Origin of the sequence: Rosistilla ulvae (assembly GCF_007741475.1) — a bacterium.
In the GTDB taxonomy this organism is placed as follows: Bacteria; Planctomycetota; Planctomycetia; order Pirellulales; family Pirellulaceae; genus Rosistilla; species Rosistilla ulvae.
This window is the reverse complement of record NZ_CP036261.1, coordinates 5,133,288-5,190,958: the sequence shown is the minus strand read 5'-3', so window position 1 is coordinate 5,190,958 and position 57,671 is coordinate 5,133,288. Positions and strand designations below refer to the sequence as shown.

Sequence of the window (57,671 nt, the reverse complement as noted above, 5' to 3'; positions counted from 1 at the left end):
CCTCTACGGTTGATTTGCGTTGCGTTATCCTTAATCCGGTTCTTGGGCGTGATAATCCAACACGTCGTACAATTCCTCGCGAGTTTGCATCGCGGCGATCAATTCGGCCTGCGTTCCGTCGCGGCGTAAAGTTTCGTAAGCGTTCCGCGCGGCAGCATTCATCGCGCGAAACGCAGTCAACGGATATAAGACCAACCGCACTCCGGCAGAGCTCAATTGCTCGACCGTGAACAGCGGCGTCTTTCCGAATTCGGTGATGTTCGCCAACACGGGCACTCCGAACGCGGCGGTGAAGCGTTTGTAATCGTCCAGCGACGCAACCGCTTCCGCAAAAATCATCTCCGCCCCGGTCTCGACGTATCGCGCCGCTCGATCGATCGCCGCATCGACCCCTTCGACGTCGACAGCATCCGTTCGAGCCATGATCGCGAACCTGTCATCGGTTCGGCTGTCCAAGGCGGCTTTCAATCGATCTTGCATCTCGATTGCCGAGACCAGTCGTTTGCCGGGGCGATGGCCGCAGCGTTTCTCCGCGATCTGATCTTCTAAGTGCAGCCCGGCTGCACCAGAGCGGATCAGTTCACGTGTCGCGCGGCCGATCATCCGTGAATCGCCCCAACCCGTATCGGCATCGACTAACAGCGGCAATTCGGTCGCCGAAGTGATGCGTCGCGCATCCTCTAAGACATCGTGCAACGTCGTCACGCCTAAATCGGGCAACCCGTGCGACGCGCTGGCGACGCCGGAGCCGGACAGATAGAGTGCTCGAAAACCGGCCTGTTCGGCGATCAGGGCCGACATCGCGTTGACAGCTCCCGCGATCTGCAACGGTCGCTCGTGGTCGACGGCGGACCACAAGCGTTCACCGGCGGTGACGGTTTGCGAAGGCGACATGATGGTTTTTGGGAAACGACAAATGCCCAACGATCGATTCGCAACCGAGTGTCCGATTCGACTGGCCCCGGATTAGCGTTCCGTTGGGCGTTGCCAAAACTACCTAAACCCTGCCGCCAATGGTGGCGAAACCTCACGGCAGGCGCGAATCGGGGCGACGCGAGTTTTGATTTGTTGAGGGCGTTGGTGCATATAATGCATTGTACCAATCTCGAGGGAGTGTCGCGATGAATTTCGTTGCCGCCGAATCACCCGCTTTCCGAACATCGCTCAGCGGCGTTCCGATAAAGCCGTTGTACGGTCCCGCCGACCTGGCGGACTTTTCGGCGCAGGGGGAGATTGGTCGGCCTGGACAGTTCCCCTACACCCGTGGCATCCACGAATCGATGTATTGCGGACGGTTGTGGACGATCCGCCAGTTCGCCGGCTTTGGGCGACCTCGCGATACAAATCGCCGCTTCCGCTTTCTCTTGGATCAGGGGCAGACGGGCCTCAGCACCGCCTTTGATCTGCCAACGTTGATGGGATTGGACAGCGACGACCCGCGATCGGTTGGCGAAGTCGGCCGCTTGGGCGTCGCTGTCGACACTATCGACGATATCTTGGCACTTTTCGATGGCGTCGATCTGCAGAAGGTTTCCGTCTCGATGACGATCAACGCTCCGGCGATCGTAGTGATGGCCTTCTATCTGGCAGCAGCTCGGCAGCGCGGCTGCGATTGGCGTCAGCTGAGAGGCACGATTCAGAACGACATCTTAAAAGAGTTCCATGCGCAGAACGAATTTGTCTTTCCGCCGGAGCCTTCGGTGCGGTTGGTCGTCGATCTGATCGCGTTTTGCACCCGCTATGTCCCGCTTTGGAATCCGGTATCGATCAGCGGATATCACATCCGCGAAGCTGGTTCGACGGCGCAGCAGGAGCTGGCGTTTACGCTGGCCGATGGCCAGCATTATGTGCAAAAGTGTCTCGAGCGTGGACTTAGCATCGATGCTTTCGCGCCGCGGCTCAGCTTCTTCTTCAACGCGCACAACGATCTGTTTGAGGAGGTTGCCAAATACCGGGCGGCGCGAGCGTTGTGGGCGGAGATGATCCGCGACGACTATGGTGCGAAATCGGAAGCTTCGTGGAAGCTGCGGTTTCATGCGCAGACGGCTGGGTGTTCGCTGCAGGCGGCGCAGCCGGAAGTGAATGTTGTGCGAGTCGCCTATCAAGCGATGGCCGCTGTGCTTGGCGGATGCCAGTCGTTGCATACCAATTCGATGGACGAAACGTTTGCCTTGCCCAGCGAACAAGCTGTCGCGTTGGCATTGCGAACGCAGCAGGTTCTGGCGCATGAGACGGGCGTCACGAATACGGTGGATCCGCTGGGAGGCAGCTATTTTGTGGAGAGCTTCACGCACAAGATGAAACAGGATGCAGACGCTTGTTTTCGAGCGATCGCCGATCAGGGCGGAATGATCGCGGCGGTTGAGAATGGCTACTTCCGCCGCCAGATCGCCGATGCAGCTTTCGAATATCAAACCGCTGTCGATCGGAAGGAGAAGCTGATTGTTGGCGTTAACTCATTTCAACAGCCCGATCGCGATCCGATCGCGGTGATGGAGATCGATCCGTCGACCGAACCCGATCAAATCGCCTCGCTGCAATTGATCCGACAGTCTCGTAGTCGCGCCGATGTGACGCGTTCGCTCGACGCGCTGCGACACGCAGCCGAGCACCGGGACAATGTGATGCCCAGCTTGCTGCAAGCGGCTGACGATCGCGCGACGGTGCAGGAATGTGTCGATGCGTTGGCCGATGTTTATGGCCGGTTCCGACCTGCGGCGGCGTGGTGATATGAATCAACATGTAATTGCTCAGCGAATTTTGTTAGCCAAAGTTGGCCTCGACGGTCATGACCGCGGGATCAAGGTCGTCGCCCGCGGATTGCGCGACGCGGGATTCCACGTGATCTACAGCGGATTGTGGCAATCGATCGATGCCGTCGTGCAAGCCGCAGCTGACGAAGACGTCGACTGGCTGGGCGTCAGCATTCTCAATGGGGCTCACATGACGCTAGTCCCCGCGCTGTTGGAATCGCTCCGACAGCGTGAACTCAACCAAATCGGCGTGATCGTCGGCGGAATCATTCCGCCAGCCGACCAGGCGAAACTGATCGAACTCGGAGTTCGCGGCTGTTTCGGCCCCGGCACGCCCCTTCCATCGATCGTCGAATTTTGCAACCGCTGAGATTCCGCAATGCCGCACGATAGTCTTCGCAATGAGATTCCTTCACTCGCCCAACGATTGGGCCGCGGCGATCGATCGGCACTTGCGCGGCTGTTGTCTTTGGCCTGCAAGCAGGAGCATCGATCGACGATTGCGGCGGCGATACGCCAGCAGGATGCGCATGCGTCGCCGCGCGATGCGGAGGTGATCGCGTTGACCGGCAGTGGCGGGGTGGGGAAGAGCAGTCTGCTGGGATTGTTGGTCGGCGATTATGTCGATCGTGGAGCCATAGTCGGCGTGTTGGCTTGCGATCCAGAGAGTCCGATCAGCGGCGGCGCGGTGTTGGGAGACCGTTGCCGGATCGCGACTGGATCGGCGACCGAGCGGTTGTTCGTTCGCAGCCTTTCCACGATGTCGGGGCAGCAAGGGGTTGCCCCTTCGGTCGCGCTGTCGCTGCGAATCATGAAGGCCTTCGGATTCGATCGAATCTTTGTGGAGACCGTTGGCGTCGGGCAAGGGGATGTTGCGATCCGCGATCTTGTCGACGTCGTCGTCCTGACGCTGCAACCGCAGACCGGCGACGATTTGCAGTGGGAGAAGGCGGGATTGTTGGAAGTCGCCGACGTCGTGGTTGTCAACAAATCGGACCTGCCTGGGGCCGATGCGACCGTCGCCGATCTGCGACAGCAATTGACGAACGCCGAAGCGGAATCGGTCGCGATCGTGCAGACGTCGGTCGTGGATCGGACCGGGATCGAAACACTTGCCGCAGCGATCGACACCGCGTTGCGATCGCGTCGCGACGCTCGCTCTAAGAACGCACCCACTGCGAAACCGCTTTCGATCGCATCGGGCAATTCACCGCAGACCGATCCGTTGTTGGAACAGATCGCCGATTATGTCTGCGCCCCGGCGAACTTCAGCGACGAAGCTTGGGCGACGGCGCGGCTGTGTCTCTTCGATAGCCTCGGTTGCGGATTGTTAGCACTCAACCATCCGCAGTGCACCCGTTTGTTGGGCCCCGTCGTTCCCGGAGCGACGCTCGAAAACGGAACGCGTGTTCCCGGAACCGACTATCGTTTGGATCCGGTCGCGGCGGCTTGGAACATCGGATGCATGATCCGCTGGCTCGATTTCAACGACACCTGGCTGGCGGCCGAATGGGGCCATCCCTCCGACAATTTGGGCGGCATCTTGGCGGTCGCGGACTACCAAGCTCGGCAAGGCAATCCGCTGACGGTCCGCGACGTCATGGCTGCTGCGATCAAGGCCTATGAAATTCAGGGGATCTTGGCGCTGGAGAACTCGTTCAATCGAGTCGGCTTGGATCATGTGCTGTTGGTTCGGATCGCGACCGCCGCCGTGGCGACTCAATTGTTGGGCGGCACGCGGCAGCAGGTGATCGATGCTGTCAGCAACGCCTGGGTCGATGGCGGGGCGCTGCGATGCTACCGCCACGCACCCAATACCGGTTCGCGGAAGAGTTGGGCGGCGGGGGATGCGACGCGGCGTGGCGTGCAGTTAGCGCTTTGGAGCGTCGCCGGTGAGCGAGGTTATGCCACCGCACTGTCGGCGCCGCAGTGGGGATTTGAAGACGTCTTGTTCGGCGGACAATCGATCGGGTTGGCGCGACCGCTGGGATGTTACGTGATGGAGAACGTGTTGTTTAAAGTCGCGTTTCCGGCGGAGTTCCATGCGCAGACGGCTGCCGAAGCGGCGATCGCATTGTCGCGACAACTCGGATCGCGAGCGGATTCGATCCAGCGGATCCGGATCGAGACGCAGGAATCGGCGATCCGGATCATCGATAAGGTTGGCCCGCTGCATAATCCGGCCGATCGCGATCATTGTTTGCAGTACATCGTGGCGGTCGCGCTTCTGAAAGGAAGTTTGACGGCGGAGGACTACGAATCGGAATCCGCATCGGATCCGCGGATCGATCGCCTGCGCTTGCGGATGGAAGTTGTCGAAGATCGGCAGTACTCGCGCGACTACCTGGATCCCGACAAGCGTTCGATCGCCAATGCGGTCCAGTTGTTTTATGCCGACGGTTCGGCCAGCCAGCGCGTTGCCGTCGAATATCCGTTGGGGCATCGCCGCCGCCGCGACGAAGCGAAACCGCTGCTGCGAGAAAAGTTTATCCGCAACGCGGCATCGCGTTTCAGCCCGCAGCGCGTCGAGTTATTGCAGCATTGTTTTGACGATGCCGGACTGGACGCATTGTCGATCGATCAATTCATCGATCGTTTTGTGGAAACCTTGTGAGAGACCTCGGATGACAAGCTTGAGAGAACTCACCGAACGCATCGCTTGCCAAGAGCTGACGCTCCGCGAAGGCGGCGGTGCCGAGGGACAGCAGCGACAGTTGCGGCACGGTCGATTGCCGGTCCGTCAGCGGTTGGAATTGTTGTTGGATCCTGGTCGTCCTTTCCTGGAGCTGGGACTCTGGGCGGCGCACGGTATGTACTCGGAATGGGGCGGCGTTCCGGCAGCGGGCATCGTCACGGGTATTGGTTTCGTTCAAGGACGCGGTTGTCTGATCGCCGCCAACGACGCAACGGTCAAAGCGGGAGCGATGTTTCCGCAATCGGTTAAGAAGCTGTTGCGAGCTCAGAAGATCGCCTATCAATTCCGCATGCCGGTGATCTATCTTGTCGATTCAGCCGGCGTCTTCTTGCCGCTGCAGGATGAGATCTTTCCCGACGAAGATGACTTCGGACGGATCTTCCGCAACAACGCAGTCCTCTCGGCGGCGGGAGTGATTCAATACGCGGCGGTGATGGGAAACTGCGTCGCCGGCGGAGCGTATCTTCCCGTTCTGTGCGACAAGCTGTTGATGACCGATGGCAGCCAGATGTGTCTGGCGGGCCCTGCGCTTGTGAAAGCGGCGATCGGTCAAACCGCCGATCCCGAGCAACTCGGCGGCGCGTCGATGCATGCTGCGATCAGCGGCACCGTCGACTTTCACGAACCGGACGATCCCGCTTGTTTGAACCGCTTGCGGTCGCTTGTCGATCTGCTGCCGATCGGTCGGTCGCGCTCAAGTGACATTTGTGACGTGGAGCCGGAGCGAAACTGCGATTCGGTCTACGACATTGTTTCGGCCGACGGGCGGCAAGAGTACGACGTCCGCGACGTGTTGCGATGCATTGTCGACGGCGATTCGCTGCAAGAATACAAAGCCGAATTTGGGCAGACGATTGTGGCGGCGTTCGCTCGGATCGGCGGGCATCCGATCGGAATCGTTGCCAATCAAAAAAAGAGGTGCCGGGCGGCCGGAGGTGAACTTCAAGTCGGGGGCGTGATCTATCCCGACGCCGCCGATAAGGCCGCTCGGTTCGTGATGGACTGCAATCAGATGCGAGTTCCGATCGTCTTCGTTCAAGACGTGCAAGGCTTCATGGTTGGCAAACAGGCAGAGCAGGCGGGGATCATCCGCGCCGGGGCCAAGCTGGTCAATGTGATCAGCAATTCGATCGTTCCCAAGTTGACAGTGATCATCGGCGGATCGTTTGGTGCGGGGCATTATGCGATGTGTGGAAAAGCGTACGACCCGGCGCTGATCCTAGCCTGGCCTTCGGCAAAGTACGCAGTGATGGGAGGCAACCAAGCGGCCGATACGCTGCTGCAACTGCAATTGCGCGAAGCCCAACGCAGCGGTCGATCGCTTGCCGAAGGGGAAGTTGACGCGCTGCGAGATTCGATCCGCCAGCGATATCAAGAACAGACCGACATCCGCTACGGCGCAGCGCGCGGTTGGGTCGACGCGATCATCCCGCCGCACGAAACGCGACTCTGGTTGCAGACGGCGCTCGATCTGTTGCCGGGCACCGATCAACAAAATTTCAGAACGGGAGTGTTGCAGGTTTAGAGCTTGAACTTTGTGTGAACCAAAGAAGAATGTTCCGCCCTCCGGGCTTTGGGGCATAGGACGCTGCCAGTTCCCGGTGGTTTACACCACCGGCATTAGATTTGTCGCCCTACCGGGCTGAAGAGAGATGGGAAGGAGGTTGTTTGCAAACCAGGCCGATAGGCCGACACAACAACTGCCGGGGTCGTGAGGCCCCGGAAAGAAAGAGCAACAGAGCGGCAAGGCCGATAGGCCGACACAAGGCTCGAGCCCTATACCGCCCTCCGGGCTTTGCCGCGTAGGGCACTGCCAGTTCCCGGTGGTTCACACCACCGGCATTAGATTTGTCGCCCTACCGGGCTGAAGAAAGTGGGGAAATCAGTCAACTGCACACCAGGCCGGTAGGCCGACACAACAACTGCCGGGGTCGTAAGGCCCCGAGACGAGCGGCAAACCGGAAGACAACCACGAGGCAATAACCCATCATGTCGTGTTCGATTCGAATCGGAAATGCTCAAGCGTTTTGGGGTGATCGTACGGCTGCGGCTGCTGAAATGTTGAACCTGGAACCCGAGCTGGATTACCTGACGTTCGACTATCTTGCCGAGGTCTCGATGTCGATCCTGGCGATGCAGCGACAGCTGGACCCTGAACTGGGATACGCTCGCGATTTTGTGGATGTCATCCGTTCGTTGGCTCCCTATTGGGCGGCGGGAGGCAGTTGCCGAGTGCTTGCCAATGCGGGCGGACTAAATCCGGCGGCCTGTGCGAATGCCTGTCGCCAGGCGTTAGAGGCGGCGGGGTGTCCATCGCTGCGGATCGGGATCGTCAGCGGCGACGATGTCGTCGACGAACTGCGATCGGCAGCTGCCGCGGCGGAATTCAAAAACCTTGACGACGGCGAATCGCTGGCCGGAAACGTCGATCGGATCGTAACGGCCAACGCCTATCTTGGAGCCGCTCCGATCGCCCGAGCATTGGCCGAAGGAGCACAGATTGTGATCACTGGCCGCGTGGCGGATCCTTCGTTAGTTGTGGCGGCTTGTCTGCATCATTTTGGCTGGCAAGAGAGCGAACTGGATCGATTGGCCGGCGCGACAGTCGCTGGCCATCTGATTGAATGCGGAACTCAAGTGACCGGTGGGATCAGCACCGATTGGCTAAATGTTCCCGACCCAGCCAACATCGGCTTCCCGATTGTTGAGGTCGATGACTCGGGAAACTGTATCGTCAGCAAACCGCACGGCACGGGAGGGTGCGTGACGGCGGCGACGGTTCGCGAGCAATTGGTCTACGAAATCGGCGATCCACGCGAGTACCGAAGTCCCGACGTTTGTGTTTCGTTTGATTCGCTTCGCGTCGAAGACTTGGGATCCAATCGGGTGCGAGTCTCCGGTGCGGTTGGTCATCCGCGACCCGAACAATATAAGGTCAGTGCAACGCTCCGCGACGGCTATCGCGCGGCGGGGACACTGGTGATCGTCGGTCGCGATGCGGTCCGCAAAGCGAATCGATGTGGCGAGATGGTTTTGCAACGCGTCTGCGAAGCGGGATTCCAAATCCGCGACAGCGTGATCGAATGTCTGGGGAGCGGTGCTTGTTCCGGAAGCGTTTTATGCCAAGACAGCGATGGCGATCCGGATGTCTTTGGCGAAGTCGTTCTGCGGATCGCAATCGAATCGGAAACGCAAGCTGCGGCCGAGCGGTTCGCTCGCGAATTGATGCCATTGATTACCGCTGGACCACAAGGGACAACGGGGTACGCCGAAGGACGTCCTCGCGTTCGACCGGTGATCCGATATTGGCCCTGTTTGATCTGTCGCAACCGCGTCACGCCATGTGTCGACACGATCCAAACCGAGGACACCTTTTCGGACGACCGACCGCCGAGTGCTTCCGCAACGCAGGCGAAGACGATGTTGGTACAAGGGGGGATCGCCAGTCAATACTGCGAAGGTGAATCGAAATCGGAAATGACAACCGGCATGGACGCACTAACAACATACGCATCGCGGTTGGGATCGATCGCGTTTGCACGCAGCGGCGACAAGGGGACATCGGCCAATATCGGAGTCTTGTTGCGATCCGATGACGATTGGGGATTTCTGCAAGCTTGGTTGACGGCTGATCGCGTGGCAACGTTCTTGCAACCGCTAGGTGTCCAATCAGTTGAGCGCTACGAACTGAAGAATCTCGGCGCACTGAATTTTGTCATCCGTGGTATCTTACAGAATCGGCTGCGTAGCGACGCACAAGGGAAAACGCTGGGGCAATTGCTGCTTGAAATACCGTTTCCCGCGGAACGTGGACGTACAATAGAAACTGAACAAAAGTGAGAACCGTGATGGAAGAATGGATCCTTGTCGAATCGATCGAACCAGGAATCGAATCGATCGTGCTGAACCGCCCCAGCCGCCGCAATGCGCTCAGCATCAAACTGTTGGATCAATTGTCTGCCGCATTGCAACGGATCGAATCGGATCGCGCCAACCGCGTGGTGATCTTGCGAGCTGCCGGTCCGGTCTTCTCCGCTGGGCTCGATCTTCGCGAAGCTGCCGATCTCGCGCTTGTTGAACGATCGGCGGCGGCGGTGGAAGGAGCGCTGCGACAGCTGCGCGAGACATCGTTGATCGTGATCGCGGCGGTTCAAGGTGGCGCGTTTGCCGGCGGAGCGGGATTGATGGCAGCATGCGATCTGGTGATCGCCGCGGAGGATGCCAAGTTTGGATTCCCGGAAGCGCGACGTGGTCTGTTGCCCGCATTGATCTGCGATGTGCTGCGCCACAAAGTGCGCGAGGGTGACTTGCGGGAATTGTTTCTATTGGGCGAACCGATCGATGCCGCGCGGGCGCAGCAGGTTGGGTTGGTGCAGCGGATCGTTGCGGCTGCTCAGTTGCGTGCCGCTGCGGTAGAGGCCGCTCACGCCGTGATCGCTGGCGGTCCCGAGACGATTCGCCAGACCAAGCTGCTGATCAACGAGACCTTTGCCGTTCCGAAAACGAATGCTTCGGAGGACAGCATCAAAAAACATCTGGCAGCTCGTCACAGCGCCGAGGCGCATGAAGGGCTAGCCGCGTTTATTGAGAAGCGAGATCCAAAATGGGAAGCCATGTAACCGAAGCGTCGGCGGAACGCCTGGAACAGCGAGCCGAACAGATCCGCCAAGCCGAAGAACTACTGGGCTCGCTGCCGCAAACGATCGGATTGGCCAAGGGATTGTTTGCCGGCCAGTTGATCGCCGATTGGGTCTTTCCCTATCCACAACTGTCGACCAATCAGAAAGCGGACACCGACGCGGCGGTTGCCGAATTGGAGGCGTTCTGCGATCGGAATCTCGATCCGGTGCGGATCGATCGCGAAGCGGACATCCCGTGCGAATTGATCGATGGATTGGGGCAGTTTGGATTGTTGGGGATGACAGCTCCCGCGGAATTTGGTGGCCGCGGGTATTCACAAATGGCCTATTGCCGGTTGTTGGAAGTGATCGGCAGCCGTTGTAGTTCGACGGCGATCTTCGTCAACGCGCATCATTCGATAGGGATGCGGGGGCTGTTGCTGTTTGGCAGCGAATCGCAGCGGCAACGTTGGTTGCCCGATTTAGTCAGCGGAAAGAAGCTGGCTGCGTTTGCGTTGACCGAACCCGAAGCCGGTTCCGATGCAGCGAACGTGCAAACGATGGCGGTGCCCACGGCGGACGGCCAACATTTTGTGCTCAATGGACAGAAGCGATACATCACCAACGGAGCGATCGCGGATGTCTTGACGGTGATGGCGCGAACGCCGGTCGCCGAGAGCGATAAGACTGCGATCACTGCGTTTCTCGTTACGCCCGATATGCCGGGGTTCCAGGTGACCGAAGCGCGGATGGAAAAGCTGGGGATCCGTGGGACCGCGACGTCTCGGCTGGCCTTCGACAACATGCACGTGCCGCGAGAAAACATCTTGGGTCCGATCGGCAAGGGACTGAAGGTCGCGCTGACGGTACTCGATTTTGGCCGGACGACTTTTGGAGCTTGTTGCACCGGAGCGGCGAAGACTTGCTTGCAACTTGCGACCGACCACGCCCATAGTCGCCGGCAGTTTGGCCGCTCGCTGGCGGAGTTCGAACTGATGCAACAGAAGCTGGTCCGGATGGCGGCGTGGACCTATGCGATGGAAGCGATGACCACGGTCACGGCGGGGCTGATCGATCGCGGTTTGGAAGACTACATGCTGGAGACGGCGATTTTGAAAGTCTGGAGCACCGAGCGGTTGTGGACGATCGTCAACGACGCGTTTCAAATTCACGGCGGGGCTGCCTACTTCACCGATCAGCCTCTGGAACGGATGCTCCGCGACCATCGCATCAATCAGATCGGCGAAGGAGCTAACGAAGTGCTGATGTCGTTTATCGCGTTGACGGGAATGCGAGGACCGGGCTTGCAGATGCAAGCTGTCGCGTCGGCGTGGAAACATCCGTTGCGCCACGCCGGGTTGGTGTGCCGGTTTGCAACCGATGGAGCTCGCTTGCGGTGTTGTTCTCCCGTGGTCCCGCTGCGATCGCCGGAACTGCGACGGTACGGAAAGCAGCTGGGAAAACAGATCCGCCGCTTTGGGGCGACGGTGCAAAAGACGTTGGTCACGCATCGCGAAGAGGTGCTCGAACGCCAGTTGGTGTTGGAGCGAATCGCATGGATGGCGATGGAGTTGTTCGCCGCGGCGTCGACGCTGAGCCGATGGGACAGCGATCTTGTCGCCAACGATCACACGCACGACGCCGTCGCACGATGGTGTTTCGCTGATTCACATCGCCGCATCGAAGGATTGCAGCGAGCGATGCGTTGCAATGACGACGACCTGCTGAAGCTTGCGGCGAATGGGTAGACCACGGACCAACGGCGACATCGATTCGGCACTGGCTGCCATCGCTTGCAACAACGGCACGCCAGGTTGATCATCGCTCTTGAAGCTACCGATGAAATCAGCGTCAGTTAGTCTGCTTGCATTATCCGCGATGCTGAAGGACGGATTCGTTTTCGCCACTCGTAAACAGCCCAACGACGACGATCAGATTGTCGGCAATTCGAAAGTAAAGTACCGCGGTAAATCGCTTCAGCCGACAAGGTCGGTAACCGGTTTGATTCGGTGGGAACAAGTTTGGAGCTTTCTTGACGCGCTCAAGTGCTCGGAAGAACTCCAATTCAAATTGATCCCCCAATCCGAGCGATATCTTGTCGAACCATTCAATGCCTCGCAGCAAATCCGCCAGCGTGTCGCGGGTGAGCTTCGCGTTCATCGCCCGCGTGCCTCGCGAATTTGCTCGCGAAATTCGTCTTCTGTCAAAGCGGACGAAGGATCTGTTTGGTATTCCGACCAGCGACGATTTAGCTCCGCTTGTTGGGCTTCGGATAATTCCGTCCCCACATCGCGGGGCAATTGGTCCCAAATCGCCTGTACGATTCGAAGTTGGTCGCTTGGCGGCAAAGCTGCTAGGTCGTTGATCACTTGTTCTACGGTCATGGACTGTCCTCCGGTTCCACTAGTCTACCAGATTGCATATTGATTGCCGATGAGAAGAAGCTGAGACTCCAGGGCTATTTAGTGTTTGTGCTTAGGCAAATTAGTCGGCACGCGCTAGCGTCCGGTTTCACAGGAGAACCGGACGCTAGCGCGTGCCGGCTGATACCTCAAATTGACACACTGAATCACCCTGGCGGGATTGAGTTGTCAGTGGACGCCAGGGAAGCAAGCGAAGTATATTGGGGTAGAGTTTCCATTGTGAAACCTGCGTCTAGCGATAAAACCATGTTGGGCGACCGACGACAATCCGGAATCGAGCGGGAACAACGAGATGAGTACAGGCATTCCACAAGACATGGTGCCATTCGTTCAGCGGATGGTTGCTGGGCGTCGGTTTTTGAGTGAACAAGATGTGGTTGCCGAAGGCTTGCGTCTGCTTCAGGCTCGCGAGACCCTTCGTGACGAAGTTGCCAAGGGGTTTGCAAGTCTTGATGCGGGCGAAGGGGTGCCAGCGGATCAAGTGTATACAAGAGCTGAGAAACGAATCGCGGAAATCGAACGCGGAGAGCGCTAGTGCCCCAAGTCATTTTCGCACCTGAAGCGGATGACGATCTCGAAGCAATTGTGGACTACATTGCACGGGACAAACCGATGGCTGTTGGAGATTCTTAAGACGTGTGAAATGCTTGCGAACCAACCGGGTGTAGGAGAGGATCGCCAAGGTTTCGGTGTTGCAGGGTGCCGGTCTTATAGCGTTGGGCAGTATGTTGTGTTCTTCCGTGCGAGGGAGGATGGCATCGAGGTCTCGCGGGTGATTCACGGAAGCCGCGACATGACGAATCTCTAGGTCGCCCGCTATCGCCCGCGTGCCACGCGAATTTTCTGGGCGACTATGCGGTTTCGATATTCGCTTCGTCTTGCAGGCCCAGTTCCTCGATCGCTTGTTCGCGGATCTTAAACTTCTGGATCTTGCCGGTGACCGTGGTCGGGAACGCATCGACAAACTTCCAGTACCGCGGGACTTTGAAATGAGCCAGGCTGAGGCGACAAAAATCGCGGAGCTCCGTTTCGGTTGCCTGTTGGTCGCGTTTGAACTTGATCCAGGCGAGGATCTCTTCGCCGAAGCGGTGGTCGGGAACGCCGACGATTTGCACGTCTTCCACCGCCGGGTGTTCGTACAGCCGCTCTTCGATCTCGCGGGGATAGATGTTTTCGCCGCCGCGAATGATCATGTCGTTTAAACGGCCGGTGATTCGGTAGTAGCCATTGGGTTGTCGCATGCCGAGATCGCCGGTGTGCAGCCAGCCATCGCGATCGATCGCGGCGGCGGTTTTGTCGGGCTGGTGGTAATAACCGATCATCACTCCGTGGCCGCGGCCACAGAATTCGCCCTGTTGCCCATCGCCAAGTTCGGCGCCGGTATCGGGATCGACTATCTTGGCCTCAAATCCTGGCAGTGTCCGCCCGACCGTGCCGACTCGCAATTCGATCGGGTCGTCGGTTCGAGTTTGCGTGATCAACGGCGAGGCTTCGGTTTGACCGTATCCGATCGTGATCTCGCTGGCTCCCATGTCCTGCGTGACGCGCCGCATCAGTTCGATCGGACAGGGGCTGCCCGCCATGATCCCGGTCCGCAACGAAGAGAGATCGTGTTTGGAGAATACTGGATTTTCCAGTTGAGCTATAAACATCGTCGGCACGCCATAGATCGCTGTGCAACGCTGCGCCTCGATCGCCGCCAACGTCTCTCCGGCATGAAAACACTCCGACGGAAAGATCATTGCCGATCCGTGCACGATGCAGCACATCGTCCCTAGGACACATCCGAAACAATGGTACAGCGGCACTGGCAGGCAGACGCGGTCGTCGGGGCCCAACCGCTGCGATTGGCCGGCGTAGAAGGCGTTAAGCAGTACGTTTCGATGCGACAGCGTCGCCCCTTTGGGATGCCCGGTCGTGCCCGAAGTGAACTGGATGTTGATCGCACGGTTCGGATCCAAACGCTCGGCAACTTCGTCGACACAGGCTTGCGGGACCGAGACGGCACCCGACATGAGATCGTTCCACGACAATCCAAACGATGGTTGGCGACCGCGCATTTCGACGATCCACCGCAGACGCGGGAACGTTTGGCTGTGCAGATGTCCGGGCGTCGATGGGGCGAGATCGGGAGCGGCCTCGAGCAGCGTTTCCTGAAAATGAGTCGTCTTATAATGATCGATCAACGCCAAGCCGCGGACATCGGCTTGTTGGAGCACAAATTTCAGTTCGCCCGCCCGGTAGGATGGATTGATGTTGACCAACACGACGCCAATTCGAGCGGTGGCGAACTGCAGCAGAACCCACTCGGGAACGTTGGTCGCCCAGACTCCGAAGTGGTCGCCGGGGACAAAGCCCAGTGCCAGCAGGGCGCGGGCGACTAGATCGACCTCCCGGTCCAATTCGGACCAGCTGACCCGGACGTCCGGCCCGCAGAAGACAAACGCGTCGGCATCCGGGTATTGCCTCGCGGTTTCTCGCAACACTTGTCCGATCGTTAGCCCGTCGACCCACGGTGTCGGCGGAGCAACTGGCAATTGAGCAGTACTCATTTGTGAACTCCCGTCCGCGTGTACTTCTTCATTCTAGGGAATGTGATGGGGACGGTGCGATGAAAATCTTCGGGAATATTCCTCCGGGGAGATCTCGAAATCGCCTAAAATACAATGAAACCTGGGACGTTCTTGCGAAAGGTCATTCGATGTCGACAGCTTACATTTTGTCGGCGTGTCGCACGCCAATTGGTCGTTTTCAAGGAGACTTTGCTTCGATCGCGGCTCCCGAGTTGGCAGCGGTCGCGATTCGCGAAGCGATCCGGCGAACGGGATTGTTGGCCACAGAGTTCGACGAAGTGATTCTCGGACACGTTTTGTCGGCGGGCGTTGGGCAAGCACCGGCGCGTCAGGCGGCGCTGCGAGTGGGGCTGCCCACGACGGTTGCCGCTTGCACTGTTAATAAAGTCTGCGGGTCGGGCCTTAAAGCGGTGATGCTGGCCGACCAAGCGATCCGGGCCGGCGATGCGAAGCTCGTCGTCGCGGGAGGGATGGAGAACATGAGTCGCAGCGGTTGGCTGTTGCAACGTGGGCAGCGGGTGTTGGGAGATCAACAGTTGACCGACGGGATGCAGCACGATGGTTTGACGTGCGCTATGACAGGCGATTCGATGGGGACGATCGCCGACCATTTGGCCACTCTCGCCAACGTCTCCCGCGAGGCGCAAGACCGCTTTGCTTTGCAGAGTCATCGTCGCGCGATCGAGGCGATCGATGATGGTGCCTTTGCAGAGGAGATCGTTCCGGTTGCGGTGACGTCCAAATCGGGCACGGCAGAAATTTCATGCGACTCCGGTCCGCGGCGCGAGACGACGTTGGAGCAGCTGGCGGAACTGAGGCCGGTGTTCGGCAACAGCGGAACCGTGACTGCCGGGAACGCTTCGATGATCAGCGACGGCGCAGCGGTGGTTGTGCTGGCAGATTCCTCGGTCGTGCGGCGCAGCGGCATTCGACCGTTGTGCCGGATCGTGGCGACAGCGACTTCTGGAGGTGCTCCCGAAGATCTCTTTACCGCGCCGGTCGCTGCGATTCGGGAAGTTGTTCGCAAGGCGGGACATTCGCTACAGGACATCGATCTGTTCGAGATCAATGAAGCTTTTGCCGTGCAGATGATTGCCTGTATCGATCAGCTTGACATTCCTTCCTGCCGTGTCAACATTCACGGCGGAGCGATCGCGTTGGGGCATCCGATCGGTGCAAGCGGCACGCGGGTGCTTGTGACATTGTTGGGGGCGATGCAGCGTCACGGGAAACGACTGGGCGTTGCAGCGCTCTGCTTGGGAGGGGGCAACGCGGTGGCGATGCTTGTCGACCGAGAGATTTGAAATGAAGCAATTTGTGATTTCGAGCGGACCGTCTGAATAGGGTTCGTCGGCTAAGGTGAACTGAATGAAACGTTCGTGGATTCCCGTTGGAGAGCTACAATTATTGCCGGTCAGCGGCGGGCGATTGTGGATCGATGGTGGAAGCATGTTTGGCATGGTGCCGCGGATGATGTGGCAGCGGTTTGCCGAGCCCGACTCGCAACACCGGGTGCTGGTGGAAACGAACTGCTTCGTCGTGCGGACGCCGACTTCGCTGGGTATCATCGAAAGCGGATATGGGGGCAAGGCGGCGGCGAAGATTCGTCAGCGGATGAGCATGGAGGATGGGATGCCGCTGGTGCGGAATCTCGCCGAACATGGCATCGTGCCCGACCAAATCGATTGGGTGATCCTCTCGCACCTGCATTTCGATCATGTCGGCGGCTGTGTCGCTCGCGATGCCAGCGGTCGATTGGAGCCAGTCTTTCGCCGCGCCCGACATATCGTCCAGCAGACCGAATGGGCCGACGCGACGGGGGACATTCCCGAATTGGTTGGTTCGTATTTCGCCGACGACACTATCCCTTTAGCCGATGCTGGGTTGGTCGAACGGGTCGACGGCACGGCGGAGATCGTTCCCGGCGTGACGGTCACGCTGACCGGAGGTCATACGCGCGGGCATCAATCGATCGCGCTGCAATCGGGAGAAGCGTCGGCGATCTTCGCGGGAGATATCTGTCCGACGGCGGCTCATCTGCCGACCTTTTGGACACTTTCGTACGATCAGTTTCCGTTGACGGTTCGGCGGCTGAAAGCGAGCTTGTTCGATAACGTCATCCAGCACGATCGATTGCTGTTGTTTTCGCACGACCCGGTCACTCCAGCCGTCCGGTTAACGCGGTCCGCCGAAGGACAGGTTGTTGGGCACGCAGTCGGTTAGCGGCTATTCCGCTTGGAGTGCTGCTTCCTGCGGTTCGGCGGCTTCGGACGACTCTTCGTCGGATTCTTTTTCAGCGTCCTGCCCGGCTGGAGCTTTCGACGCCGCATCGATCGCTTCGCGGATCAGCCGAGCCGGCACCAGCTTCGCCAACTTCGCTCCCGTCTCATCGACGGCAACGGCGATGTACATACCAACGATCGCGATCTCGTCGGGCGACTGCATGAAGCTGAAGACGGGGCTGCCGCTGGTTCCCGAAGCGACGGTCGGAGTGGCATAGATGATCGGAACGACGCCCCAGTCACCTTTGGATTTAAGCTCGCGCGAAGCGATGTGCCCGCGAACAATTAAAGAACTGATCGGCGGCGTGGCGCCATAGGCCATCGGAAAGCCGGCGAAGACAATTTCGCTGGCTCGCGGTGGCGTTGAGGTCAGCAGCGCCGCGTAGGGAAGGGCGAGGTAGTTGAAATCGGCGATGTCGGACTTCGACGCTCGCGGGAACTGAAGCCGCGCGACCGCCAGATCGTTGTTCTTGAACTGAGTCCAAGGGTTGGTGTCGGCGGGGACGATTCCGCGCAGCTGCATCCATCGCGAGTCGCCATCCTCGCGGACGTACAGGATACGCGTGTCCCCTTTGGTTTCGTCCGCGGCATGATTGGCGGTTACCATAAAATAGGAATCGCCTTTGCGAATGAAAAAGGCCGTCGCATGCTTGTTGGTCGTCTTCTGTTTGGTCTGAATCGCGACGACCTTATCCCAATGTTTGGGTTCTTGTGCTTCTTCGCCTGCCAGATCGCAGGCGAACAGGCTGCAAGCGAGCAGGAGCATGAGGGCGTGAGATTTCATCGGAATCCATCGGACGGTGGGGAGCGAAAAGAAGTGGCATTGGCGATCGCGGTGGCGAGATTATAGAGCGTATCTCGGAGGTGAGTTAACCGCCGGCTTGCAGCTTGAATTCCAAGTGACTCTTCACCGCGGGCCATTCGTGCTGCAGGATCGAATAGACACAGGTGTCGCGGAGCGTGCCGTCGCGGTGACGTTGATGGCTGCGAAGAACGCCGTCTAGCTTGGCTCCCAACCGCTCGATCGCTCGACGGCTGGCAAGGTTCAGACTGGAGGTGCGATACTCGACAGCAATACACTGCAGCGTCTCAAACGCATGGCTCATCAGCAGCAGCTTGCACTGCGTGTTGAGCCCCGTCCGCTGGACCCGCTGGGCATACCAAGTCGACCCGATTTCGAGACGCCTATTTGCGGCGTCGATGTGCATGAAAGTCGTCATGCCGACGATGGTGTTGTTTGCATCGCGGACGACGAAGGGCAACATCGATCCGGACGCCTGCAGATTCAGACGCCGATCGATCTCGGCCATCATTGCGTCGGGCGTGGGGACGCTGGTGTACCACAGCTTCCAGAGCTGGCCATCCTCGACAGCGTCGGCTAGCGGAGCGTGGTGCTCACGCGACAGCGGTTCCAACGTCGCGAGCGGACCGCGAAGCGTCACGGGCTGCGGCCAAGGGAGTGGATCGTTCATCGAGTCTCCGTACGCTGTCGTGGTCTGTCGTATTGTCGGTCGCTAGGTTTTCGTTGCTTCTGCATTCATGTCCTGCCCACCGCGGAGAACTCTAACTACCTCGATTGAATCTTCTCGCTCCACGTAGAACACAACGTGGTTGGGGAAATCCTTTACCAACTTCGTTCTCATCCCTGCCAGATCGGGAACGCTGTTTACGAACGGTGCTCCGCTTTGGGGAAATAACGCCAAGCCTTTAATGGTTTGCTCAGCTCTCTCAACAAATCGCAACGCAGCATCCATGCTGCCATCCGCAACATACATCGCGTGCGATTCGACATCCTCGCTGGCTTTGGGACGCCGGATGATTGGTTTCAACTTCGCCACTCATTTGACGCTTCTAGCGATCACCCGTTCTTTGATTGCGTTCCACTCGGCATCGGTCCATGGTTTGGGATCACCGCTCGATATTCCTGCCATCAGTGCTTGTTCGGTTTCGCCTTGCTTCTCACTTGCTGCTGCAACTAACGCCGCGATGTATTCACCAGCCGTAGAATAACCGGCTCGCTCCGCTTCTTGGGAGACAAACGAAACTAAGTGCTCTGGCAATTCAACAGGGATGCTGGACATCGCAACTCTCGCTTTCTCAGTGATGGTTCACGACCGACAACATGCTTTTTGTGCGAAGCCCGTTCGGGGGCATCTTCGGCGTGTTTTCGACCGAGCCTACATTCTACGATCAAAAGTTGATTCAAACCATCTTCGCTTGAGTGGTGAAGGTGGCGTGAACACCCTCCGTTATGCGATCAGTTCGTCGACGACGCGGCCGTGCACATCGGTCAGCCGGAAATCGCGGCCGGCGTAGCGATAGGTCAGCTTTTTGTGATCGAACCCTAACAGATGCAACATGGTGGCGTGCAGGTCGTGTACGTGGACACGATCTTCCACGGCTTTGAAGCCAAATTCATCGGTGCTGCCGTGCACGTAGCCGCCTTTGACGCCGCCGCCCGCCATCCAGACGGTAAAGCCGTGGTGGTTGTGATCGCGGCCGTTCATCTTGCCTTGGTTGGTTCCTTCCTTGGGCATCTCGACGACGGGAGTCCGCCCAAATTCACCACCCCAGATGACAAGAGTATCCTTGAGCATGTCACGTTGTTTCAGATCGCGCAACAACGCGCCGATGGCTTGATCGCATTGGCCCGCCAAAACGCGGTGTCGCGTTTCCAAATCGTCGTGATTGTCCCATGGTTGCCCCGCGCCATGCCACAGTTGAACATAGCGAACTCCGCGTTCGACAAGCCGCCGGGCGATCAATGTCTGCCGCGCGTGGACGCCTTTACCGTACATGTCCAGGATATGCTTCGGTTCGCGATTGATGTCGAACGCTTCCGCCGCGTCGGACTGCATTCGATAGGCGAGTTCGAACGACTGGATTCGGCTCTCCAACTTCGGTTCGCTGGTCCGCGTCGATCGGTGGAGCCCGTTAAGCTGGTTCAGTAGATCGAGTTGTTGTCGTTGGTCGTCTCGAGAGACGCGGAAGTTGTTAATGTTTTCGATCAACTTCTCGATTCGTGTATTGTTCGAATCGACGTAGGTTCCTTGGTAGATGCCGGGCAGGAAGCCCGACTGCCAGTTCTGGGCCCCTTTGATCGGATAGCCGCCGGGGCACATCGAAACAAAGGCTGGCAGGTTCTGGTTTTCCGTGCCCAATCCGTAGGTCATCCACGATCCGACGCTGGGGCGAATCAAACGCGATTCGCCTGTGTTCATCAGCATCAACGACGGTTCATGGTTCGGGACGTTGGCGTGCATCGAGCGGATGACGGCGATGTCGTCGATCGATTTCGCGGTCTCCTTGAACAGCTCGCTGACCTCGATCCCGCTCTCGCCATACCGCTGGAATTTGAAGGGTGATCCCAACAAGGCACCGGTCGGGCGTTCGGTCTTCAGGTTGCCGCCGTCCAACGGTTGGCCGGAGCGCTTTTGCAGTTCGGGTTTCGGGTCGAACGTATCGACATGGCTGGGCCCACCGTTCATGAACAGATGGATCACCCGTTTCGCCTTCGCCGGAAACTGAGGCGGCTTGGGGAGCAGCGGATTGGCAACCGAATCAGCGACCGCTTCGCCATGCATCAGGTCGGCTAGTGCCAACGATGCGAAGCCCATTCCGCTGCGGCAAAGCAGTTCGCGACGCGAGAGTCCACAGTTGTTAAATGCATTCATCGTTGCGATCACTCAGTCAATAAAAGTTAGTTCGTTGCTAATCAGCAAGGCGTGGGCGAGTTGTTCGAAGCGAGTCAGCAGACGCGGCTGCTTGCCATCGGGGTTGCCGCTGAAGTCGGTTTTCGAATCGAAATCCGCGATCACGCCGCGATCGCTTTGGAAGCGGATTTGAATGGTCCATTGATACGAATCAAACGCCGTCGAGATGTTGTCTTCGGCGACGAAGTCGATCACTTGCCCTTCCTTTACTTGGACGACAAGCTCCCGCACCGATTGTTCGGAATTCATCAACAGCTCTTCGAACAGCACCTTGCCAGCGGAGGCGATCGACATCCGCACGCCATCCCCTTTGTCGCTGGGATGCTTCATCTCACATGAAATTGTGACCTCGCCGGTTTGCGGCGCGGTCCACCGCCGGACCGAAGCGAGTACGTCGCCGGGATGGCCTCCGGTCGGCGTCAACGATGTGTATTGAAGGTGCTCGTCCGGAATCTTCGGTCCACCGGCCCAGCGTCCCTTTTGGAAGTGGGGCAGGCGTTTGAAATCGGGGATGTGCGTTCGGGTTTCGTCAAAGTTGCCGTATCCGTAGTCCCACGCCGAGGCAGGCGAGACGGGGACGGTGGCTGGATCGATCGGAGATTGGCAGAACTCGATCGCATACCGCAGCTCTTCGGCCGTCGGTTGGCGTTTCAGCACTCGCAGGAACAAGGCGTTAATTTTTTGGTCGAGCGATTCGGCCGGCAGTCCCCGCGTCGCCACGTTGGCGACTTTGATGCTGGCATCCAGGATGAACGGGCTGTTCATCAGATACAGCGATTGTTGAGGAACCGTGGTGTAGTACCGCTGTGGTTCGTGCGCATCGGGGCTGGCGACATCGAAGACGCGGAACAAGGCGGGCAATTTCTGTCGATCGATGAAGGCGTAAACCGTTCGTCGCGATTGAGGTGAGCCATCGCTGATTACGACCGGTGCGCCCCCCTTTTGTAAATCAAGTTGACCGGCGGAGGCGAGGATTGTGTCGCGGAGCGATTCGAAATCGCGACGTCGTGCGATACCGCGAGCGAAGTACCAGTTGTCGGGATCGCGTTGGACGACCTCCGGAGCGACTTGGCTCGATTGTCGGTACAGATACGAGTTCGCAATCCGCCGGACCAAGTGTTTGATGCTGTCGCCCTGCTCAGCAAAATCGACGGCCAGATCATCCAAGACCGCCGCCTGCACTGGCAGTTCGGTTCGGACGCCGTAGTCGCTGGGCGTGCCGACGATCGGCTTACCCATCAGATGCATCCAGACACGATTGACGAGTACGCGTCGTGTGAGCGGATTGTTGTGGTCGACGATCGCTTGAGCGAGATCCAAGCGGCCGCTGCCGTGCGTAAACTTGGGAGGTTCGTCGCCATGCAGCGCGGTCAGGAAACGCCGCGGCGCGATCGGGCCGCGATTTCCACGCTGGCCGCGAACCCAGACCGGATGGTCGGTCGTCTTCTCTTTATCGAACAACGCCAGTTTCGATGGCAGGTCGTCGCGATACTCGCTGCTTTTCATCACGCCCACCAACGAGTAGTAATCCATCGTTGGAATCGGATCGAATTTATGGTCGTGGCAACGAGCGCACTGAACCGTCAGGCCCAGTAAGCCGCGGGTGACGACATCGATGCGGTCGTCGACGATGTCTTCGTTGCTCAAAAAGCGGCGACCGATCGTCAGGAAGCCCATCGCGTCGAGATCGCCCTGTTCGTTTTTGGGGTCGATCGTATCGGCGGCCAGTTGCAACGTGACCTGGCGATCGAACGGCATATCGTCGTTGTAAACGCGGATCAGCCAGTCGCGATAATTCTCGCTCTCCAACAATCGCGGTTCCCGCTTCGCCGGAGCGTAGCCAACGGTGTCGGCATAACGGGCGACGTCCATCCAGTGCCGCCCCCAACGCTCGCCATATTCGGGACGGGCCAAAAGGTTATCGACGACGCGGCGCGCGGCGTCGGGACGTTCCGAGGCAAGAAAGCTGTCGATCTCGTCGCGCGTCGGTGGCAGACCGATGAGATCGAAATAGACGCGTCGCAGCCAGGTTTCGCGATCGGTTGGTCCGCTCGATTCGATTCCTTCGCGAGCCATCCTGTCGAGGGCGACCGCATCGATCGGATCGTCGCTGCGAGGATCGATCTTGTCGACCGCGGCAGCTTGTTGCGGTGGTTGGAAAGCCCAGTGCTGACGCCAATCGATCTGTGGTTCTTCTGCGTCGGGCGTGTCGTCGACCCGTGGATCGTAGGCGCCGTTGGCGACCCATTTGCGAAGGATCTCGATTTCTTCGTCCTTCAACTTGCCTTCGGGAGGCATCTGCATCGACCCATCGTCGTACAGAACGGCTTTGACCAGCAGGCTTTTCGCCGAATCGCCGGCAACGATCGCGGCCCCTCGCGAACCCCCCTTGGCCAACGCCGCAGCCGAATCGACTCGCAAGCCGCCCTGCGCCTCATCGAACTCGCGCGAATGGCACTCATAGCAGCGTTCGATCAACAGCGGCCGGACCTTGCTTTCGAAGAAGGTCTCGGCGGCGGCAGTATCCTCGCCACGAGCTGCGTTGGTGGCCAAAAACGCTACCAAAAGTGCGATCTGAAACTGTATTGGGGGGCGTGTATGCATGAAGTGCTGGGCGAGCAAGTTGGCGGGGGCGTAAGTTGCCTTCGGACATTGTGAAGGCGTCCATTTTTACGCTCTCAGACATCGGGTGGGCAGTCCAAATTATACACCGACATCGATTTCTCGCCAGCGTTTGAGAGCCGACCAAATGCTTCAGCGACTTCCCACCAGCCCTCAATCCGGATAACTGCTAGTCGCTTTCGAAGCGACACGATCGCAAGCCAGTGGCTTGCGTTAGCTGGAACACCAACAACCGGCGGAATCTACCGGCATTTCCGCGGCCGCTAAAGAATTAGCGGAGCCTCGAATGATCGCAACGGCGCGATCGATCGCAACAATGCGGCGACGCGGCCGACCTGTTCGCGGGAGTTCGACCTGGCGACGCTTCCGCTGTTCAGTCGTGGCCGCAACGGGGGGGATTGCGAGTGTTCGACCTGCGGCGAATCGCAAATTGCTCCACAGTGACCGCAGCGGATTGCCGCATTGAGCAATTCGCTCGAAACGATCATTGGACGTCCACAAACCTTACAATTCTGGTGGTAGTAGAATTGTTCCATGATGATCTAGTGCCTCTCAAATCCGTGGTGAAAATGTACGAACTGCAGTGCAGTGCGGTGCAGGCTGATCCATTTGATGTAAGAGTATTTCCGTAAGATTGGTTGGTTTTGCCCCGCACTCCGGGTGCCGCGTAACGAGCTGGCAACCCTGAATACGGGGACAATTGTACAGATATTGTGCCTGTGTAAACTGGGGGGGTGGGTAGTTTGGCGATGTCTTCTTGAAATTTGCACAAAAGTGAATTTGCTGCACTTTCGCAAACGCTATCGCTGCGGGTGATTTGCGTTCGTATCGGTTGGTCAGGCGGAATTTTGAAGGTTTCGGTTGGCACAGGGCGTGCTGGCTGTTGTAGGCGAACTAGCCTTGCTCGTGGCTGAACCGACGTTATTTGCGGCTCGCCGTTGGTATTATGAAACCATGACGTTTGCGAGAATCTCTCGCGGCGCTATTTGACCTCAAGGATTTGGAACATGAAGATTCGGTTGCGTGTCGACGAGTCGGTGCAAGAGGGAATTCAGCGGATCGCCCGGACCTATCTCCAACGTTCGATCGACGACTTGTCCGATCCACAGCTCGATCGCGCCGAAGTCGTTCACGATGTCCGCAAGCGATGCAAGATGATTCGCGGGATGTTGCGGATGGTCAGGCCAGGGATCGGGGACGTGTACGATCGCGAGAACGCTTGGTTTCGCGATGCGTCACGCAAGCTGTCGGGCCTGCGCGATGCCGACGCGACGCTCGAGGCGTTCGACCTGCTGCGCCAGCACGGAGCTCAATCGCTGCCGCGGAAGTTCATGGACCGCGTGAACAAGGTGTTATCGAAACGAAGCGAAGTCGCCAGCACGGGGCCGTTGGATTGGCAGCCGTTCTTCGTCGAAGCGATTCAAGACATGCAAGCTGCTCTCGACCGAGTGCCCCAATGGACTTGTGCGGACGAGGGTTTTGCAGCGATCGGACCAGGGTTCGCCAAGACTTATCGTCGCGGCGCGAGGGCGATGCTGGCGGCTCGCAAGCAGCCGACCGACGAGCATCTACACGATTGGCGAAAGCATGCCAAGTATCAGTGGTATCAAGTCTTGATGTTGCGCGATCTCAGTAAATCGAAGTTGAGCATCCGTGCGAAACAGTTAAAACGCTTGACCGATCTATTGGGGGACGACCACGACCTGGTTGTCTTGCACCAATTGCTCGCGCAACATCCCGATTTCGAAAAGCTGCGCGGGGCCAACGCGTTTGAAAAACTGATGCGGTCGATCGATCGACGCCGTGCGAAATTGCAGAAACAGGCTCGCAAACTGGGCAAGCGGCTGTTCGCCACTTCGTCGAAGAAGTTCACCAATCGCTTGGAACAGGCTTGGGAAGCGTGGCGGAGCGTAGAACCTGTCGGATAGACGCACCGTTTGCCGCCATCAATCCCTTCAGGCGGCGTGCTGGCAACACGTTCGCGGTTCGCTTACTCGCGACACGATCAACGCCGCGTTTTGTCCACCAAAGCCAATGTTGTTGCTGAGGATATGTTGACATTGGACGTCGCGAGCCACGTTGGGCACGTAGTCCAGATCGCACGCCGGATCGGGATCGTCAAAATTGATCGTCGGTGGCAACGTGTTGGACTGCATCGCCAGCAGCGCGACAGCCAATTCGATCGCTCCGCACGCGGTGGTCGCATGCCCTAACATGCTCTTGCTGCTGGAGACCGGCACGTCATAGGCAGCCGATCCCAGGGCGGTCTTGATCGAATGAGTTTCGACCTTGTCGTTTAAGACGGTTCCGGTGCCGTGAGCGTTGATATAGCTGAGTTCTTGGCCGTCGATGCCGGCATCTTTTAACGCTCGCCGAATCGCTTGAACGCTGCCCCGTCCTTGGGGATGCGTGTCAGTCACGCGAAATGCATCTTGCGCCGATCCGTACCCGGTGACCTCGGCGTAGATGTGAGCTCCGCGGCGGCGCGCTTGTTCGTATTCTTCGGCGACAAAGACGGCGCCTCCCTCGCCGATCACAAACCCATCGCGGTTGCGATCAAATGGTCGCGATGCTTGCGTCGGTGAATCGTTGTGTTGACTGAGGGCCGAAAGACGGCTGAACCCCGTCACGCCCAATTCGTTGATGCAGCTGTGGGCTCCGCCGCACAACATCGTGTTGACCTCGCCACGCCGGATCATTCGAACCGCTTGTCCGATCGCCTGCGACGACGAGACACATGCCGCGATGCAGTTAACGCTGGGACCTTGCAGATTGAATCGTGCGGCGAGCGAGATCGCCGGCATCTTGGGATCGAATTGACGCTGCGATTGAGGATCGAACAGCCGCAGTGCGGTGTCGGTGAATGTTGCGGAGTTGAACTTCTGGTCGGCGATCGATTGCGAGATCGAACCGACAAGTGGAGCGAACGGCGTAAACGGCTCGCCGCAGCCGAGATAGACTCCCGACAGCAACGGATCGAAGCGGTCGAGTTCGATCCCTGAATCACGAACTGCGGAAATCCCGGCCGCCAGCGCAAAACTCGACTGACGCGGCGCGCCAGCCCATTGTCGCGGGTTTTCGCCAACACTCTCCAACGACCACGACGCCGGCACTTCCGCCGCGATGCGAACGGGAAAGTTGGAGGCATCAAACGTCGAAATCGGGCCGACTCCCGAACGACCCGACGTCAGGTTCTGCCAGAAGGTATCGAGTCGATGGCCCAGCGGCGTGACGACGCCCATTCCTGTGATCACTACACGGCGGTGCATCATGCGGCTCGCGACGATTGAAGATTGCGGATGGTCAAGCAGCTTGCCAGACCGTTGTGAGTAATGCCAATGTTGATCGCCGATCGCGTGGCGGAGGCGTCCGATGCGGCCAGTCGCTGTAGCGCGACGGCGAGGCCGATCGCGCCGCTTCCAGCGTCGACCTGGCCGATCCAATCGGCCAGGTTCAGCGAATCGGTCGGCCGCGATTCGAGTACGCGATCGATCGCGGCGGAACCGCGTTGGTCGTTGATGACAGTAAACTGAACGCCGCCGTTGTCCGATAGGTGCGACTGGGCTAACGATGCGCGAATCGCGTTGTTAGCCGCCTCGTCTGGCTTGGGGACCATCGTCGCGTCGATCACACAACTGCTGCCGATCCCCAACACCTCACCATAGATCGTCGCTCCCCGCTGTTGAGCTCTTTCGAGTCGTTCGATCACAAAAGCCGCGGCCCCTTCGGAACCGTCGGTTTCGCTAGCCCCGTCGATGCGGATCGTGGTCCCCGTGCTGCCGACGATCATCGCATCGGCTTCGTCGTCCAATAAATGGTACTTGGCTTCTTGGATGGCTAGGTTCGCCGACGCCTCTGCTTGGGTGATCGTGTTGTTGGGGCCGCGGTAATCGCAGCTGATTGCGATGTGGCAGGCTGGCATGTTCGGCAAGACTCGCAGCACCCACAGTGGATCCACGTGGGGGATGCCCAGCGAACCCCAGGCGGCTTCGATCATTTCGGGGGACGATTCGCCACAGGCTTGCACGCCGGCAACAAAATCCTCGGGGCGGACTTCGACATTGCCCGCTCCAAAACAAACGCCAACGCGATCGGGATCGTAGGCCGCGGCATCGAGATCGGAATCCTGGATCGCTTGAAAGGCTGCCGCCACGCCAAGTTGCGTTTCGCGATTCATCAGCTTCATCGATTTTCGCAGGCTGCGTTTGCGGTCGAGCGGCAGCGTGCCAAAGTCGTCGATCGAACCCGAATAGCTGTCGAGCAAGCCGGTAGTGGGGGCGGACGGAGGGGACGCGTGGGCATGGTCGAAGGCTGACCGCAGCGAGTCAAAGCCCGAGCCCCAAGGACTCAAGACGCCTACGCCTGTGATCACCACGCTGTCGTGTTTGGAGGAAAGATGGTGCATGGGGCTCCCTGCCCTCGGATCGTTCGGAATCCACGATACGCCGGAAACGGCTCCGCAAAGATAGTCGCCGCATCGTATCGCTGTCCAGATCAGCCTTGGCTAGCAAACTGTTCCGATGCAGGTTGCCCGATGGGGATCGGCAAAAAGAAACCAGCTGGCAGCGATAGGGCAAAGTCGCTGGAAATATATGCCGATAAATCCGAATGTGGCGGTTCGCACGCAAGTTGCGAATTTATGTCCCAGGGGTTCTTTGTAGGTAACAGGAAGGAAAATAATATGAACGTGCGCATCCGGCTTGCCCACGTCATGGCGTTTGCTGGCATCTTGGTTGTAACCACAGCCACCGCTCAGCGGCCACGACCGATCGTTCCCGGCACCGGAAAGCTGATCACGGCAGTCGGTGACGACTTCGAGGATCCCAACTGGCGATACGTCCCTCGGAATCCCAAGAGCACCGAGGACATCGACGAAAATCAACGCGGTCCGACGGGGAAATCGGTCAATGGACGCTGGTACGAGGGGATCAAGCGGGGCCATCCCGATATCGTTCGCCGCGTTCCGACTCCCCCGAACGGATTGTCGGGAAGCGAGGGCTCTCTGCTGTTGAAGTCGATGTACACGGGGATTCCTGGACGGGGCAGCAGCGAACCGCACAATCAAGACGACTTTATCTGCAACGTCCAATACCGCTTGAACGGACGTGTGCCGGTCGAGAGTCAACCCAACGTGGTGACACGCGTCTGGCTGCCAAAAGTCAAAGACTGGGAACGCCGAACCGGCCCCCATTTTGGCTTCCGGTTGGCACTCGAGACGACGGCGATCAAGGAGTCCGAAGGGGGATTCTTGATGTTCAAGAGCAAGGGCCCCGAGAACGAGGTCTATTGGCCTGGGATGTTCGTCGAACTGAAGTGCAAAGAGAATACGAAGCAGAACTACGACTACGCCTATTGGCGAATCCGTTCTGATTCCCGCGGGCGAGACTTCCAGGGACCAGCGATCACGTCCACGGGGTGGTGGACGTTGGGGATGTCGTGCACGACTGACGGGATGGTTCACTATTACATTTCAGAAGGTGTCGACGACCTGACCCAAGACGACTACGTCACGTCGCAGTTTCCTTACGGCTACAAGACCGAGCGTCTGCGAAGCTTTTTCTTCAATACGATGAGTCGCGACGACGCTCGAACCTGGAGCACCGGTGTGATCGTCGACGATCCAATGTTGTATTTTGCTAACGAAACGCGAATCGCTTCGCGTCCGTAGGGGAGCGACGCGTGAGCGGCGATTCCATTGCTAGCAAACCCGCTGCCAGCTCTTTCCGCTCTGGCAGCGGTTGCCCGAAGTCGTCACAATATCGTCCATGAAAGAGACGGACTTCCAACGAATGGGGCGGTATGCGTTAGAGCGACGCTGGACGCCCCAACAAATCGCAACCAAGCAACAAGAAATCTTGCGGACGACGCTCGCTTTGTCGTCGACGCTCGATGGTGTGAACTTCACGCGGATGGCAGCTGCCGATCTGCGACGGATGTGCATGCTCTACGACGACCACTTCTTTGAAGGTCGTTTGTTGTGGTTGGCTCGCCGCGAGGGGATCGATTTTAATCTCTCCAGCCGGATGACGCGGGCGGCTGGCAAAACAGTCACCACCTACGATTCGAGAGTCCGCGATCCGCAGGTTCCCGGCGGTAGGAAGCGTACGTTTGAGGTGATCCTTTCGACGACGCTGTTGTTCCAAACGTTTCACGATCTCGATCGGCAAGTGATCGTCAGCGGATGTGTTTGCAACAACCGCCTGCAAGCCGCTCAGCGCGTCTGCGAACACGAACTTGTTCACTTGGTCGAGATGCTCTGCTTCAACGACAGCAATTGTGCCAAGCGGCAATTCCACGGGATCACCCGTCGGTTTTTTGGCCACACCGATTACCAACACCAATTGATCACCCAAGACGAACGCGCCGCCAAACGCTTTCAGGTCAGTGTCGGCAGCCCCGTCGAATTCCAATACGAAGGAAAAGTGTTGCGGGGCAAAGTGAATCGAATCACGCGACGCGCGACCGTCTTGGTCCCCGATGGCAAAGGGCAGATGTTCGACGATGGGCAGCGTTACAAACGGTTTTATGTTCCGTTGGAGCGATTGAAACCGTTGGCGCGGGCGTCGTAGCCGCGTTGTTCGCAAATCGGGATCGACACGCCGAATCCCCAAAATTCTAACGCGGTGAAAACGACGCATCGCACCCGAGGCAGAAGAACCGTCGCCAGAGGCCGTCGGAATTCCAGACGCTCGGATCGAACAGGCGGCTAGGCGTCAGAGCGATCGGCGCGGCGCAGCGTGGACACGTTGTGATGTCTTCCGAAGCTTCTGCGGTTCGGTCCGTCGTGGGGTTACCGATGGCGATCAACACATGTCCCGCCGTCTCTCGATTGGGCTGCCAGAGTTTCAAGAAGCTTTGTCGGTCGATCTGTTTGTTTTTCCCCAGAAAGGGATCGTCGACTGTGATCGTTGCGTCGTCGATCGCGGCCAATAATGTGAAATGTCCTTCGTCGGGGGCGCGGTAGGCGCGATGGTTCAGGACGACAGTTATGTCGGCGTCGTGGCAGATTTGAATCGCCTGCCACGCTCGTTCGGGTTGGCACTGCAAAACCGCGGCATCCAGCTGACACGTGCGGGCCAAGGCGGCGATCAGGTACGATCGCGCGGCGCGAGTGCCAAACGGATCGTCTCGGGTGACGGCGGGCCAGATCGCATCGACCGATCGCTCGATCCCAAACCGGCGGAGCGCAGCGACCAGCGAAATCGGGCCGCAAGACCGCGGTTGAGCGTTTTCCGTGAAGGCTGCTGCGCTATTCAAAGGTAATCCTGGAGAGTTGGCGGCAGGCGACGTTGCGGATTGAGTGACGGTCGCCATGATTAGGAGATCGACCAATCTTGCCAAGCCGCTCCGGGACCGTCGTCGAGTGCTGGATCGGGAGCTGGCGGAACGTAGCGGTCGCGCATTTCATCGGCGAATTGCAACGACAGACCGCTCGGCAGCGCGCCGGCAAGCGGAACCAAATTCTTGCGAATCTCAGCGGCCGGCGGCGCGTTCGCGAGATTCTCTTTGGCCTTTGTGATGTTCTGGCGGGCCTGTTCCATTTGCGTATCCATATGAGCAATCTGATTTTCAAACGCATCGATCGCTTCGGGATAGGCGGTTCGCATTTTGCCAACCAGCGGCTGGGCGACCTCCATCAAACGGTTCATCACCTTTTTGACTTGCGACGGTGGCAAGGCGTCGATCCCGATGCGCATCTGGCTCTGAATGTTATCCAGATCGTCCCACAGGCCTTCAACATTGTCTGGCGTTTTCATCGTCGGGTTCCGTTAAACAAGTTGCGGTGTTGGTTGCGTTGGCTCGGCCGTCGGCATGGGACGAGTGATCGCCTGACGCGCCAGTTGCAAGAGATTTTGGGCTGCGGTCGCTCGTTCGACCGGCGGGCTGACAGCCAGCAGATTGTGGGTGAAGCCTTTGGTGTAGGGGCCTGAAACGTTGGGCGTTGGCACCTCGGTTCCCGCGTCGTCGATCTTCAGCTGGCCGCCACTGAATTGCACAGCTTGCAACAGCAACTTGCACAGCCCAACGGTATCGGACTTGGATTGCTGCGCCGCGGCGCGGCGCAGGTCGTCGCTTGGTTGGAAGACCCAACGCGCGGCGATCGCTAGCGCGGCGTCTTCGACAGGCGGAGGCGTGGGACGCCAGATCGACCAGGCCGACAGGCATCCCCACCAAATCAGGCGGTTGGCTGGGGCGTGCTGGCACATCGCGTCGATCCCTTCGTTGGGCGTCCGCGCTTCGATTTGGGCCGCCAAAAATTTGTCTAACTGATCGAGGTTCATGATAAAATGCTTTGGATAGAACACGGTTCGCGGATCGAGCCGGCGGGTTCAAATGATTTCAACCGCCGATCATGACGGTCGGGCAGCCCAAGGTGATCGTGCCGCCATGCGCGGTCGTGTCGCCCAGCCGCGCCGCCGGTTTACCGCCGACCATCACGGTGCCGCTTCCCATCACAATCGAATCGGGAGGTCCGACACAAACACAGATGTCGCCGACGACCGATGCGGGCATGCCGCCGATCAGGACCGTTGGGGCTCCGGGGCCGGAGATCGGGCCGCCGACGTGGGGCACAAGTCCGGTGACCATGGGGCAGACATGGAGGTCGGTAACGCGGGCGGCAGGAGGCATCGTTGGTCTTTCGTATTGAAGGTTGGAATCAAAGGTGTCGAGGAGATTGGGACTAATTGATCATGACGATCGCACCCTTGACGGTCATCGTTCCCGATGCGCTGACTTCGGTCGACGCGGTACCCTTGACCGTCATCGTTCCCGAGGAACTGACTTCGGTCGATGCGGTACCCTTGATCGTGGCGTCGGCGCTGGCGGAGACCGAAACGCTTGGCGCTTTCATTTCGGCCGATGCGGTCCCTTCCACGGTGACTTCGATACCTTCGATCGTGATCCCGGTAGCGCTGATCGTTATTTTGTTGGTTCCGACCGAAAGCGTGATCGAATCGGCGCCGACCTCGATCTTGGGAGAACCGTCGATCTGACCGTTTTCAAGCACGATGCTGCCGCCGTTGCCTTCGAGGTCGACCTGCTGCATGCAGGGTGCGGTGCCGGCCCGCAAGCCGATGTTTCCGGTGTTGCCCGAGTCGACGACTATGCCGTCGGAAAGGACATCGATCCGACACTGATCGACTTGCGAAGTCACTCGCCCGTTGGCTTGAAGGCTGACGTTGCCGTCGTCATTGGGCCCTTCGGCGGTCAGGCTGACCCGCCCCATCAAGGGATCCGCGGGATTGGTCGGCGTGCTTTTGACCTGGGCTCGCACCGAAAAATCGGCGCATGTCGTGGCGTGTTCGCCCATCAGATGAATTGCGTTATCCAACGTTAACCCTTTGTGTTTTGTAGCGTGTTTTGAATCAGAAGCTTCTGAAGGTTCGCTATCGCTCGAATGTTGTTAGGTTGCAGCGGCACCCGATCATTCTGCACCATCGGATTCACCGCCATCGGACTTGTCGTCCTCGTCCTCGTCCTCGTCATCGGAAAGAACCCTCGACAATTTTCGTTCGCTGACTGCAACGGAAGAGACGGCGTTTTCGACTTCACCCCCCGCGGCCTCGGTGCTCTCGGGCGCCGACGAATCGGTAGACTCGAGAACCCGTTCGGAGCGTTGCAGAGCCGCCTCGCTATCGTCGACGGTATCCTCCACCGCAGCGGCTGCATCGTCGACCTTCGCCTCGGTCGATTCGATAAAGACCAAGATCCCCTGCAAGCGTGGCAGGATGTTAAACGTCCAGATCTCGCTGAACTTGACGAACCCTTGCCAGTGACTTCCCTGGTGGGAGACGGCTGCTTTGGTTAACAACATCACCAACAGGTCCATGATCAACAGTAGGGCCACCGCAATTTCGCACGCTGTCGTTGCGGGAGCGTCGACGGGCGTTTCATTGCCTTTGGAAAACCTCGCTGCGGGTTCCTTCGGAGTCGGTAGCATCTTGGTGATTTTGTAGCCGCGATGGGATTCGACAGCCGTACCGTAGTGCAGATTGCTTTTGCCACCAAACGTCGTCAGCCCCTGTCCTCCAGCGCCAAAAAGCAGGGGAAGCAAAGGGTTGAGGAGCATGCCTGCGGTGGGAGCACGCTCGCCAATCTTGTCGGTCAGGAACTCGAAGAAATCCATCGGGTCGCAGACCATCGAAATGTTGCACCCATATTTACTTGCGTACGATCCGCCAAAGGTCTTCGAAAACGAATCGCCCACGGTAAAGTCGATCTCGCCCTTATCGTCGGCCAAGAAAATGCTCTTGAGCATCTCGGTAGCGCTGAAGCCCGACTCCGACTCTTCCCCTGGATCCTTGAATATTGCGTCGGTGCCGTCGTCGTCGCCACTCATGTTGTTGCCGCCGCCGCCGCTGCCGCCGATCGCGTCGAACAACCAATGGTGTCCTTTGAATTGGATCTCTTTACCCGCCGACCACTTCACTTCCGTCGTCTCGCTGCTGATGCTGTGGTAGGTCTCCGAATGCAGTTCCAAATATTCGGCTCCCTGTTTGTCATGGAACACGACTGTGCTTGTGTTGTTGACCGGATTCCCCTTGTGCGTGCAGGAGTGAATGCCGCAGGAGAGTTTCAGCGAGGGGAGCGTCAACGGCGGCATGTTCGTCGCGTTGTACGTGCTGCCGACGATGAGCGGCCGATCGGGATCGCCATGTTCAAAAGCGACGATCACTTCATGGCCCACCCGCGGCCAGAAGAATGCACCCCAACGCGGTCCAGCCCAGAACTGGCCGACACGCACCCAACAACTAGGAGCATCTGTTCCAGTTTGCCACGGAAAGACAACCTTCACACGGCCATATTTGTCGACGCAAACCTGATCGTCTTTTTGCGAATTGTCAGCGACAACCGTCGCCGGAACCACACCGTCGATCCTCGGTTTAGCGGTCTTCAGCGCCGGACGGTAGGGAACCGCAACCGAACTGCAGCGGAAGCGATTCTTGTAGGTCAATTCGGCACTGTGGGGACCACTGTGTTGTCCCGTCGCCAACCGCACCAGATGTTCGACTTGAGTCAAGTAATACTCGGTCGAATCGGGAACTCGATCGCGTACTAGTTGAAACTTCTTGCCCGGGCTCATCGTCGCGATATCGCCCGCGCCGCGGAATCGATCGACCTGGTAGTGCAGTCGCGCCGCACGAATCTTGGCATCCGATTCGGCCCACGGGTTCAGATCCTTTAATTGATCGCGGTCGTCGCCAGATGGAGTGATGTTGTCGACCCGAGAGGCGATGCCCGATGGATAACACATCCAAGTGCTCGCGTCCGACGCCGTCGCGCCGTCGATCGTATGAGAGCTGTCGGCCAGCGAACTGGGACGTTGGAAGTGTCGGTCCAACGAACGGCTTGTCTCGGGAACCAACTGACGCGTGGCGACCCAACGCCGCACCCGCATCGAATCGCGAACACCTCCACCGACGTTGTCGAATCGGTAGATGGGAGTGGCCGGGGCCGACGTGTCCGATGATGCTTCGCTCGCGGAATCGCCAGAGGAGGATGGCGGCGGCGAATTGGCTGCGTCGATGCTGTCGGTGATCACCAGGCGTTCGGTACGCTCTTTGGGATCGACAGCTTGACCTTTGTATTGGTGTTCGAAGAAGTAGAACAGGCCGTCCGCTTCGAGCAAGCGGCTGACGAAAGCAAAATCGCTTTCGCCGTACTGCACGCAGTAATTGTGCAGCTTGGTATCGTTCGCCAATCGCCACTGAACGTTCATGCTGCCCAGGACCGTGCTGACGATTGTGCGAGTCGTCTGTTGGCTGAACATTCGGAAGCGACGGTTGAGTCCCAGTTGCCACAGTCGCGGACGAAGGATCGCTGTGAAGTAGCGGTCGCGATCGTCGCTGTGGTCGTAGGAGACGTGCGACAGGATCCCGCAGAAGTCGCGCGTTGCGGGGGCACCGTCGGCGGCGACGACCGACAACCAGTGAGGATCGGGCAACTGGAAACTGGCCATCGCAGCCAGTCCGGTGAATTGGTCTAACGTCACCGGGTCGTGGCGATGCGTACGCAGTTTCAGCCGGAAACTGTAGAGCCCACTGATCCGCTCGCGACCGCGAATTTCGGTCAAGCGAAATCGGTCCACTCCGAGGCTAGAGTGCAGATGGATGCGAGTCTGCACTGGAGTGAGCGGCGAATCGAAGGGCATTGCTGGGCTACCTGAGATCGAATTGTTGTGCTCGATCGGCAATCCCTGCCACAAACATCCAGCCTCTCCTTAGGCCGAAGTGGACAGTGTCGATACATTGCCCGATGGGTCGCATCGGCGGCGAGGGCTTGCGATGGTCAGCTGATTCTCATCGTTGTGTGCGGATTTTGACTCGACCGTTCCTGCTGCGCGAAGCTTGCCGGTTGTGCGGCGCGCGGCGGTTGGGAAAAGCTGCCGAATCAGGCAAGAATTTTTTATGGCACGTTTTTCGAGGTTATGTTTGTGCGGCATCGTATGGCCAGTGGGCAATGAAACGTGGCCGCACGATGCGCGAACAGGTTTTGCGACGGAGTCGGGCTGCACGACTGTTTGCGATCCCACCGATACGTCTCGCCTGTCTTTCCAACTTAAATACTCTTGGGGCCTTGTATGTCGTCTAGCGCCGAAGGATCATCCGATGCGCCGTTGTTGCCACCAACCCGACGCACGGCTCCGATCGATCCGATCGCATCATGGCACTCCAGTCGCAGCGGTCGCCGCGGCTGGCAATGGTCCAGTCGTTGGAATCTGTTGATCGGCGGTGTCTTCGCCGCCACCGCGCTGACCGCGGTGCTGACCTGGGCGACCACTAGTATCGGTCGGGCGCCACAGGTCTGCGTGATGTTGGCCAGCACCGATTATCACGCCAATCTCGATCTGCCTCCCAATGCGATGGGAGACCGTGCGATCGGGCGGCTCTCCGCCTGGGTGACCGGAGGCGATGTTGGGCTCCGCCGCGATATCCAACTGGCTCGGCCGCCGTTGGAACTTTCCAATCGCAGCGCCTTCGATCGAATCAGCACCGATCGCGATGCCGCTATTTCGCTGATCTATCTGTCGGCTCACGGGATCCATACGCCGCAGGGGCCTGCGCTGTTGGCCGCCGACGCTCAATCGAGCGCTGACGCCTATCCGGTGAAAGACTTGCTGGATCAGATTGCGAAGTTTCCCAAGAACCAAAAGAAAGTGCTGCTGTTGGACTGCGTTCACTTTCAATCGCACGAGTCGCTGGGGATCTTGTTGAACGATTTCGCTCGCCAGATCCGCGACCTCGATTCTGTGATCCAAGCGATTCCCAATCTGGTTGTCGTGATGTCCAGCGATACGAATCAACAATCTTGGATCAATCCCGCCGCCGGGATAACAAACTGGGGCGACGCTCTGGTCGATGCGCTGAACGGTTTGGCGAAAGATCTCGATCGCGATGGTTGGATCGATCTGCTGGAAGTTCATCGTTGCGCCGCCGATCGAGCGACCGCCTGGTCCGCCAAAGTCTGCCAACAACCGCAGCACCCCGTTTTGCTACCGCTGGGGAAAGAGGGAGAGAACCGCACGCGCAACCTCGGTCTGTTCCCCGACAAGACGCCGGCGATCGACATCCCCGCGTTTGTCTCACCAACCAACAACGATCGGATCGATAAGTGGTGGTCTCGGTACGATCAATTGGTCAAGCAACAACTGCATCCGGCTGCCAAATCGCCCGCGACGTGGCGGCGGTTCGAACGCACGCTGTTACGCTACGAGCACTTCGAACGCGCGGGGTGTAGCAGTGCGGCTGGAATGCTGAACGAACATCTTGCGGATCTCGCCAAAACGTTGCAAAAACCAACGCGGTTCGATTCGATCGCCTGTCGTGCGGGAGTGTTATCGCCCGAGATGGTCGGTTTCGAAGTCACGTCCGAGCGGCAACAGAACGCTGATCAATTGGCCGCGGTGTTGTCGGGAATGTCGCTCGACGACGCGACCGACCATTGGTTGAGCGTCGCTGCGGCGCAGCCCAGTGCGGCGGACGTCGCCTTCTTGCGACGGACTGTTATCCAACGCTTGTCCGAACAAACCGTCGCCGCCTTCCGTGCGGAAGTTTCGGTCGATCGCAAGCGCTTGCAATCTGCATCGGCTCTGGTCGCTGCGGTCACCGATCCGCTGCAACCGATTCCTCAACTGGGACGCGTGCTGCAGTTTCTCGCTCGCGATCTGCCGTCCGAACCGCTTGGATCGAGCGACGCGACGCGGATTGCAAGGTTTCTGGAGTTGAGCACCCGCTGTGATCGCGTCGCCAGCGACAGCTTGTGGTGGTCGCCCGAATTGGTCCCCTGGGTCGAAGCGGAGATTGCGTCGAGCGATCAACAGCGGCGATTTGCAGGAGATCTGTTGGTTGGCGAACAGGAATCGCGGCAACGCGCCCAGCGATCTTTGGACGCCGCCGAAAAGGGATACGCACGCGTCGATCAAATCGGTCGCGTGGTCAACTCAGCTCAATCGATAGCCCATCGGGGCAGTCAACAACTGGCGCGGCTGTGCGAACTGATCGCCAGTATCGACAGCGACAACAGTCGCGATCTCCGCGACGTCGCCTCGCTGTATCAAACTGTCGATCAAATCGATGCGATTCTCAAAAAAGAGGTTCCGGCGAACGCGACGCAGCGGACCGCAATGTTGTCGAAACTGCAAGCGTTGACTCAACAGTATCACGACCAATTTGATACGCTTGGCAAACGGATCAACGCTTGGCAAACCAACGTTTTGTCGCAACCTGCGCAATCGATGCCCCCGATGCTCGCGGCGCTGGACGTCGTGGGGAGCGACGCCGCCACGCGGCGGTCTGCGTGGGAGAGTTTGTGCCGCTTGTCGGCCGGCGCCGATGCGACGATGAACACGCCGGTCGCGGAGGATCTTTCGATCTCACTGGCTTCGATCCAGTCCGCCGCGGCGCGTCGAGGCCACTTGGCTCTCTGCGGTTGGTCGGCGGAAATGTTCAATACGTTGGTCGCCGGGGAATCCGAGTCGTGGGCGGAAGTGGATCATCGATTGCAAGTCTTTGCGACCGATTCGAAGTGGTGGGATGCGTTGGCGATCGCCGGATACCAAATCGGGATCCGCGAAACCGAAGCCCTGCGTCTGATCACGACGCCGATCAAACGCCAAACCGCCGACGAACAGGAACAACTGCACCGCCGGTTGGCGTTGTTAGATCGGATGGCCGCGGTCGCACCGTTCGACAGTCGCCAGTTCGTCACGGTGCAGCGGAAGAATCTCTTCGCAAACTTCTTAGTTTGGCAGACGAACCGCTTTGTCGCCGACGGATATTGGTCGCTGCGTGCCGAGGGCCCTGCCTATTTCGCGCGAGTCGCCGAATTATTGGCGGGTGATATCGCTTCGCTCAGCCCACGTGTGACGGTGCCAAGCTCACCTCTAGTGAACAATCCGCAATCCGCAGTCTCGATTCATCTGCCCAGCGAACTTATCTGGACAACGCAGCGACAGGATCAATTCACCGCGGACGTACGTACGATGAAACGCGGCGCCGAAGGCTTTGTCGCGATCTGGGTCGAAGCCGAGGGATGCTTGAAAGCGACGCAACCGACCGCCGGACAACGGGTTTGTCGACCGCTGATCCAGTCGACCAGGTCGACTGGCGCGGGGAAGACTGCCGCGTCGGACAGCTTGATCGTCCATCTGGAACGCGTGCAAGGTTCGAAAGAGCCCGGCGCCAAGGTTCAGGTTCACGGTTACTTCCGAGGCCGACAGCTGACGGAAACTCTCGACGCCACGATCGCGTCGACTCCCGACGTCCATGTCGTGCAAAATCCGAAGCCTCTCGGCGGGCGAATTGCAATCCGGTCGGCGACGCACGCCGATCATACATCGGCTGGCGCGATATCGCTGGTGTTGGATTGCTCGGGCAGCATGGGAGCGGCTCGCGGCGAAGCGTTTGGTCCCAACACGAAATACGCGCACGCCGTCACCGCGATCGAAACGCTATTGGATGATCTGCCAAGCGGAATCAAGTTGAGCGTTTGGACTTTCGGAGCCGCGATGGGATCAGCCAAAACGGTCACCCCGGCCGAACGTTCGATTCAACGGATTCAAGCACCCGTCGTTTGGAACCCGCACGATCGTTCGCTGCGACAGAACCTTATCGACGCGATCAGTTATCCGCACGTGGAACCTTGGAACGAATCGCCGTTGCTGGCTGCGATGCTCGCCGCATCGAATGACCTTCGCGATCTCCAAGGGGTTCGCAGTTTGGTTGTGGTGACCGATGGAGCCGACAACCGGATCGCAAACGATGCGGTTGCCAACCCCTTGAAACTGACTCCCGAACAATGGATTCGCAAGCAGTTTAACGGGACCGGAATCACAGTCAACGTGATCGGTTTCCGCGTCGACGACGCGGAAAAAACGGCGACCGAGAAACAACTGGCGACCGTCGAACAACTGCTTCCTGCCGGACGCTTTGTGACCGCCGATCAAGCCTCCGAACTCGCCGCTGCGATGGCGAAGATGTTGACCGTCGAAGAACCGATTGCGATTCGACGCGCCGTCGCAGAGCCTTCGGCCGACAAGGGACCGTTGGCTACGGTACCGATCAGCCCCGAACATGCAGCTGCCAGCTGGACACCTCAGTTGGACGCGGGTCTATACACCGCGTCGACGGATGGTTCTTCCAGCGGATCGATGATCGATCTGACCGACGGTGACCAATTGGTGTTGGACCGAACCGCCAGCGGAACGCTTCACCTGTGGCCGACGATCGACAAACAATTTCACGGTTCACCGCAGCGGCAGAGCGGTCGCTGGACGATCGCGCTGTCACCGCAACCGATCTCCGCGACGGGAATCGCCGCGCGTCGATTGATGCTGTGGGCTCCATCGTCCGACGGCAAGTTGGCGATTCAACGGCCCCGCGAACTCTGGATCGAAGCCCGGCACGGCGAGCAAAAGCTGCCGATTCGCTGGCAACAAAACCACGATCTCTCCTGCGACAGCTATGACATCACGGTGCAAGCCGCCGGCGCTGGCAAGCCGCAGTTCCAGGTATGGACCAGCGACCACAACGCAAATTCGGTCGGGACGTTGGTGCGAAACAAAGACTTCTGGCATCTGGAAGACTTGGCTCCGGCAAGTTGGCAGTTGAGCGAAGGGGAAGTCCGACTGAAATCGGCAACGATCGAAACGCACAATGTCGCTGACCGCAGCGGTGCACTTCGCCCGCAACCCTGTTTGGTGCTGCGTGGCAGCGGGCCGCGTCGCCTGGCCTTCCGAGTGCGAACCAGCGGTCTCGCGTTCGAAGGACAAGACGAACAGTGCTTTACCGAGTTGGGTCAATTTACACTGCGACAGTGGCCGGTCACCAGCGACGATGTCCAGCGGACTCTGCAATCGATCGAATTGATTCTTATCGATCGCGTGAACAGCAACGCCGAACGGGCCGGCGGCAAGGTGATCTTTGACGACAAACCAACGCCCGACAGCGTCACGCAACATCCATCGCCCGACGCCGCCCGCGTCGCGTTTTCTGGAGTGGACCGATGAGCGAAACGTCACCCACAGCAAGCGACCCCACATCGACCGAAGATACGGCGACCGGTGCGCGTTGGCGAAACGGGATGCCGCACGCGGGGCCGTCTCGCTATCGCAAGCTGGCCATCGGTAGCTGTCTGTTGGCGACGCTAGCTGGCACGATACTGGCGTTTGCCGCGCTGCCGTCGGCGAATCATCGCACCGTCCTGGTCTCGGTGTATCTGCAACCTGGCGAAGAAGCCTTAGGCGTCGATGCGCCACATCCGCCATTGGCCGCTCCTTTTTTGGGGCTGGTCCCCGCGAATACCCAGCCGCAGCTTGTCACTCCTGCGGCGGAATCCACTGCCAAGTCGGATACTGCAAAATCAAAATCGAAAACGACGAACTCGCCTGCGGAATCGAAGCCCGCTGCGAAGCCGGATGCTGCTGCGACGGCGACGTCTGACTCGGCGGCGAAAAATGCCAACGCGGCTTCTGCAAAGGGCGCAGCTGAAGTCGAAACGAGCTCCACGCCGTCCGCAACGTCGTGGCACGACGCACTCCTTAAAACCACTTCGCGACAACAGATCGTGTTGCACGTCAGCACGATGGCTCGCATCGATCAGGGGCAGGTTTACTTCTATGGCTACGATCCGACCAGTCGTCGCAAGACGGCGATTTCGCTGGCCGATCTTCTTGGTCAACTGAACAAAGCCCCCGCGGAAAACAAGCTGCTGGTCTTGGAGGTGCATTGGCCGACCGTCGCCGATGATGGCGATTCGGCGGAGCGGTTGAAGCAGTTGAATGTTGCGATCAAAGAACAATATAAGCTGAACGAGTTATCCAAAATCGATCTGCTGTTGTCCGCTTCGGACCAAGGGCCGGCTCGCGGGATGCGAGCGACGCCGCAGAGCTTGATGTGTTATTGGCTGACTCAAGGGCTGTGCGATGCAGCGGCTGACCGCGACCACGACGGCCGGGTCTCGTTGAAAGAAGCTATAACCTGGTCGGGGCCGCGGATCGAAGAGGTCTCGGGGCAGATCGGGCCCGAACAGCGGATCCAATGGATTCGCGGCGGCGCCGAAATCTTCTTCGGTCCCATCGAACAACCAGCGACGGCAGCGAAACGAAGCTATCCAACGGCGCTTGTCGCCGGATGGCGGCAACGCGAAATCTACCTCGCCGACACACAGATCCCTTGGCTCCCCAAGACCGCTCGCGGTTGGGCGGAAGGGCTCAGCCGGATCGAATCGGGGTGGCGTCGCGGCGATACCGATGCCACTGTGGAAGCGGAGGTCGCTCAATTGGAAGCAACATGTTTAGCGGCGATCGATGCCGAGCTGGCTCGTTGGGCCCAGCAGCGTCCCGATTCGCTGCGGATGGCCGCGGCGCGGATGATCCGCGACCAAGATGGCATCGACGTCGACGAACTCGCGAAACAGTTGTTGGCCGCGCAACAAGAGATCTTGGCCAAGTCGGCTCCGGGGGATCGCCCCGCATTGATCGGCAAGGCGGTTGCCAAATACGTAAGTGCGTTTTCGGAAGACCAAGCCACGTTGTCGCTCGCAGCGCTGATCCGGCAATTCGATCGCAGCGTACGCGTCGATCGCGAATCGTTGGAATTGATCGTCGCGGTTCGGAAGTCTTGGAAGAACCCGCCGACCTTTCCGATCACGCAAGCGATCGACAGGTTGTTGGCGTCCAATGCATCCGATCAACGGATCGCTGAAGCCGTGCGTTTGTTCCGCATCCACGGTCGGTTGGGTTCGGATCCATCGGCGATCGCGATCTTGAGTCCTCGAATCGACAAAGCGACCGAACAGTTTGTGTTGGCCCAACGGTTGGCTTGGAATCCAGGCATGACATCCGAAGTCGAAGTCACTCGCCAATTGGAGACGTCGTTGGTGGAATCATCCGCTGCGCTGGCGGCCGAGGAATCGGTGAGTTTGGCGATCCGGCGATTGAAGGTTGCAAGCCAGACGATCGCAACCGACGCGGCAGTCGGAATTCACTGGGATCACGATCGCGACTATCTAATCGCACAACGTCGCGCGGCAGATTTGATCGCCGCGATCAGCAAGATCCGGCTCGGAACCGCCACCAACGCTGGGATCTTGACGGGCGAGTTGGCGCTGCTGCGTCAGGCTTCCGAAGCGTTGGAGCTTCAGTTGCAACAGATGATTCAAAATCACAGCGAGCAGATTTCCAGCAGCGAAGGGGCGACGGCGGGTTTGATTTCGGCCACGGTTCCCGCCGCTGTCCGCGCTCAAATTCTCAGCAATCCGACCGAACTAACGCTCGATTCGGGCGAGAAGCTCGTTTCGAATTCCATGCTGTCCGGCGCGATGACGGGACAGCAGATGGATGCCGCCGAACCGGCTGTCTGTTTGCAAAACTTGACTCAACAAGCCAACGCGATCGCCCAAGTCGCGGCCGTTCGATACCGCAATTGGTTGAACGACTATGTGGCACAAACGGCCACGATCGATGCGATCCCGATCTATCGAAAGATCGCCCAACAGCATTCGATCGCTCCCAGCGATGCGATGCTCCCCATTGCAGTACGCGGTGACTTGAACGCATTGAATTGGGACACGCCCAACGCAAAGATCAACCTGCACTACCAAGTCGACTTGATGGACGCGGTCCCGGTCGAATTCGAGTTTCTGGCATCGTCGGCCAACTGCATCGATGTGCAGCCGCGACGTGGGACGTTGAAGCCGGACCAAGCCAGCGAGATGCGGTTGGCGTTGACAGCCGCGGCCAGCGGATCGACGGAGTCGTTTGTCCGAGGGATCTGGTTGCGTTTGAAGCGAGGCGACCAATCCGAATTGATACCCTTGGGGATGCCACAACAACCAACACGTCCCGCCGTCGAGATCGACTTTGGCAGCACTGCGGTCGCCATCGGACGTGAGGTGACGCTACCGATGTGGCCCGACAGCGAACCTCAACCGCTCGACTGGAACCTGACGTGCAACGATCCAACGATCGCTGCGGTGATTGTTTCGGTCAGCTCCGACAGTCTAGGGACGCTGACCACGCCACCGATCGCATGTCGAACGGGAACCGCCGCGCCGGTTCGCTTTCCAGCTCCCAAGCCACAGCCGGCGAATGCCAATGCAAAAGCAAGCGCAGAAAGACAGACCGATGCCGATCCGACACTGATCGTAACGGTTAGCGAAGCGAGCAAGGGGAAGCCTTTGGGACGATGGCATGTCGCCGCCGAGGTCCTCGATCCGCGAGAGGTGTTCGAACTGGGAAACGCAGAATTTGTCGTGCACCCCAACGGTAACAACGAACTTTCATTGCAGGTGCAGCGATCGGAAGTCCGACTGAAGTCGGGCGAATCGACCGCACCACAAGTTAACTTTCGGCTCGATTTGGATCCGGCATCGATCGCGCCGTTGATCGATTTTGGTGTCAGCCGGCTACAAGTTCAATCGTCCGACGGTGAAGATCGAAGCCCGTTGTTCGCCAAAAATTTGCGATTCGTAGAGGGAAGTGCGCCACACGTGCAGATCCCCGTCAGCGTTAACGGAGATCCTGGCTATTTCGTCTTGTCGGGGCGATTCCCGCGTCAGGCGAGCCGCGTCAGGCTCGATTGGCAACAGGCACCTTCGCTTGAGATAACCGCTGCGGCATCGAGCGTTCCCGGCACGCCGTTGTCTGCGGTCGTGAAAGCTCGCCGTCTGGACGACCGCGACCGATTGATGGTGCAGGTGTTGGCGGGGGATGCTCGGAACGAAGAGCTCTTGTGGCAGTCGATGCTGCCGACATCGCGAGCTATCGAAACCAACTTCGCATCGGGTGGCAAAGACGCGACGCTGCAAGTGGTCGCGAAGCGAGCCGATTGGGAACTCGCCATCCCGACTCATTTCGGTACCGGCGAGCATCGATTGCGGGTGGCGACGGTCGACACGATCGGAAATCAAGGCGTTGTTGGCGAGCACCGGTTCCTGTTGGACGATGCGGTTCCCGACGAGGTCTACGCGCGCGGTGAATCGATAGCCGACAAGACGACGGTGCGGATTCAGATGCAACCCAATCCCAGCGGCGTGGCGAGCGTGAGCGTCGTCCCCGTCTCGGCGACGACCGACGCAAAAGTCAAACCGATGCAGGCGCAGAGAAGCGATTCGGGCGATGACGCTTGGCAGCTCGACTGGCCCAAAGCTTTGCCGGTTCCCGAGCAGCTGGAGCTGACGATTCTGACCGAAGCGGGGCGAACGGATGAGTGCGTTGTCGCGTTGCCGGTGCAAGTGATTCAGCCGATCGGCCGAATCGCGGGGCGTGTTCTCGAAGGATCGATCGCTCAGCCAGGCTTGACTGTCTCGCTGACCGATGCCAAGGGAAAGCCGGTGGCGAAGATCGAGACCGCCGACGATGGCAGCTACGCCTTCAGCGTTCCGCCGGGAAAGTACAACTTGGCGGTTAAAAAGCCAGCGACGCAGCGGAGCGCAAAAGCGGAGGTCGACGCGCGACTGCAAACGACGACAACAACCGACCTCTCGTTGTTACGTTCTTAATCGCCGTTCAGCGAGCTGGTACAAGCGTTCCCATCTTGTCTGGATCGGCTGACGAAGCCCCGGCAGACGAAGCTCCGTATCGCAGCCGCACGGATCGCGTTTCGGAAGCGGATACTCGAATGATAAACAGTGCGTCGTATTCGTCGTGGGCGAGCTCAAGGTGTTTTCGCTTCGCAAGCATGCCCGCGATCACGCCAGCTGTATTGGAATGGCCAACGATCAAAACGACTTCACCAGCATGTTTGTGCGCAAGCTCAGCGATCCAATCTTCGCTCGGTGTCTTATAGATTTGGATCTCGGTACCGGCAGCCGTTGCCAGCGGTTGCACTGTACCTTTCGTCCGTTGGGTATCGGTCGAATAAATCGCTTGCACATTCAGTGCAATGCCGAGCGAAGCAAGAATTTGTGAACGTTGCAGGCCAGTCTTCGTCAGCTTGTCCAAGTTGCCATCTCGCTCGGCGTGCCGAACGACAAGAAAAGTTGTGGTGGCATCGGTGGGATCCGCTTGGGCAAACAGCGGTGTGGCATTCAGCGTGCCAAGCACGACCCACAGCCCAAACAATGCTTGGCAGATGGTTCGCGCGCTAGTGGACATACTGACTGGATCTTCAAATCGGCTATTGAATCGGCTCATCGTGGTTTCCTGCGGTCGTCAAATGCTTCGAAACGAGGATTGGTGGTATTTATGTCGGCGACGATGATATCACACTTCGAAACGGAAGATCGTCGCGTTGCGGCCGACGTTCAGGCCTGATCTGTGCGTGTGCCGAGGCAAACAATCCGGCACGCGTGAATACCGAAAGGGGATACCCACTAAAGGTTACCGCGACCGGGAGTCCTCGCGCATCAGGGCCGCAGGCCCAGCAATTTGTTAGTCGCTACAAACCGTCGGGCCTGCGGCCCTGAGAGATTGAGGAGATGTGAGGCCGTCGTCGCTTCCCAGGCCTGCAGCCTGGGCTGGGCAAACGGTCGAGCCTACAGCCCTGATGCGCTCGAAGTGATTTCCGTTTGCCTTTTGGCTTTCCCAAAATCATTCCAAAACGTTGGCCTGTCCTCAAAATCGGTGCCGAATGGGGCGATTGCAAATTGGCTATTGCAATCACCAAATGGAAGGCAGTTGGAGAGATCTCAACGCAGCGCAGTGCAATGGAAAAATGGAGGGGGCTGTGACAGTCATTCCACGCCCTAAGGCGTGGCAGCGATTAGCCGGTGGTTGAGCGGAAGCGATACCACCGGTAGGGTGCGTCAGGCGATTTCTCGACCCCGCAAGGGTCGCAGCACCCTGGATGGTATGCCGCTACGACGATGGCGGACAGCGATCCGCGATCCGCATCGACCGCACGCGGAGCACAAATTTGCCTGTCCCCAAATCGGTGCCCCACCAAAAAAGGTAATGCCTGCGTCACCTCAAAGTTTGGCTGTCCCCAAAATCGTTTTTAAGGCAGGAGGCACTCTCGGGAAAACGCTTAAATGTCCGCCCACGTTTCATGCAAAACTACAAAGCCCTACAACCGCTCAAACAACTCGGGCAAGTTGGATGAGACTGAACGAATTCAGATTTGAGGTGCCGTCAAGGATGTTATGTGACGTACCAGGACTCTATAGAGCGGCGTGCTAAATACAAAACACTCGATCTTGAAAAATATCGCGTGCGATGTCGGCATGTCGATGGAATCGGTTCCTACTTCGGATGGTACTTCGAGTCTCTGTTGTCAAAGGCAGGTCGGGTTCCTTCGAGAATATCAAGAATTCGATTGTTAATGCCGGGGTTCTCGATAGCGCCCCCGACATACGTAACCGTATTGCCGTCTTCTTTATCAATCGAGGCACAAATGATTTGATCGGCGTCGCATACAACCGCTAGATTTGGGTTGTGAGTAACAATTATGATCTGCCGTCTCGATCTAGCCTCCTTGATACTCGGCACCAGTACGTTGAAAACTGTTTGATTGTCGAGATTCTCTTCAGGCTGATCGATAATCAACGGAATGTCTGCTCTATCGATGAGCAAGTAGAAGACTAGTAAGAGAGTGCCTCGCTCCCCGGGTGAGAGCTGTGAAACGTCTTTCCCCGCCCAGCGAAGCGTGAAGAATGGACGCAAGTATTCAAAGCCAAACAAATGTTCGTACAACTGTTGAGCCGTCGATCCCTTCGCAAGTTGATCCGTCACATGGCTCTGTTGGGGTGGTGCATTTCGAAGATCGTTATGTAGTGCGTGCCACACTTTACGCAGAAACTCGGCGGCACTCTCTGCTGTATTAAAATCGGTTTCTCGGAGCAAACCGGTGATTCGCTCGCTCCCTTCGATCGAGCCATTAAAAGATCCCTTGCGATTCTGTGCGATGTGGGACAGGAAGTCTACAGCGAATCGTTGCTCCACGATTTTAGTTTCGAACGACATATGAAACTGAGTTTTGGCCAGAGGGTGTTTCTCAATGAAACGCTGCACGGGCGCGTAGAGATCGCTGTACACGGCAGCTAATGCGTCTATATCGTGGTAGACTTCAATGGCTTTCGTGATGACTTGATCCAATATAGACGGTACACCTTTGGCAGCGGCGTCGCAGTCCTCGCGTTGCTTCTCATAGAAGATGAGCGTGTCGTCCTTATCTTCTGAACCGACGATCGCGTCCCGCCGAGTTTGCCAGTTCTTGAGTTCAATGAGGTACTGATGGTACTTCTTTGAAGGGCCAGCCAATGCATTGCGAATCTCGGCCATTTGCTGTTCAATGGAAGCGATCTGCCGTGCAAGGCTATTTTCTGGTTCTGGTGCAACGATTTTCGATTGAGTCTGAGATTGCTCGGTCGCTAGGGCTTTGGCTTCTGTTATTCGGGTCTTATTAACAGTTATATTGACGATGTCGTCGATCGAAAGTCCAAGATCAGCACAGTCCTTGCCCGACTGTTCCTTCAGCATCGATACTTCAGCCTCGAATGAGGTGAGGCGGGTCGTCAATCGATCGGCTGCGGCGATTCGCCTGTTGGCCTGAGTCAACAGTTGATTCGCCGTCTCCAAATTCTTTTGAAGCTCGTCGGCTTTTGCTGTCAGCTCCGCAATTGTTTTCTCGGCATTCTCTGTCTTGGCGCGTGCTGCTTCATCCTCAACCGGCTTCGGAACTTCCGCTGGCTTGGCAGCATTATGAGCATCCAATACTCGCTTCTTGCTGGCAATCTGTTCATTGATAGTCTGAATGTGTGAGGGAGAGGAAAGTCGTTCTTGAGCCACTAACGAAGTAATCAAGGTGTTGAGCGATTCCCTTCGCACTGCAACTGCTTTTAATTTCTCAGCGGTTTTGTACTGCAACAATTCGTCAAACGTGTTGCATTTGAGCCGATCACTATGTTCGACGTGCGAGAAGATAACTGAAGCCAATTCCTCAGAAAAACGGCCTCCGTCGTGCTCCTGGAGTTCGTTGCATACACCCTCGATGTACTCTTGAGGGAGGTACTTGACTGACTCCACTTCGGCCGTGATGCGCTCGGACAACAACCGCTTGGATGCGCCACCGCTTTCCCAGGTCATCGTTCCAGTGAATGATCTCGCCTTGTTGTTGTTCGCCTTACAGAATTTGTCAGCATTCAAAAACGAGAAGTCATCCCCTGCGTCGGAGTCACCAAGAAGGCCAATAATGTCTGCGAAGGCACTCTTGCCGCCGCCCTTATTACCGATAACTGCAACTAGCCCGTGGTTCAGCGGTATTTCACAATCGAACCATGTTTCCGAGAGTTTTGCATTGGCAACCTTCCGAACTTCGACCGAACGAATGTATCTCGTACGATTGCTGGCAACCCGCTCAAGCAGTGGAGGAATCTCCCCGAGATATACACGGTCGTCCGGCTCACAACATACGTGCTTTAAGGCCTCGAATGTCGCGTCCCCTCTGATCCAACAAGAGCATTTAGTTGAGTAGTTCCGAATGTCGTGATTGTCGGAACCAACGACAATCGGTCGTCGGAAACGAACCGATGGAAATACAATGTCACGATATCCTGTGCAATCTCCATCGCTCTGAACTTCCAGTATGTCTACGCACTCACGAAGAATGTCCGTTTTGACCTGCTGCTTGAAGGGCGGATTGTTCTTTATGTTCTCAAAGGAGTTCGACTTCTTCCCGGCATGGATGGAAACGAGACCGCCAAGATCTCGGATGGCCGTACATCCCTTTTCGTATGGTACCCAGACTCCTTCGTTCGTCTTTGACGTGACTTGCGAAGGTGTTATGTCGAGCTTGCCTTGTAAGCTCGACCACAGGTCTCGCACGTTTGCTGTTTCTGGAAAAATTCCGATGTAGTGAATTGACTCTTTTCCACCGAGTTCACAGCGAAGTTCGATGCCTGGAAAAAACGTTATATCATCCCCGGCAATTCGTCGCAGTTCTTCAAAACGATCCACATCAATTGTGTGATGGTCCGTGATGGCGACGACAGCTACTCCGGCAGCACGCAGGCCGTCGACAATTTCAGTGTTTGTAACGCTGCCGTCTGCGTAATCAAATGATGCTGGCGTGTGAAAGTGAAGATCCCATCTTCGCCAAAGAGCTCCACGCTGATCTTGTCTATGTAGTGTCGACATACGCAATTCCTGCTTCTTAACTTTGGATTTTTTCGGTAAAGTTCAGGTCTCGCCTGCGTGGCCCAGATCCGAAACTGCGTCCCCCGACGGGAGCGGACGCGATAGCCGACCGAGATGATGGCGTCGAGATTGTAGTGTTTGAGCGACCGTTGTACCTGTCGTTTGCCCTCGGATCGAACTTGTAAGTATTCCTTACAAGTTGCCGCTTCGGTCAGTTCACCCTCTTCGTAAATCGTTGCCAGGTGTTGGGTTATGTTTTGTGGCGTCGTCCGAAACAGCTCGGCCATGTCTTTCTGGGACAGCCAGACGTTTTCGTCAGCCATCCGGACCTCGATCCGGGTGGAGCCGTCATCGGTCTGGTAGAGCAGGAAATCTCCTCCGTCATCGGGCGCCGGTGCTGGAAGTTTGTTCGTCATGAACCAGGTTGATCGCAAACTGGGATGGCAAGCTTCGAGGATTGCCTTGGCTATAGAGGACGTCGCCCGAGCACCGCGATGCCGCCACGCGGACTTGCACCATTAGGGGGGCGACAAGGTTGTTGATAGCGTACGCGAAGCGACGCCGTTTCTCCAGTAGGCCCTCCAGAAAGTAACCCAACGGGGAGTCCGAGGGGGACATCCGCATAATGCTTGCCGCGATCAGGAGCGTTCTTCCTAGAATAGCATCGTTGGGAACCAAGAGTTTGGCTGTCCCAAAAACGGCAGCTCGACTGGCCCAAAGCTTTGCCGGTTCCCGAACAGCTGGAGCTGACGATTCTGACCGAAGCGGGGCGAACGGATGAGTGCGTTGTCGCGTTGCCGGTACAAGTGATTCAGCCGATCGGTCGAATCGCGGGGTGTGTTCTCGAAGGATCGATCGCCCAGCCCGGTTTAACTGTCTCGCTGACCGATGCCAAGGGAAAGCCGGTGGCGAAGATCGAGACTGCCGACGATGGAAGCTAGGCCTTCAGCGTTCCGCTGGGGAAATACAACTTGGCGGTTAAAAAGCCAGCGACGCAGCGGAGCGCGAAAGCGGAGGTCGACGCGCGACTTCAAACGACGACAACGACCGATCTGTCGTTGTTGCGGTCTTAATCGTCGCTGGCACGCCAAGCTTCGATCGCCGAGTGGCGGCGGAGGCCACGCGGCGATTGGATAAGGAAAACGTTACGCAGCCGCTTTTTGGCGGCCTTCGTAGAACCCACGCAAGACGCTGACGACGCGTTCCTGTTCGGATTCTTCCAGCTCCGGGAAGATCGGCAGATTCAAGATCTCCGCCGCCGCTCGTTCGGTCTCGGGCAGCGAGCCCGGTTCGACCGCGACGTGAGCGAAACATTCCTGTTGGTGCATCGGCACGGGGTAATAGATTTCCGATCCAACGCCGTGGCTGGCCAAATGCTCGCGAAGCGCGTCGCGTTGACCATCGGGAACGCGGATCGAATACTGATTCCAAACGTGATACGCGTTGGGATCGAGTGTCGGTAGCGTGAACTGTTTGTGCAGGTCGGCGGCTTGCAACATGTCGCGGTAACGCGTCGCGTTCTTTTGACGACTGGCCGTCGCTTCGGGCAAGTGCTTCAGCTTGATTCGCAACACAGCGGCTTGGAAAGTGTCCAGGCGGCTGTTGATCCCCAGAGCGCGATGGTGGTAGCGAGGTCGCATGCCATGCGCCGACAACAATCGCAGACGATCGGCGATTTGCGGGTCGTTGGTGGTCATCATGCCGCCATCGCCCATGCCGCCAAGGTTCTTGGTTGGGTAGAAGCTGAAGCAACCGATCCGTCCCCAGCTGCCAGCGGGTCGGCTGTGGTAAGCCGACGCGATCGCTTGAGCTGCGTCTTCGATGATCGCAATGCCGTGCTTTTCGCCGATTTGGCAGATCTTATCGATCGCCGCACATTGGCCAAACAGATGGACCGGAATGATGGCACGTGTTGCGGGAGTAATCGCCGCTTCGATCGCTGTGTGATCGATATTAAAGGTGTCGGGGCAAATGTCGACGAAGACTGGAGTCGCTCCCAGTCGTTCGATGCAGCTGACGCTTGCGAAGAAGGTGAAGCTAGGAACGATGACTTCGTCGCCGGGGCCGATCTCAAGAGCCATCAGAGCCAACAACAGCGCATCGCTTCCCGATGCACATCCAATCGCGTGATCTGCTTGACTGAGCGTAGCGATCTCGTTTTCGAGTGCCGAGACGTCGGGGCCGTAGAGAAAACGTCCGCTATCGATCACGTCTCCGATTGCCGCCAGCATCTCTTGACGCAATGGGGCATTCCCTCGTCCTACATCCAGCAGTGGCACATTTGGTTCATCGGCCATGGCATTTGCCTTCCTTGGCTTGCATATATTTTTGAGCGGGGTCGTCCCAGACCCCTCGCTATACTGACGATATGCCAAGCACGGCAAATTGGTCAAGATCGTTCTCGGCAGCCGACCTCGCTGCGATCGGTGGCGATTGAGAAACGGATTTGCAACAAATTCCGCACCTCCCAGCGATCGGGGCCGCAGAGCTTCAGAAAATTAGAGATCGATCCGGAATGTTTTTTGGACGAACCGCTGCAGCCGGCCGGCCAGAGTTCGCTTGCCGATAGCAATACGAGCGGTCCCACGCAGCCCATCCTCCAGCGGCTGGTCGGTCTCCGGAAGCCGGGCGATTGCTTGATAGACGGCTCCCGCGACGCGGACGTTTTGCGGATCTTCGATCTCCCCGTTCCAAGCCGCTTGCTCCTGCTTGGTCTCCACTGCGCCGCCGAACTCTCGGGTGACGTTGGCGCGAATCTGGTCGGTATCCGATTCGGAGATCGATTCGATGCGGCTGGTCAGTGCGCGACCCGACTGGGAATCCAACAGCAGTTGAACCGGTTGGCCACGCTCTACAAATTCGATGTCGCTTTGATCGATCGTCAACCGCGCGTCGGGAGTCCCCAGGTCGCCGATCTTGCAAATCGGCTGGCCCCGCGAATACGAGGTACCCACGTTTTCGGAATGCAGTGTCCAACCGTCCCATCGGTCGAGCGTATCGGGATCGGCGTGCGGCATTTGATCCAACCACATCGGGAGCACCGTTCCCGATTGCGGGGCACGTAAAACCATTTGCTTTTGGATCTGCCGCAGTTGGGCAAGCCGTTGTTCGATCGTCAGTCGTTGTTGGCGGATGTTGCTCAATTCGTCGGCGCCGCTGGGGGACTGATAGCGAGCCAACCGCAGCATCCGTTGCTCGCTGTCCAATTCGATCAGTCGACCGGAGAGTTCCGCGATCTCCAGTTCGATGTCCAGGTTCCGCATCGTCGCGATCTTGTCTCCTCGCTGGACCTGTTGTTTTGGCTCGACGTGGATCTCGTGCAGCACCGCGTCATGCTGGACATAGACGGTTTGCGAGTCGCGCGGTTGGACGACAAAATCGCAAACGATATGGTCGGGCAACGGGACTGCGACAACAAACCCAGCCGCCGCGGCAAACAGAACGGTGGTGATGATGGCACGCGTGGGGTGCACCTTGTGAACGCGACCGGGAACCCAAAAGTATCGGGCCAGGGCGAAGATGGGGACCACGAACATCAGGCCGATCAGAAGGAAGCTGAACATTTTGGCGAACTCCTGCAAGCCCGCGGGCTGGAACAAACGGACGATCAGAAATGCGATCACGTAGATCAGGAACAGACGATAGAGCGTCGACGCGACGAGATATCCGGCCAACCAGATTTTGGTTCGCGTCGGCAGCAGATCTTCGTCTCCTTCGCGAACACCCATCGCATGCCGTAGGAACAGATTGCGAACAAGTGTTTGCGAACGCTTCTGTAAGTTGGGGATCTCGATCAGATCGCACAACAGGTAATAGCCATCGAACTTCAACAGCGGATTGCCGTTAAACAAAAATGCGCTGACCGATCCTAGGAACATCACGTTCAGACAGACGTATTGAAATCCACCGGGGCGGCTGTGCCACCAACCAAACGTTGCGAGCGCCGCCAGAAAGAGTTCGACATAGACGCCCGCTGCCGCGATCGCGGCTCGCTTCCACTTGTCGCTGATCCGCCAAGAATCGGAGGTGTTGACGTAGAGCGTGGGCATGAAAACCAACAGCATCACGCCCAGTTCGTGGCAGCGGCCGCCGTATTTCGTCAGCACGATCCCATGGCCAAATTCGTGCAGCACTTTCATTCCGGCCAGCACAAGGCCTAACATCAGCCAGTTCTTGCCCGAGAAGAAGGCCTGCATGCTGGGCAGGCGAGCGGCAAATTCATCGGCGTGCGCCGCGAGCCAGGCGACTGCAAAAAGCATCAACGCGGCGTTGAGGATCACCATCGGTTTGCTGAAGAACCAGCCGAAGAGGGCCGTTGCGGTTTGAAACGCTCGGTCGGGATTGATCCCTCGCCAACGGAAGGCCAAGACGTTTTTCGATTCGCTGAACCGTTGCTTGATCTTGCGGGTTCGTCCCAGCCGGTGCAGATGTCTTCCGGAATCGGAGACCGCGCCGGCTAGTAGGCCCTTTTTGTGAAAGTCGATCAGGTAGGCTTGCAGTTCTTGATAGCTGATCCGGTGGGACGCGAACTTCGCTTCGAATTGTTCCTTGATATCACTGGCGCTGTTCTGTCCATTTAACGCGGCCAGCAGGGCGTATTCCTGCGGGTTGAGTCGGAAGTACTGGAGCGCCAACATGTCGCCGATCACAAACGTCGCTTCCCCACGGTAGACGTGCTCGACCACGCGGAGGTCGTCTCGCATGCGCAGTGGAATCGGATTGGTGGGGCTGCCGGTGGCGTACATGATGCTTAATTTTGTCTGGCGTTACATGACATCCAACAGCGGATCGCGACCCATTTCCCAGACCGCGCGGAGCCGACGTTTTTCATGGTAGAGGGCCGTCAGACGGTTTTGCCGTCGCCGTTGTTCCAGCGTCTGTTGGGCTGTCGACAACAATGCGGCTTGGTTGCCGCGGCGATGTGTGCGATAACCGGCAGCGGCCTGGTCACCATAGGCTTGGTCCAAGATCGCATCGTCCAAGGATAAGAATTGCCGGTAGGTTCCCGGTTGTCCCTGCCGACCACAGCGTCCCCATAACTGTTGGTCTTGGCGGGGCGAATCGTGCAGCTCGGAAAGGATCACGTGCAGCCCGCCGCGATCGACGACATCGTCGTCCAGGCAGATGTCGGTTCCCCGGCCCGCCATGCTGGTCGCCACCGTGACTTGGCCCGCGCGGCCGGCGAGGGCGATGATTTTTGCTTCCGATGCGTGCTGGTGAGCGTTGAGCACTTGATGCGGTACGTTAGCGTCGCGCAACAGCTTGCTCAGACGCTGCGAATTTTCGACACTCCGCGTCCCAATCAACACCGGCCGCCCCGCATGCCCGATGGCGATGATCTCGTCGACGATCGCTTGATACTTTTCGGTATCGTCGGCGAAGTAGCGGGTCGATAACGCTTGCCGCCGCGATTTGTGAAGGGGCGGGATTCGCACGACGTTCGTTTTGTAGACCTTCCTCAGTTCCGATGCCGCAGCGACCGCCGTGCCTGTCATCCCCGCTAGGTGCCGGTAGGAAAGGAACAGCCCCTGCACCGTCAGCTTCGCCGCGTGGGTTGTTGGAGCGGTGATCGGCAACCGCTCGACAGCTTGAATCGCTTGCTGGATTCCGTCCTGCCATTGTCGCCCTTCGCCCAGTCGCCCCGTCGCTTCATTGATCAGCACGATCTCACCGTCGCGGACAATGTAGTGCTGGTCGCGATGGAAATCGCGATCGACGGTGATCGCCCGCTCCAGCTTTTCGAACAGATCCAAGATGCTGTTTCCGTCCATCAAGCCCGCACTCAATTGCTGTCGCGCCCATTGCCGGCCGGCGGGCAATAGTTCCACCGAACGCTCGCGGAGGTTGTATCGATAGTGTTGTTTTTCGATCGCGTCGGGAGCCGTTTGTGCCGCCCATTGGTAGAGAGCCTGTTTCTGATCGCTGATCCGCGCCGGCGCCCCAATGATCATCGGCGTATTTGCTTCGTCGATCATCAGCGCGTCGGCTTCATCGGCTAGCAGGAAATCGAGCTCGCGACCGACCGGCTGCAGTTCCGATTGGTCTGCCGTGGAGGCTCCTGCTGCGGCGCGGCGTTTCAACCGATCGCGGAGGAAGTCGAATCCCAATTCGGCAGCGGTGGCGTAGGTGATGTCGCATCGATAGCTGTGCCGCCGCTGCGAGTCGTCCATGCCATCGACCACTACGCCACAGGTGAGTCCTAACATCGAGAACAGGGGACGCATCGTGTCGGCGTCGCGTTGGGCTAGATAATCGTTGCTGGTTGCCAAGTGAACGCCTTGCCCTCGCAACGCATGCAGAAACAGGGGCAGCGTTGCAGTCAACGTCTTCCCCTGCCCGGTCTCCATCTCGATAACGCAGCGGTTGGCCAGATGAATTCCGCCCAGCAACTGCACGTCGTAGTGGCGAATGCCCAGGGTGCGGTCAGCCGCTTCGACGACCAGAGCGTATGCCTCGGGCAACAGGCGGTGCAGCGATTCACCCGCAGCGGCACGATACCGCAGCGTCGCCGCTTGCTCGCGGAGCTGTCGATCCGAAACGCTCGAAAGAGTTCGCAATTGGCGATCGATCCGCGCCAGTTGGCGGGAGGTCGTCGGACGGATCGGCAATGAAAACATGGGGGCGGTTTCTGGAGGCTGCGGGTTCCGCGACGCGAGATCTATCCGTTCTACGATAGACCAAGTTTGCCGAGATTACCAACATTCCAGTGGTCGCATCCGTGCCGGTAAAACGGGCTGCGACGGTGAGCGCGATCGATGCGATTCGTCGCCCGTGGGATCAGACCGATTCCTGAATCTTGGTCGTCGTTCGATCGGTGCGTTTCGATTTGCGAGGTTGGCGAGCGGCGACGATCGTGTCGAGGCTCCCCTGTTGGACGACTTGTCCGTTCTGATTGACCAGCTGGCGGAACCAAGTCACCTTGCCGGCGCGACGTCCGTAAGGCTGAATCGCCACGATTTCGGTCTCCACGTGGACCGTGTCGCCAAAGAAGATGGGATGCTTGAATTGCCAGTCGTCGAGTTCGGTAAAGGCGATCGTATGGACCGAGGGATGTTTCGACGAGAGCCCCGCCATGATCGAAAGCCCCAGCAGACCGTGGGCGATCGGTTGGCGAAAGGCCGACTTGCTGGCAAATTCGTCGTCGACGTGCAGTGGATCGTGGTCGCCGGTCAGGTCGGCAAAACGGAGCACATGCTCGCGCGTGATCGTTTGACTGGGGCTGACCCAATGATCCCCTTTGCAGAGATCTTCCAGATAAAGTTTTTCGATCAAAATGTCCCTCAGTACACGAGTGCCTCGAAGGCTCGACAGGAAGGAGGATGTTTCCACGTCGGAGCGTCTCCTTCCAAGTAATCGATCGACCGGTCACCGTCTTGGAATCGCGGAAAATCAGGACAAGGCCTAGCTTTTCGACAC

Annotated in this window: 41 protein-coding genes and 1 pseudogene; 17 read left to right on the top strand and 25 right to left on the bottom strand. The window is 58.3% G+C overall.

The genetic code is table 11. The features are described from left to right. Window positions 1–30 precede the first annotated feature (30 nt). On the bottom strand, window positions 31–894 hold the full coding sequence (gene prpB / locus EC9_RS18280; RefSeq protein ID WP_145347460.1) for a methylisocitrate lyase: 864 nt from the start codon (window positions 892–894) through the stop codon (window positions 31–33). 227 nt (window positions 895–1,121) lie between these two features. Here prpB and EC9_RS18275 point away from each other — a divergent pair, with 227 nt between their 5' ends. The 7 genes from EC9_RS18275 to EC9_RS18245 all read left to right on the top strand — a co-directional run bounded on the left by EC9_RS18275 (window position 1,122) and on the right by EC9_RS18245 (window position 11,815). Next, the gene (locus tag EC9_RS18275; protein ID WP_145347458.1) at window positions 1,122–2,729 is read left to right on the top strand and encodes an acyl-CoA mutase large subunit family protein; all 1,608 of its coding nucleotides are present in this window, start codon (window positions 1,122–1,124) and stop codon (window positions 2,727–2,729) included. Next, the gene (locus EC9_RS18270) at window positions 2,680–3,123 is read left to right on the top strand and encodes a cobalamin B12-binding domain-containing protein (protein ID WP_246105760.1); all 444 of its coding nucleotides are present in this window, start codon (window positions 2,680–2,682) and stop codon (window positions 3,121–3,123) included. Before EC9_RS18275 ends, EC9_RS18270 begins: the two co-directional genes overlap by 50 nt. 9 nt (window positions 3,124–3,132) lie before the next feature. Further along, window positions 3,133–5,367 (top strand): bifunctional 2-methylcitrate dehydratase/aconitate hydratase, encoded by a 2,235-nt coding sequence (locus EC9_RS18265; RefSeq protein WP_145347456.1) that lies wholly within the window; start codon window positions 3,133–3,135, stop codon window positions 5,365–5,367. 10 nt (window positions 5,368–5,377) lie between these two features. Then, window positions 5,378–6,973, top strand: a complete 1,596-nt coding sequence (locus tag EC9_RS18260; RefSeq protein WP_145347454.1) for an acyl-CoA carboxylase subunit beta — start codon at window positions 5,378–5,380, stop codon at window positions 6,971–6,973. A 464-nt stretch (window positions 6,974–7,437) separates the two neighbouring features. Next, a complete protein-coding gene (locus tag EC9_RS18255; protein ID WP_145347452.1) occupies window positions 7,438–9,288 on the top strand; it encodes an acyclic terpene utilization AtuA family protein in 1,851 nt (616 codons plus the stop codon). Window positions 9,289–9,296: 8 nt separating this feature from the next. Further along, the gene (locus EC9_RS18250; protein WP_145347450.1) at window positions 9,297–10,067 is read left to right on the top strand and encodes an enoyl-CoA hydratase/isomerase family protein; all 771 of its coding nucleotides are present in this window, start codon (window positions 9,297–9,299) and stop codon (window positions 10,065–10,067) included. Continuing rightward, window positions 10,052–11,815, top strand: a complete 1,764-nt coding sequence (locus tag EC9_RS18245; protein WP_145347448.1) for an acyl-CoA dehydrogenase family protein — start codon at window positions 10,052–10,054, stop codon at window positions 11,813–11,815. The genes EC9_RS18250 and EC9_RS18245 overlap by 16 nt, the downstream gene beginning before the upstream one ends. Before the next feature lie 121 nt (window positions 11,816–11,936). Here EC9_RS18245 and EC9_RS18240 read toward each other — a convergent pair whose 3' ends face one another. Both EC9_RS18240 and EC9_RS18235 read right to left on the bottom strand, forming a co-directional pair. Beyond that, on the bottom strand, window positions 11,937–12,227 hold the full coding sequence (locus EC9_RS18240) for a type II toxin-antitoxin system RelE/ParE family toxin (protein ID WP_145347446.1): 291 nt from the start codon (window positions 12,225–12,227) through the stop codon (window positions 11,937–11,939). Further along, complete coding sequence (locus EC9_RS18235; protein ID WP_145347444.1) at window positions 12,224–12,451, bottom strand: addiction module protein; 228 nt, start codon at window positions 12,449–12,451, stop codon at window positions 12,224–12,226. The genes EC9_RS18240 and EC9_RS18235 overlap by 4 nt, the downstream gene beginning before the upstream one ends. A 331-nt stretch (window positions 12,452–12,782) precedes the next feature. Between EC9_RS18235 and EC9_RS18230 the strand changes: the two genes are divergently transcribed. Together EC9_RS18230 and EC9_RS27030 are read left to right on the top strand one after the other, a co-directional pair. Next, a complete protein-coding gene (locus EC9_RS18230) occupies window positions 12,783–13,025 on the top strand; it encodes a ribbon-helix-helix domain-containing protein (protein ID WP_145347442.1) in 243 nt (80 codons plus the stop codon). 30 nt (window positions 13,026–13,055) lie between these two features. Beyond that, entirely contained in the window at window positions 13,056–13,298 is a 243-nt protein-coding gene (locus EC9_RS27030; protein ID WP_315852294.1) for a type II toxin-antitoxin system RelE/ParE family toxin, read from the top strand. 43 nt (window positions 13,299–13,341) lie between these two features. On the opposite strand, the gene EC9_RS18220 is transcribed toward EC9_RS27030, so the two are convergent. Then, window positions 13,342–15,042, bottom strand: a complete 1,701-nt coding sequence (locus tag EC9_RS18220; RefSeq protein ID WP_145347440.1) for an AMP-binding protein — start codon at window positions 15,040–15,042, stop codon at window positions 13,342–13,344. Window positions 15,043–15,191: 149 nt separating this feature from the next. Here EC9_RS18220 and EC9_RS18215 point away from each other — a divergent pair, with 149 nt between their 5' ends. Both EC9_RS18215 and EC9_RS18210 read left to right on the top strand, forming a co-directional pair. Further along, a complete protein-coding gene (locus EC9_RS18215) occupies window positions 15,192–16,367 on the top strand; it encodes a thiolase family protein (protein WP_145347438.1) in 1,176 nt (391 codons plus the stop codon). Between the two features lie 64 nt (window positions 16,368–16,431). Then, window positions 16,432–17,286, top strand: coding sequence for an MBL fold metallo-hydrolase (locus tag EC9_RS18210; protein ID WP_145347436.1), 855 nt, complete (start codon window positions 16,432–16,434; stop codon window positions 17,284–17,286). 3 nt (window positions 17,287–17,289) lie between these two features. Here EC9_RS18210 and EC9_RS18205 read toward each other — a convergent pair whose 3' ends face one another. The 6 genes from EC9_RS18205 to EC9_RS18180 all read right to left on the bottom strand — a co-directional run bounded on the left by EC9_RS18205 (window position 17,290) and on the right by EC9_RS18180 (window position 23,662). Further along, window positions 17,290–18,129, bottom strand: coding sequence for a S1 family peptidase (locus EC9_RS18205; RefSeq protein ID WP_145347434.1), 840 nt, complete (start codon window positions 18,127–18,129; stop codon window positions 17,290–17,292). A gap of 85 nt (window positions 18,130–18,214) precedes the next feature. After that, the gene (locus EC9_RS18200) at window positions 18,215–18,817 is read right to left on the bottom strand and encodes a GNAT family N-acetyltransferase (protein WP_145347432.1); all 603 of its coding nucleotides are present in this window, start codon (window positions 18,815–18,817) and stop codon (window positions 18,215–18,217) included. A gap of 42 nt (window positions 18,818–18,859) precedes the next feature. Beyond that, window positions 18,860–19,174 (bottom strand): type II toxin-antitoxin system RelE/ParE family toxin, encoded by a 315-nt coding sequence (locus EC9_RS18195; RefSeq protein WP_145347430.1) that lies wholly within the window; start codon window positions 19,172–19,174, stop codon window positions 18,860–18,862. 9 nt (window positions 19,175–19,183) lie between these two features. Then, window positions 19,184–19,426, bottom strand: a complete 243-nt coding sequence (locus EC9_RS18190) for a ribbon-helix-helix domain-containing protein (RefSeq protein WP_145347428.1) — start codon at window positions 19,424–19,426, stop codon at window positions 19,184–19,186. A gap of 168 nt (window positions 19,427–19,594) precedes the next feature. Next, on the bottom strand, window positions 19,595–21,019 hold the full coding sequence (locus EC9_RS18185) for a DUF1501 domain-containing protein (RefSeq protein ID WP_145347426.1): 1,425 nt from the start codon (window positions 21,017–21,019) through the stop codon (window positions 19,595–19,597). Window positions 21,020–21,031: 12 nt separating this feature from the next. Beyond that, entirely contained in the window at window positions 21,032–23,662 is a 2,631-nt protein-coding gene (locus EC9_RS18180; RefSeq protein ID WP_145347424.1) for a PSD1 and planctomycete cytochrome C domain-containing protein, read from the bottom strand. 1,025 nt (window positions 23,663–24,687) lie between these two features. Between EC9_RS18180 and EC9_RS18175 the strand changes: the two genes are divergently transcribed. Then, window positions 24,688–25,608 carry a CHAD domain-containing protein gene (locus tag EC9_RS18175; protein WP_145347422.1) on the top strand — a complete coding sequence of 307 codons (921 nt, stop codon included), beginning with the start codon at window positions 24,688–24,690 and terminating at the stop codon, window positions 25,606–25,608. A 27-nt stretch (window positions 25,609–25,635) separates the two neighbouring features. Here EC9_RS18175 and EC9_RS18170 read toward each other — a convergent pair whose 3' ends face one another. Both EC9_RS18170 and EC9_RS18165 read right to left on the bottom strand, forming a co-directional pair. Then, complete coding sequence (locus EC9_RS18170) at window positions 25,636–26,952, bottom strand: beta-ketoacyl-[acyl-carrier-protein] synthase family protein (RefSeq protein WP_246105759.1); 1,317 nt, start codon at window positions 26,950–26,952, stop codon at window positions 25,636–25,638. Then, window positions 26,949–28,085 (bottom strand): beta-ketoacyl synthase N-terminal-like domain-containing protein, encoded by a 1,137-nt coding sequence (locus EC9_RS18165; protein ID WP_145347420.1) that lies wholly within the window; start codon window positions 28,083–28,085, stop codon window positions 26,949–26,951. Before EC9_RS18165 ends, EC9_RS18170 begins: the two co-directional genes overlap by 4 nt. A gap of 276 nt (window positions 28,086–28,361) precedes the next feature. On the opposite strand from EC9_RS18165, the gene EC9_RS18160 reads away from it, so the two are divergent. Both EC9_RS18160 and EC9_RS18155 read left to right on the top strand, forming a co-directional pair. Continuing rightward, window positions 28,362–29,348 carry a hypothetical protein gene (locus EC9_RS18160; RefSeq protein WP_246105758.1) on the top strand — a complete coding sequence of 329 codons (987 nt, stop codon included), beginning with the start codon at window positions 28,362–28,364 and terminating at the stop codon, window positions 29,346–29,348. Window positions 29,349–29,445: 97 nt separating this feature from the next. Continuing rightward, window positions 29,446–30,249, top strand: a complete 804-nt coding sequence (locus EC9_RS18155; protein WP_145347418.1) for a hypothetical protein — start codon at window positions 29,446–29,448, stop codon at window positions 30,247–30,249. A 46-nt stretch (window positions 30,250–30,295) separates the two neighbouring features. On the opposite strand, the gene EC9_RS18150 is transcribed toward EC9_RS18155, so the two are convergent. From EC9_RS18150 to EC9_RS18125, 6 genes are all read right to left on the bottom strand, one after another. Continuing rightward, window positions 30,296–30,937, bottom strand: a complete 642-nt coding sequence (locus tag EC9_RS18150; protein WP_218934246.1) for a cysteine peptidase family C39 domain-containing protein — start codon at window positions 30,935–30,937, stop codon at window positions 30,296–30,298. A gap of 59 nt (window positions 30,938–30,996) precedes the next feature. Beyond that, entirely contained in the window at window positions 30,997–31,437 is a 441-nt protein-coding gene (locus EC9_RS18145; RefSeq protein ID WP_145347415.1) for a hypothetical protein, read from the bottom strand. 12 nt (window positions 31,438–31,449) lie between these two features. Next, the gene (locus EC9_RS18140) at window positions 31,450–31,962 is read right to left on the bottom strand and encodes a DUF6931 family protein (RefSeq protein ID WP_145347412.1); all 513 of its coding nucleotides are present in this window, start codon (window positions 31,960–31,962) and stop codon (window positions 31,450–31,452) included. Window positions 31,963–32,020: 58 nt separating this feature from the next. After that, the gene (locus EC9_RS18135) at window positions 32,021–32,311 is read right to left on the bottom strand and encodes a PAAR domain-containing protein (protein WP_145347410.1); all 291 of its coding nucleotides are present in this window, start codon (window positions 32,309–32,311) and stop codon (window positions 32,021–32,023) included. Between the two features lie 52 nt (window positions 32,312–32,363). Continuing rightward, window positions 32,364–33,014, bottom strand: a complete 651-nt coding sequence (locus EC9_RS18130) for a hypothetical protein (protein WP_145347408.1) — start codon at window positions 33,012–33,014, stop codon at window positions 32,364–32,366. A gap of 93 nt (window positions 33,015–33,107) precedes the next feature. After that, window positions 33,108–35,834 carry a type VI secretion system Vgr family protein gene (locus EC9_RS18125; protein WP_145347406.1) on the bottom strand — a complete coding sequence of 909 codons (2,727 nt, stop codon included), beginning with the start codon at window positions 35,832–35,834 and terminating at the stop codon, window positions 33,108–33,110. A gap of 429 nt (window positions 35,835–36,263) precedes the next feature. Here EC9_RS18125 and EC9_RS18120 point away from each other — a divergent pair, with 429 nt between their 5' ends. Both EC9_RS18120 and EC9_RS18115 read left to right on the top strand, forming a co-directional pair. Continuing rightward, window positions 36,264–41,189, top strand: a complete 4,926-nt coding sequence (locus EC9_RS18120; RefSeq protein ID WP_145347404.1) for a hypothetical protein — start codon at window positions 36,264–36,266, stop codon at window positions 41,187–41,189. Next, complete coding sequence (locus EC9_RS18115; protein ID WP_145347402.1) at window positions 41,186–45,682, top strand: carboxypeptidase-like regulatory domain-containing protein; 4,497 nt, start codon at window positions 41,186–41,188, stop codon at window positions 45,680–45,682. Before EC9_RS18120 ends, EC9_RS18115 begins: the two co-directional genes overlap by 4 nt. A 7-nt stretch (window positions 45,683–45,689) precedes the next feature. Here EC9_RS18115 and EC9_RS18110 read toward each other — a convergent pair whose 3' ends face one another. From EC9_RS18110 to rhuM, 3 genes and pseudogenes are all read right to left on the bottom strand, one after another. After that, a complete protein-coding gene (locus EC9_RS18110; RefSeq protein ID WP_145347400.1) occupies window positions 45,690–46,316 on the bottom strand; it encodes a phosphoglycerate mutase family protein in 627 nt (208 codons plus the stop codon). 1,047 nt (window positions 46,317–47,363) lie between these two features. After that, the gene (locus EC9_RS18105; RefSeq protein WP_391556706.1) at window positions 47,364–50,255 is read right to left on the bottom strand and encodes a TrlF family AAA-like ATPase; all 2,892 of its coding nucleotides are present in this window, start codon (window positions 50,253–50,255) and stop codon (window positions 47,364–47,366) included. 50 nt (window positions 50,256–50,305) lie between these two features. Beyond that, window positions 50,306–50,542 (bottom strand): annotated as a pseudogene (rhuM, locus tag EC9_RS27370) (RhuM family protein); the annotation flags it as partial. Between the two features lie 435 nt (window positions 50,543–50,977). Here rhuM and EC9_RS18095 point away from each other — a divergent pair. Next, a complete protein-coding gene (locus EC9_RS18095; protein WP_145347395.1) occupies window positions 50,978–51,196 on the top strand; it encodes a hypothetical protein in 219 nt (72 codons plus the stop codon). A 204-nt stretch (window positions 51,197–51,400) separates the two neighbouring features. Here the strand turns inward: EC9_RS18095 and EC9_RS18090 are convergent, their stop codons facing one another. From EC9_RS18090 to EC9_RS18075, 4 genes are all read right to left on the bottom strand, one after another. Continuing rightward, window positions 51,401–52,552, bottom strand: a complete 1,152-nt coding sequence (locus EC9_RS18090; RefSeq protein ID WP_145347393.1) for a DegT/DnrJ/EryC1/StrS family aminotransferase — start codon at window positions 52,550–52,552, stop codon at window positions 51,401–51,403. A gap of 201 nt (window positions 52,553–52,753) precedes the next feature. Continuing rightward, window positions 52,754–55,000 (bottom strand): HlyD family efflux transporter periplasmic adaptor subunit, encoded by a 2,247-nt coding sequence (locus EC9_RS18085; RefSeq protein WP_145347391.1) that lies wholly within the window; start codon window positions 54,998–55,000, stop codon window positions 52,754–52,756. A gap of 21 nt (window positions 55,001–55,021) precedes the next feature. Further along, window positions 55,022–56,872, bottom strand: a complete 1,851-nt coding sequence (locus tag EC9_RS18080; protein ID WP_145347389.1) for a preprotein translocase subunit SecA — start codon at window positions 56,870–56,872, stop codon at window positions 55,022–55,024. Window positions 56,873–57,032: 160 nt separating this feature from the next. Continuing rightward, entirely contained in the window at window positions 57,033–57,527 is a 495-nt protein-coding gene (locus tag EC9_RS18075; RefSeq protein ID WP_218934244.1) for a MaoC family dehydratase, read from the bottom strand. Window positions 57,528–57,671: the final 144 nt, after the last annotated feature.

Bases quoted from the DNA above. Each gene is read 5' to 3' on its own strand.
- prpB (WP_145347460.1), bottom strand. From the start codon at position 894: ATGTCGCCTTCGCAAACCGTCACCGCCGGTGAACGCTTGTGGTCCGCC.
- EC9_RS18275 (WP_145347458.1), top strand. From the start codon at position 1,122: ATGAATTTCGTTGCCGCCGAATCACCCGCTTTCCGAACATCGCTCAGC.
- EC9_RS18270 (WP_246105760.1), top strand. From the start codon at position 2,680: ATGCGTTGGCCGATGTTTATGGCCGGTTCCGACCTGCGGCGGCGTGGT.
- EC9_RS18265 (WP_145347456.1), top strand. From the start codon at position 3,133: ATGCCGCACGATAGTCTTCGCAATGAGATTCCTTCACTCGCCCAACGA.
- EC9_RS18260 (WP_145347454.1), top strand. From the start codon at position 5,378: ATGACAAGCTTGAGAGAACTCACCGAACGCATCGCTTGCCAAGAGCTG.
- EC9_RS18255 (WP_145347452.1), top strand. From the start codon at position 7,438: ATGTCGTGTTCGATTCGAATCGGAAATGCTCAAGCGTTTTGGGGTGAT.
- EC9_RS18250 (WP_145347450.1), top strand. From the start codon at position 9,297: ATGGAAGAATGGATCCTTGTCGAATCGATCGAACCAGGAATCGAATCG.
- EC9_RS18245 (WP_145347448.1), top strand. From the start codon at position 10,052: ATGGGAAGCCATGTAACCGAAGCGTCGGCGGAACGCCTGGAACAGCGA.
- EC9_RS18240 (WP_145347446.1), bottom strand. From the start codon at position 12,227: ATGAACGCGAAGCTCACCCGCGACACGCTGGCGGATTTGCTGCGAGGC.
- EC9_RS18235 (WP_145347444.1), bottom strand. From the start codon at position 12,451: ATGACCGTAGAACAAGTGATCAACGACCTAGCAGCTTTGCCGCCAAGC.
- EC9_RS18230 (WP_145347442.1), top strand. From the start codon at position 12,783: ATGAGTACAGGCATTCCACAAGACATGGTGCCATTCGTTCAGCGGATG.
- EC9_RS27030 (WP_315852294.1), top strand. From the start codon at position 13,056: ATGACGATCTCGAAGCAATTGTGGACTACATTGCACGGGACAAACCGA.
- EC9_RS18220 (WP_145347440.1), bottom strand. From the start codon at position 15,042: ATGAGTACTGCTCAATTGCCAGTTGCTCCGCCGACACCGTGGGTCGAC.
- EC9_RS18215 (WP_145347438.1), top strand. From the start codon at position 15,192: ATGTCGACAGCTTACATTTTGTCGGCGTGTCGCACGCCAATTGGTCGT.
- EC9_RS18210 (WP_145347436.1), top strand. From the start codon at position 16,432: ATGAAACGTTCGTGGATTCCCGTTGGAGAGCTACAATTATTGCCGGTC.
- EC9_RS18205 (WP_145347434.1), bottom strand. From the start codon at position 18,129: ATGAAATCTCACGCCCTCATGCTCCTGCTCGCTTGCAGCCTGTTCGCC.
- EC9_RS18200 (WP_145347432.1), bottom strand. From the start codon at position 18,817: ATGAACGATCCACTCCCTTGGCCGCAGCCCGTGACGCTTCGCGGTCCG.
- EC9_RS18190 (WP_145347428.1), bottom strand. From the start codon at position 19,426: ATGTCCAGCATCCCTGTTGAATTGCCAGAGCACTTAGTTTCGTTTGTC.
- EC9_RS18185 (WP_145347426.1), bottom strand. From the start codon at position 21,019: ATGAATGCATTTAACAACTGTGGACTCTCGCGTCGCGAACTGCTTTGC.
- EC9_RS18180 (WP_145347424.1), bottom strand. From the start codon at position 23,662: ATGCATACACGCCCCCCAATACAGTTTCAGATCGCACTTTTGGTAGCG.
- EC9_RS18175 (WP_145347422.1), top strand. From the start codon at position 24,688: ATGAAGATTCGGTTGCGTGTCGACGAGTCGGTGCAAGAGGGAATTCAG.
- EC9_RS18170 (WP_246105759.1), bottom strand. From the start codon at position 26,952: ATGATGCACCGCCGTGTAGTGATCACAGGAATGGGCGTCGTCACGCCG.
- EC9_RS18165 (WP_145347420.1), bottom strand. From the start codon at position 28,085: ATGCACCATCTTTCCTCCAAACACGACAGCGTGGTGATCACAGGCGTA.
- EC9_RS18160 (WP_246105758.1), top strand. From the start codon at position 28,362: ATGAACGTGCGCATCCGGCTTGCCCACGTCATGGCGTTTGCTGGCATC.
- EC9_RS18155 (WP_145347418.1), top strand. From the start codon at position 29,446: ATGAAAGAGACGGACTTCCAACGAATGGGGCGGTATGCGTTAGAGCGA.
- EC9_RS18145 (WP_145347415.1), bottom strand. From the start codon at position 31,437: ATGAAAACGCCAGACAATGTTGAAGGCCTGTGGGACGATCTGGATAAC.
- EC9_RS18140 (WP_145347412.1), bottom strand. From the start codon at position 31,962: ATGAACCTCGATCAGTTAGACAAATTTTTGGCGGCCCAAATCGAAGCG.
- EC9_RS18135 (WP_145347410.1), bottom strand. From the start codon at position 32,311: ATGCCTCCTGCCGCCCGCGTTACCGACCTCCATGTCTGCCCCATGGTC.
- EC9_RS18125 (WP_145347406.1), bottom strand. From the start codon at position 35,834: ATGCCCTTCGATTCGCCGCTCACTCCAGTGCAGACTCGCATCCATCTG.
- EC9_RS18120 (WP_145347404.1), top strand. From the start codon at position 36,264: ATGTCGTCTAGCGCCGAAGGATCATCCGATGCGCCGTTGTTGCCACCA.
- EC9_RS18115 (WP_145347402.1), top strand. From the start codon at position 41,186: ATGAGCGAAACGTCACCCACAGCAAGCGACCCCACATCGACCGAAGAT.
- EC9_RS18110 (WP_145347400.1), bottom strand. From the start codon at position 46,316: ATGAGCCGATTCAATAGCCGATTTGAAGATCCAGTCAGTATGTCCACT.
- EC9_RS18105 (WP_391556706.1), bottom strand. From the start codon at position 50,255: ATGTCGACACTACATAGACAAGATCAGCGTGGAGCTCTTTGGCGAAGA.
- EC9_RS18090 (WP_145347393.1), bottom strand. From the start codon at position 52,552: ATGGCCGATGAACCAAATGTGCCACTGCTGGATGTAGGACGAGGGAAT.
- EC9_RS18085 (WP_145347391.1), bottom strand. From the start codon at position 55,000: ATGTACGCCACCGGCAGCCCCACCAATCCGATTCCACTGCGCATGCGA.
- EC9_RS18080 (WP_145347389.1), bottom strand. From the start codon at position 56,872: ATGTTTTCATTGCCGATCCGTCCGACGACCTCCCGCCAACTGGCGCGG.